The 55,411-nt window shown below is 55.6% G+C and carries 59 protein-coding genes and 1 pseudogene (1 of these 60 running past the window's edge); 39 read left to right on the top strand and 21 right to left on the bottom strand.

From position 1 onward, the window contains the following. Nucleotides 1-132 precede the first annotated feature (132 nt). From AC0SZ7_RS07650 to AC0SZ7_RS07670, 5 genes are all read left to right on the top strand, one after another. Complete coding sequence (locus AC0SZ7_RS07650; protein WP_475503826.1) at nucleotides 133-939, top strand: alkaline phosphatase family protein; 807 nt, start codon at nucleotides 133-135, stop codon at nucleotides 937-939. Between the two features lie 41 nt (nucleotides 940-980). Next, a complete protein-coding gene (locus tag AC0SZ7_RS07655) occupies nucleotides 981-1,778 on the top strand; it encodes an ABC transporter permease (protein ID WP_475504101.1) in 798 nt (265 codons plus the stop codon). Beyond that, nucleotides 1,765-2,562 carry an ABC transporter permease gene (locus tag AC0SZ7_RS07660; protein ID WP_475503827.1) on the top strand — a complete coding sequence of 266 codons (798 nt, stop codon included), beginning with the start codon at nucleotides 1,765-1,767 and terminating at the stop codon, nucleotides 2,560-2,562. The genes AC0SZ7_RS07655 and AC0SZ7_RS07660 overlap by 14 nt, the downstream gene beginning before the upstream one ends. A gap of 1 nt (nucleotide 2,563) precedes the next feature. Further along, nucleotides 2,564-3,553: an ABC transporter ATP-binding protein gene (locus AC0SZ7_RS07665; RefSeq protein WP_475503828.1), complete on the top strand. Its 990-nt coding sequence runs from the start codon at nucleotides 2,564-2,566 to the stop codon at nucleotides 3,551-3,553. Between the two features lie 545 nt (nucleotides 3,554-4,098). Then, complete coding sequence (locus tag AC0SZ7_RS07670; RefSeq protein WP_416422942.1) at nucleotides 4,099-4,752, top strand: HAD family hydrolase; 654 nt, start codon at nucleotides 4,099-4,101, stop codon at nucleotides 4,750-4,752. On the opposite strand, the gene AC0SZ7_RS07675 is transcribed toward AC0SZ7_RS07670, so the two are convergent. The 3 genes from AC0SZ7_RS07675 to AC0SZ7_RS07685 all read right to left on the bottom strand — a co-directional run bounded on the left by AC0SZ7_RS07675 (nucleotide 4,737) and on the right by AC0SZ7_RS07685 (nucleotide 8,046). Next, nucleotides 4,737-5,327, bottom strand: coding sequence for a tRNA-uridine aminocarboxypropyltransferase (locus AC0SZ7_RS07675; protein ID WP_475503829.1), 591 nt, complete (start codon nucleotides 5,325-5,327; stop codon nucleotides 4,737-4,739). The genes AC0SZ7_RS07670 and AC0SZ7_RS07675 overlap by 16 nt on opposite strands. A 100-nt stretch (nucleotides 5,328-5,427) precedes the next feature. Then, entirely contained in the window at nucleotides 5,428-6,993 is a 1,566-nt protein-coding gene (locus AC0SZ7_RS07680) for a methyl-accepting chemotaxis protein (RefSeq protein ID WP_475503830.1), read from the bottom strand. Nucleotides 6,994-7,152: 159 nt separating this feature from the next. Continuing rightward, complete coding sequence (locus tag AC0SZ7_RS07685; RefSeq protein WP_416422940.1) at nucleotides 7,153-8,046, bottom strand: LysR family transcriptional regulator; 894 nt, start codon at nucleotides 8,044-8,046, stop codon at nucleotides 7,153-7,155. Nucleotides 8,047-8,309: 263 nt separating this feature from the next. On the opposite strand from AC0SZ7_RS07685, the gene speB reads away from it, so the two are divergent. The 6 genes from speB to AC0SZ7_RS07715 all read left to right on the top strand — a co-directional run bounded on the left by speB (nucleotide 8,310) and on the right by AC0SZ7_RS07715 (nucleotide 13,308). Then, on the top strand, nucleotides 8,310-9,260 hold the full coding sequence (speB, locus tag AC0SZ7_RS07690; RefSeq protein ID WP_027977277.1) for an agmatinase: 951 nt from the start codon (nucleotides 8,310-8,312) through the stop codon (nucleotides 9,258-9,260). Between the two features lie 10 nt (nucleotides 9,261-9,270). Further along, nucleotides 9,271-9,678, top strand: a complete 408-nt coding sequence (locus AC0SZ7_RS07695; protein ID WP_475503831.1) for a YybH family protein — start codon at nucleotides 9,271-9,273, stop codon at nucleotides 9,676-9,678. 49 nt (nucleotides 9,679-9,727) lie between these two features. Beyond that, on the top strand, nucleotides 9,728-11,227 hold the full coding sequence (locus tag AC0SZ7_RS07700) for a purine-cytosine permease family protein (protein WP_475503832.1): 1,500 nt from the start codon (nucleotides 9,728-9,730) through the stop codon (nucleotides 11,225-11,227). Nucleotides 11,228-11,316: 89 nt separating this feature from the next. Further along, complete coding sequence (locus tag AC0SZ7_RS07705) at nucleotides 11,317-12,696, top strand: sodium:solute symporter family protein (protein ID WP_475503833.1); 1,380 nt, start codon at nucleotides 11,317-11,319, stop codon at nucleotides 12,694-12,696. Between the two features lie 125 nt (nucleotides 12,697-12,821). Then, nucleotides 12,822-13,049 (top strand): hypothetical protein, encoded by a 228-nt coding sequence (locus AC0SZ7_RS07710; RefSeq protein ID WP_475503834.1) that lies wholly within the window; start codon nucleotides 12,822-12,824, stop codon nucleotides 13,047-13,049. 10 nt (nucleotides 13,050-13,059) lie between these two features. Then, complete coding sequence (locus tag AC0SZ7_RS07715; RefSeq protein ID WP_475503835.1) at nucleotides 13,060-13,308, top strand: phosphopantetheine-binding protein; 249 nt, start codon at nucleotides 13,060-13,062, stop codon at nucleotides 13,306-13,308. 52 nt (nucleotides 13,309-13,360) lie between these two features. Here AC0SZ7_RS07715 and AC0SZ7_RS07720 read toward each other — a convergent pair whose 3' ends face one another. Both AC0SZ7_RS07720 and AC0SZ7_RS07725 read right to left on the bottom strand, forming a co-directional pair. Next, entirely contained in the window at nucleotides 13,361-13,486 is a 126-nt protein-coding gene (locus AC0SZ7_RS07720) for a PA1414 family protein (protein ID WP_008372425.1), read from the bottom strand. A 163-nt stretch (nucleotides 13,487-13,649) separates the two neighbouring features. Then, a complete protein-coding gene (locus AC0SZ7_RS07725) occupies nucleotides 13,650-14,054 on the bottom strand; it encodes a transcriptional regulator (protein ID WP_475503836.1) in 405 nt (134 codons plus the stop codon). 127 nt (nucleotides 14,055-14,181) lie between these two features. Between AC0SZ7_RS07725 and AC0SZ7_RS07730 the strand changes: the two genes are divergently transcribed. Further along, the gene (locus AC0SZ7_RS07730) at nucleotides 14,182-14,457 is read left to right on the top strand and encodes a hypothetical protein (RefSeq protein ID WP_475503837.1); all 276 of its coding nucleotides are present in this window, start codon (nucleotides 14,182-14,184) and stop codon (nucleotides 14,455-14,457) included. Nucleotides 14,458-14,498: 41 nt separating this feature from the next. Here the strand turns inward: AC0SZ7_RS07730 and AC0SZ7_RS07735 are convergent, their stop codons facing one another. Next, nucleotides 14,499-15,836, bottom strand: a complete 1,338-nt coding sequence (locus tag AC0SZ7_RS07735; protein ID WP_475503838.1) for a DEAD/DEAH box helicase — start codon at nucleotides 15,834-15,836, stop codon at nucleotides 14,499-14,501. A 164-nt stretch (nucleotides 15,837-16,000) separates the two neighbouring features. Here AC0SZ7_RS07735 and AC0SZ7_RS07740 point away from each other — a divergent pair. The 9 genes and pseudogenes from AC0SZ7_RS07740 to AC0SZ7_RS07780 all read left to right on the top strand — a co-directional run. After that, a pseudogene (locus AC0SZ7_RS07740) lies at nucleotides 16,001-16,705 on the top strand (mechanosensitive ion channel domain-containing protein); the annotation flags it as partial. Between the two features lie 451 nt (nucleotides 16,706-17,156). Further along, nucleotides 17,157-17,603 (top strand): hypothetical protein, encoded by a 447-nt coding sequence (locus AC0SZ7_RS07745; RefSeq protein ID WP_475503839.1) that lies wholly within the window; start codon nucleotides 17,157-17,159, stop codon nucleotides 17,601-17,603. A gap of 1,503 nt (nucleotides 17,604-19,106) precedes the next feature. Continuing rightward, on the top strand, nucleotides 19,107-20,453 hold the full coding sequence (locus AC0SZ7_RS07750; RefSeq protein ID WP_475503840.1) for a site-specific integrase: 1,347 nt from the start codon (nucleotides 19,107-19,109) through the stop codon (nucleotides 20,451-20,453). 1 nt (nucleotide 20,454) lies between these two features. Continuing rightward, entirely contained in the window at nucleotides 20,455-22,347 is a 1,893-nt protein-coding gene (locus AC0SZ7_RS07755; protein WP_475503841.1) for a hypothetical protein, read from the top strand. After that, nucleotides 22,344-24,416, top strand: coding sequence for a hypothetical protein (locus AC0SZ7_RS07760; RefSeq protein WP_475503842.1), 2,073 nt, complete (start codon nucleotides 22,344-22,346; stop codon nucleotides 24,414-24,416). Before AC0SZ7_RS07755 ends, AC0SZ7_RS07760 begins: the two co-directional genes overlap by 4 nt. A gap of 9 nt (nucleotides 24,417-24,425) precedes the next feature. Continuing rightward, nucleotides 24,426-24,854 (top strand): hypothetical protein, encoded by a 429-nt coding sequence (locus AC0SZ7_RS07765; RefSeq protein WP_475503843.1) that lies wholly within the window; start codon nucleotides 24,426-24,428, stop codon nucleotides 24,852-24,854. Between the two features lie 28 nt (nucleotides 24,855-24,882). After that, entirely contained in the window at nucleotides 24,883-25,080 is a 198-nt protein-coding gene (locus tag AC0SZ7_RS07770; protein ID WP_475503844.1) for a hypothetical protein, read from the top strand. 188 nt (nucleotides 25,081-25,268) lie between these two features. After that, entirely contained in the window at nucleotides 25,269-25,562 is a 294-nt protein-coding gene (locus tag AC0SZ7_RS07775) for a hypothetical protein (protein WP_475503845.1), read from the top strand. A gap of 15 nt (nucleotides 25,563-25,577) precedes the next feature. After that, a complete protein-coding gene (locus AC0SZ7_RS07780) occupies nucleotides 25,578-26,180 on the top strand; it encodes a hypothetical protein (protein WP_475503846.1) in 603 nt (200 codons plus the stop codon). 456 nt (nucleotides 26,181-26,636) lie between these two features. Here the strand turns inward: AC0SZ7_RS07780 and AC0SZ7_RS07785 are convergent, their stop codons facing one another. Further along, nucleotides 26,637-27,020 (bottom strand): DUF6630 family protein, encoded by a 384-nt coding sequence (locus AC0SZ7_RS07785; RefSeq protein WP_475503847.1) that lies wholly within the window; start codon nucleotides 27,018-27,020, stop codon nucleotides 26,637-26,639. Between the two features lie 796 nt (nucleotides 27,021-27,816). On the opposite strand from AC0SZ7_RS07785, the gene AC0SZ7_RS07790 reads away from it, so the two are divergent. Both AC0SZ7_RS07790 and AC0SZ7_RS07795 read left to right on the top strand, forming a co-directional pair. Next, on the top strand, nucleotides 27,817-28,935 hold the full coding sequence (locus tag AC0SZ7_RS07790; RefSeq protein ID WP_475503848.1) for an AAA family ATPase: 1,119 nt from the start codon (nucleotides 27,817-27,819) through the stop codon (nucleotides 28,933-28,935). After that, nucleotides 28,922-29,629, top strand: coding sequence for an HNH endonuclease family protein (locus tag AC0SZ7_RS07795; RefSeq protein ID WP_475503849.1), 708 nt, complete (start codon nucleotides 28,922-28,924; stop codon nucleotides 29,627-29,629). Before AC0SZ7_RS07790 ends, AC0SZ7_RS07795 begins: the two co-directional genes overlap by 14 nt. A 307-nt stretch (nucleotides 29,630-29,936) precedes the next feature. On the opposite strand, the gene AC0SZ7_RS07800 is transcribed toward AC0SZ7_RS07795, so the two are convergent. The 3 genes from AC0SZ7_RS07800 to AC0SZ7_RS07810 form a co-directional block, all read right to left on the bottom strand. After that, nucleotides 29,937-30,305 carry a histone-like nucleoid-structuring protein, MvaT/MvaU family gene (locus AC0SZ7_RS07800; protein ID WP_475503850.1) on the bottom strand — a complete coding sequence of 123 codons (369 nt, stop codon included), beginning with the start codon at nucleotides 30,303-30,305 and terminating at the stop codon, nucleotides 29,937-29,939. A 76-nt stretch (nucleotides 30,306-30,381) separates the two neighbouring features. Then, entirely contained in the window at nucleotides 30,382-30,783 is a 402-nt protein-coding gene (locus AC0SZ7_RS07805; protein WP_475503851.1) for a hypothetical protein, read from the bottom strand. After that, nucleotides 30,773-31,267 carry a hypothetical protein gene (locus AC0SZ7_RS07810; protein ID WP_475503852.1) on the bottom strand — a complete coding sequence of 165 codons (495 nt, stop codon included), beginning with the start codon at nucleotides 31,265-31,267 and terminating at the stop codon, nucleotides 30,773-30,775. The genes AC0SZ7_RS07805 and AC0SZ7_RS07810 overlap by 11 nt, the downstream gene beginning before the upstream one ends. 432 nt (nucleotides 31,268-31,699) lie before the next feature. On the opposite strand from AC0SZ7_RS07810, the gene AC0SZ7_RS07815 reads away from it, so the two are divergent. The 5 genes from AC0SZ7_RS07815 (at nucleotide 31,700) to AC0SZ7_RS07835 (ending at nucleotide 34,829) form a co-directional block, all read left to right on the top strand. Continuing rightward, nucleotides 31,700-31,879 carry a hypothetical protein gene (locus AC0SZ7_RS07815; RefSeq protein ID WP_475503853.1) on the top strand — a complete coding sequence of 60 codons (180 nt, stop codon included), beginning with the start codon at nucleotides 31,700-31,702 and terminating at the stop codon, nucleotides 31,877-31,879. A 237-nt stretch (nucleotides 31,880-32,116) separates the two neighbouring features. Continuing rightward, complete coding sequence (locus AC0SZ7_RS07820; RefSeq protein WP_258347475.1) at nucleotides 32,117-32,251, top strand: hypothetical protein; 135 nt, start codon at nucleotides 32,117-32,119, stop codon at nucleotides 32,249-32,251. A gap of 191 nt (nucleotides 32,252-32,442) precedes the next feature. Next, nucleotides 32,443-32,883 carry a hypothetical protein gene (locus tag AC0SZ7_RS07825; RefSeq protein WP_475503854.1) on the top strand — a complete coding sequence of 147 codons (441 nt, stop codon included), beginning with the start codon at nucleotides 32,443-32,445 and terminating at the stop codon, nucleotides 32,881-32,883. Nucleotides 32,884-33,021: 138 nt separating this feature from the next. Then, nucleotides 33,022-33,615 (top strand): hypothetical protein, encoded by a 594-nt coding sequence (locus AC0SZ7_RS07830; RefSeq protein ID WP_475503855.1) that lies wholly within the window; start codon nucleotides 33,022-33,024, stop codon nucleotides 33,613-33,615. A gap of 404 nt (nucleotides 33,616-34,019) precedes the next feature. Continuing rightward, nucleotides 34,020-34,829, top strand: a complete 810-nt coding sequence (locus AC0SZ7_RS07835) for a DUF5677 domain-containing protein (RefSeq protein ID WP_475503856.1) — start codon at nucleotides 34,020-34,022, stop codon at nucleotides 34,827-34,829. A gap of 3 nt (nucleotides 34,830-34,832) precedes the next feature. Here AC0SZ7_RS07835 and AC0SZ7_RS07840 read toward each other — a convergent pair whose 3' ends face one another. Then, nucleotides 34,833-35,597 carry a hypothetical protein gene (locus tag AC0SZ7_RS07840; RefSeq protein WP_475503857.1) on the bottom strand — a complete coding sequence of 255 codons (765 nt, stop codon included), beginning with the start codon at nucleotides 35,595-35,597 and terminating at the stop codon, nucleotides 34,833-34,835. Between the two features lie 100 nt (nucleotides 35,598-35,697). On the opposite strand from AC0SZ7_RS07840, the gene AC0SZ7_RS07845 reads away from it, so the two are divergent. Then, nucleotides 35,698-35,841, top strand: a complete 144-nt coding sequence (locus AC0SZ7_RS07845; protein ID WP_475503858.1) for a DUF7693 family protein — start codon at nucleotides 35,698-35,700, stop codon at nucleotides 35,839-35,841. A 176-nt stretch (nucleotides 35,842-36,017) separates the two neighbouring features. Here AC0SZ7_RS07845 and AC0SZ7_RS07850 read toward each other — a convergent pair whose 3' ends face one another. Continuing rightward, nucleotides 36,018-36,578: a hypothetical protein gene (locus AC0SZ7_RS07850; protein ID WP_475503859.1), complete on the bottom strand. Its 561-nt coding sequence runs from the start codon at nucleotides 36,576-36,578 to the stop codon at nucleotides 36,018-36,020. 181 nt (nucleotides 36,579-36,759) lie between these two features. Here AC0SZ7_RS07850 and AC0SZ7_RS07855 point away from each other — a divergent pair, with 181 nt between their 5' ends. Continuing rightward, entirely contained in the window at nucleotides 36,760-37,206 is a 447-nt protein-coding gene (locus AC0SZ7_RS07855; protein ID WP_475503860.1) for a helix-turn-helix domain-containing protein, read from the top strand. A gap of 72 nt (nucleotides 37,207-37,278) precedes the next feature. On the opposite strand, the gene AC0SZ7_RS07860 is transcribed toward AC0SZ7_RS07855, so the two are convergent. Then, the gene (locus AC0SZ7_RS07860) at nucleotides 37,279-38,445 is read right to left on the bottom strand and encodes a restriction endonuclease (protein ID WP_475504102.1); all 1,167 of its coding nucleotides are present in this window, start codon (nucleotides 38,443-38,445) and stop codon (nucleotides 37,279-37,281) included. Between the two features lie 662 nt (nucleotides 38,446-39,107). Further along, a complete protein-coding gene (locus AC0SZ7_RS07865) occupies nucleotides 39,108-39,611 on the bottom strand; it encodes a ProQ/FinO family protein (RefSeq protein WP_475503861.1) in 504 nt (167 codons plus the stop codon). A 357-nt stretch (nucleotides 39,612-39,968) separates the two neighbouring features. Between AC0SZ7_RS07865 and AC0SZ7_RS07870 the strand changes: the two genes are divergently transcribed. Then, nucleotides 39,969-40,340, top strand: coding sequence for an NUDIX hydrolase (locus AC0SZ7_RS07870; RefSeq protein ID WP_475503862.1), 372 nt, complete (start codon nucleotides 39,969-39,971; stop codon nucleotides 40,338-40,340). A 45-nt stretch (nucleotides 40,341-40,385) separates the two neighbouring features. On the opposite strand, the gene AC0SZ7_RS07875 is transcribed toward AC0SZ7_RS07870, so the two are convergent. Together AC0SZ7_RS07875 and AC0SZ7_RS07880 are read right to left on the bottom strand one after the other, a co-directional pair. Continuing rightward, complete coding sequence (locus tag AC0SZ7_RS07875) at nucleotides 40,386-40,634, bottom strand: CsbD family protein (RefSeq protein ID WP_475503863.1); 249 nt, start codon at nucleotides 40,632-40,634, stop codon at nucleotides 40,386-40,388. A gap of 169 nt (nucleotides 40,635-40,803) precedes the next feature. After that, the gene (locus AC0SZ7_RS07880; RefSeq protein ID WP_475503864.1) at nucleotides 40,804-41,163 is read right to left on the bottom strand and encodes a response regulator; all 360 of its coding nucleotides are present in this window, start codon (nucleotides 41,161-41,163) and stop codon (nucleotides 40,804-40,806) included. A gap of 160 nt (nucleotides 41,164-41,323) precedes the next feature. Here AC0SZ7_RS07880 and AC0SZ7_RS07885 point away from each other — a divergent pair, with 160 nt between their 5' ends. Beyond that, complete coding sequence (locus AC0SZ7_RS07885; protein ID WP_475503865.1) at nucleotides 41,324-42,466, top strand: sensor histidine kinase; 1,143 nt, start codon at nucleotides 41,324-41,326, stop codon at nucleotides 42,464-42,466. A 124-nt stretch (nucleotides 42,467-42,590) separates the two neighbouring features. Here the strand turns inward: AC0SZ7_RS07885 and AC0SZ7_RS07890 are convergent, their stop codons facing one another. The 3 genes from AC0SZ7_RS07890 to AC0SZ7_RS07900 all read right to left on the bottom strand — a co-directional run bounded on the left by AC0SZ7_RS07890 (nucleotide 42,591) and on the right by AC0SZ7_RS07900 (nucleotide 44,696). Further along, entirely contained in the window at nucleotides 42,591-42,785 is a 195-nt protein-coding gene (locus tag AC0SZ7_RS07890; RefSeq protein ID WP_475503866.1) for a hypothetical protein, read from the bottom strand. A gap of 402 nt (nucleotides 42,786-43,187) precedes the next feature. Further along, nucleotides 43,188-44,069 (bottom strand): manganese catalase family protein, encoded by an 882-nt coding sequence (locus AC0SZ7_RS07895; RefSeq protein WP_475503867.1) that lies wholly within the window; start codon nucleotides 44,067-44,069, stop codon nucleotides 43,188-43,190. Nucleotides 44,070-44,432: 363 nt separating this feature from the next. Beyond that, a complete protein-coding gene (locus AC0SZ7_RS07900; RefSeq protein WP_475503868.1) occupies nucleotides 44,433-44,696 on the bottom strand; it encodes a DUF1652 domain-containing protein in 264 nt (87 codons plus the stop codon). A gap of 483 nt (nucleotides 44,697-45,179) precedes the next feature. On the opposite strand from AC0SZ7_RS07900, the gene AC0SZ7_RS07905 reads away from it, so the two are divergent. From AC0SZ7_RS07905 to AC0SZ7_RS07920, 4 genes are all read left to right on the top strand, one after another. Then, on the top strand, nucleotides 45,180-46,547 hold the full coding sequence (locus AC0SZ7_RS07905; RefSeq protein ID WP_475503869.1) for an iron-containing redox enzyme family protein: 1,368 nt from the start codon (nucleotides 45,180-45,182) through the stop codon (nucleotides 46,545-46,547). Continuing rightward, the gene (locus AC0SZ7_RS07910) at nucleotides 46,544-47,533 is read left to right on the top strand and encodes a methyltransferase (RefSeq protein ID WP_475503870.1); all 990 of its coding nucleotides are present in this window, start codon (nucleotides 46,544-46,546) and stop codon (nucleotides 47,531-47,533) included. Before AC0SZ7_RS07905 ends, AC0SZ7_RS07910 begins: the two co-directional genes overlap by 4 nt. 476 nt (nucleotides 47,534-48,009) lie before the next feature. After that, nucleotides 48,010-51,465 (top strand): DNA ligase D, encoded by a 3,456-nt coding sequence (ligD, locus tag AC0SZ7_RS07915; RefSeq protein WP_475503871.1) that lies wholly within the window; start codon nucleotides 48,010-48,012, stop codon nucleotides 51,463-51,465. 23 nt (nucleotides 51,466-51,488) lie between these two features. After that, nucleotides 51,489-51,713 (top strand): DUF2188 domain-containing protein, encoded by a 225-nt coding sequence (locus tag AC0SZ7_RS07920; protein ID WP_400783831.1) that lies wholly within the window; start codon nucleotides 51,489-51,491, stop codon nucleotides 51,711-51,713. Nucleotides 51,714-51,815: 102 nt separating this feature from the next. Here the strand turns inward: AC0SZ7_RS07920 and AC0SZ7_RS07925 are convergent, their stop codons facing one another. Both AC0SZ7_RS07925 and AC0SZ7_RS07930 read right to left on the bottom strand, forming a co-directional pair. Further along, nucleotides 51,816-52,556: a DUF72 domain-containing protein gene (locus AC0SZ7_RS07925; RefSeq protein WP_475503872.1), complete on the bottom strand. Its 741-nt coding sequence runs from the start codon at nucleotides 52,554-52,556 to the stop codon at nucleotides 51,816-51,818. Then, nucleotides 52,553-52,981, bottom strand: coding sequence for an HhH-GDP family DNA glycosylase (locus tag AC0SZ7_RS07930; protein ID WP_475503873.1), 429 nt, complete (start codon nucleotides 52,979-52,981; stop codon nucleotides 52,553-52,555). Before AC0SZ7_RS07930 ends, AC0SZ7_RS07925 begins: the two co-directional genes overlap by 4 nt. Before the next feature lie 557 nt (nucleotides 52,982-53,538). Between AC0SZ7_RS07930 and AC0SZ7_RS07935 the strand changes: the two genes are divergently transcribed. From AC0SZ7_RS07935 to AC0SZ7_RS07945, 3 genes are all read left to right on the top strand, one after another. Beyond that, a complete protein-coding gene (locus AC0SZ7_RS07935) occupies nucleotides 53,539-54,762 on the top strand; it encodes a zinc-dependent alcohol dehydrogenase (protein WP_475503874.1) in 1,224 nt (407 codons plus the stop codon). Between the two features lie 20 nt (nucleotides 54,763-54,782). Beyond that, a complete protein-coding gene (locus tag AC0SZ7_RS07940) occupies nucleotides 54,783-55,004 on the top strand; it encodes a PLD nuclease N-terminal domain-containing protein (RefSeq protein WP_475503875.1) in 222 nt (73 codons plus the stop codon). Between the two features lie 372 nt (nucleotides 55,005-55,376). Continuing rightward, nucleotides 55,377-55,411, top strand: partial view of a hypothetical protein gene (locus tag AC0SZ7_RS07945; RefSeq protein WP_475503876.1) — the 5' portion only. It continues 262 nt past the right edge of the window; 35 of the gene's 297 nt are visible here — the first part of the coding sequence; its start codon is at nucleotides 55,377-55,379; its stop codon lies beyond the right edge, outside the window.

The raw sequence follows: 55,411 nt of genomic DNA on the forward strand, positions 1-55,411 counted from the left end.
AGCCGATCAAGAACCCCGATGCCTGGGAAAAGAGCTCCAAGGAGCTGCCGCAGAAGTGGAACGAGCAGGTCATCATCGAGATGAACTGATACCTGTGGGAGCCCTGGCAACAGAGTATTCAGAGGCAAAACCATGCCCCACAAAACCATCCTGGTCCTGCTCGACGGCCTCAGCTACCAGGTCGCCGAGCACGCCATGGGCCACCTGCAGGCGTACGTTGGCGCCGGCAAGGCCGCGCTGTACCAGCTTGAATGCGAGCTGCCAGCGCTGTCGCGGCCGTTGTACGAATGCATTCTTACCGGCGTCGCGCCCATCGACAGCGGCGTGGTGCACAACAATGTCTCGCGCCTGTCCAACCAGCGCAGCGTGTTCCACTGCGCCAGCCAGGCCGGCAAGGTGACGGCGGCAGCCGCCTACCACTGGGTCAGCGAGCTGTACAACCGCTCACCCTTCAACGCCGCCCGCGACCGCCATACCCAGGCGCCGCAGTTGCCGATACAGTTCGGGCACTTCTACTGGGCCGACCACTACCCCGACTCGCACCTGTTCGCCGACGGTGAAGACCTGCGCCTCAAGCACCAGCCGGACGTGTTGCTTATCCACTCCATGAACATCGACGACGCCGGGCACAAGCACGGCCTCGACAGCTCTCAGTACCGCAACAGCGCCCGTGGCGCCGACGTGATCCTGGCCGACTACCTGCAAGGCTGGCTGGACGCCGGCTACCAGGTGCTGGTAACCGCCGACCACGGCATGAACAACGACCGCTCCCACAACGGCCTGCTGCCCGAAGAGCGCCAGGTACCGCTGTTCGTGCTGGGCGACGCCTTCAGCCTCGACCCCGCGGCGCGCCCGCGCCAGACCGAGCTGTGCGGCACCTTGTGCGAACTGCTGGGCGTGCCCCACGACAAACCGCTGTGCCGGGGGTTGCTCAAGTGAGCCAGCCAACCAGAGGGCGCGGCTGGGCGATCCTGCTGCTGATGCCCTTCGCCGCCGTATTCTTCATCTTCCAGATCGCCCCGCTGCTGTGGGTGGCCATCCACAGCCTGCAGACCGACAGCGGCTGGAGCCTGGACAATTTCATCAGCGCCTTCAGCTCGCGGTTCTACCGCCAGGCCATGCAGTTCAGCCTGGAGATCAGCTTCTGGTCGAGCGTGTTCGGCATCATCATCGCTGTGCTGGGCAGCTACTCCCTGCGGCGGGTGGACTCGAAACTGCGCGACTTCGTCAGCGCCTTCGCCAACATGACCAGCAATTTCGCCGGGGTGCCCCTGGCGTTCGCGTTCATCATTTTGCTGGGTTTCAACGGCAGCCTGACCATGATCCTCAAGCAGGCCGGCATCATCGAGGACTTCAACCTGTACTCGAAGACCGGGTTGATCATCCTCTACACCTACTTCCAGATCCCCCTGGGCGTGTTGCTGCTGTACCCGGCCTTCGACGCCCTGCGCGAGGACTGGCGTGAATCATCCGCGCTGCTGGGCGCCAGCGCCTGGCAATACTGGCGGCACATCGGCTTGCCCGTGCTGACCCCGGCACTGCTGGGCACCTTCGTGATCCTGCTGGCCAACGCCCTGGGCGCCTACGCCACGGTGTACGCGCTGACCACCGGCAACTTCAATGTGCTGCCCATCCGCATCGCCGCCATGGTGGCCGGCGACATCAGCCTGAACCCCAACCTGGCCGCCGCCCTGGCGATGATATTGGTGGGCATGATGACCCTGGTCACCGTGGTCCACCAGTGGCTACTGAAGAGGAGCTACCATGTCGCGCGCTGAAGCCAGCCCGGCGGCGCTGTACCACCGCGTGGTGGTGTGGCTGCTGTTCCTGATCCTGCTGCTCCCCCTGGCGGGCACCCTGCTCTACTCCCTGGCCACCAGTTGGTCGGCAACCATCCTGCCCAGCGGCCTGACGTTCCAGTGGTACGTGCAGCTGTGGAGCGACACCCGTTTCCTGCACGCCTTCGGCCAGTCGCTGATCGTCTGCGTGGGCTCGCTGGCCTTGTCGGTGGTGCTGATCCTGCCGCTGCTGTTCGTGGTGCACTACCACTTCCCGCGCCTGGACGCGCTGATGAACATCCTCATTTTGCTGCCCTTCGCCGTGCCGCCGGTGGTGTCGTCGGTGGGCCTGCTACAACTCTACGGCTCCGGGCCCATGGCCATGGTCGGTACGCCGTGGATTCTGATCGGCTGCTACTTCACCGTGGCGCTGCCGTTCATGTACCGGGCCATCACCAACAACCTGCAGGCCATCAACCTGCGCGACCTGATGGACGCCGCCCAGCTGCTGGGCGCCAGCACCTTCAAGGCGGCCCTGCTGGTGGTGCTGCCCAACCTGCGCAAAGGCCTGCTGGTGGCGCTGCTGCTGTCGTTCTCGTTCCTGTTCGGCGAGTTCGTGTTCGCCAACCTGCTGGTGGGCACCCGCTACGAAACCCTGCAGGTGTACCTCAACAACATGCGCAACAGCAGCGGGCACTTCAACAGCGCGCTGGTGATTTCCTATTTCGTCTTCGTGCTGGTACTGACCTGGGCCGCCAACCGCTTGAACAAGGACAAAGACTGATATGAGTTTCGTCAGCGTCGAACAACTGCAGAAGCACTACGGCGATACCCCGGTGTTCAGCGACATCAACTTCACCATCGCCCGTGGCGAATTCGTCACCCTGCTGGGCCCCTCGGGCTGCGGCAAGTCAACGCTGCTGCGCTGCATTGCCGGGCTCACCTCGGTAAACGGCGGGCGCATCCTGCTGGACGGCCAGGACCTGGTACCGCTTAGCCCGCAACAGCGCGGCATCGGCATGGTGTTCCAGAGCTACGCGCTGTTCCCCAACATGACCGTGCAACAGAACGTGGCGTTCGGCCTGCGCATGCAGAAGGTCGCCAAGGAACAGGTGGCCCAGCGCGTGGACGAGGCCCTGCGCCTGGTGGAACTGCACGAGTTGGCCAACCGCTACCCGCACCAACTGTCAGGCGGCCAATGCCAGCGCGTAGCCCTGGCCCGCTCGCTGGTCACCCGTCCGCGCCTGCTGTTGCTGGACGAACCGCTGTCGGCGCTGGACGCGCGCATTCGCAAGCACCTGCGCGAACAGATCCGCGCCATCCAGCAGGAACTGGGCTTGACCACCATCTTCGTCACCCATGACCAGGAAGAAGCCCTGACCATGAGCGACCGCATCTTCCTGATGAACAAGGGCCTGATCGTGCAGAGCGGCGACGCCCAAAGCCTCTACACCGCGCCCACCGACGCGTTCGCCGCCGGCTTCATTGGCAATTACAACCTGCTCGACAGCGAACAGGCCGGAAAACTGCTGCAACGCCCGGTGCACACCCGCCTGGCAATCCGCCCGGAGGCCATCACCCTGAGCTTGACCGGCGAGCTGGAAGGCGAGATTCGTAGCCACAGTTTGCTGGGCAACGTGATTCGCTACCGGGTGCATGCGCGTGGGGTTGAACTGGTGGTGGACGTACTTAACCGCTCGGCGAGTGATTTGCTGCCTAATGGGCAGAGGGTGTCGTTGGCTATCGATGCGCAGGCACTTTGTGAGGTAGCCTGACGCAAGAGCTTTTGATTTTGATCTGCAGTTGATCTGCTTGTGATCTGGCTTGTGATCTGGCTTTTGATCTTGATTGTATGCCCCGTAAAGCGCCCGGGCCGACTGGAGGCGTCGATCAACGGGCTGCCCGAAGGGCCGAGGCCGCAGGCCGAAGAGACGGTAACCCGCAGGCTTCTATAGCGGGTGCCGTCTGCCCGTTGAGCGACGACGGAGGGAGGGGACCCGTAGCGCAGCGTAGGGCCCAAGCAGGGGCAAGCGTTTTTTGCTTACTTTTTTTGGCGTCTGAAAAAAAGTGAGTCGCCGTAAGGGCGAAACGGTCGGTGGCCGCACCCCGAAAATGGATATGTCCAAATCCCTCACAAGCGAGACTCGAAAGCCATGCACATATCCATTACCGAGGGCCCCCTCTCTCCCGCGTCGACCAGTCGGCCCTGGCGCTTTATGGGGCACACAATCAAGATCAAAGGCCGCACGGGATCAAGATCAAAAGCCGGATAGCAGCGCGGCTGAAATTATTGTGTGAACCCATCTGAAGGAACATTTGTATGGCACTGGCAATCTTCGACCTGGACGAAACCCTCATCCACGGCGACTGCGCAACCCTATGGAGCGAACAAATGGCCCGCCTGGGCTGGGTCGACCCGGAATCGTTCATGCGCAAGAACAACGAACTCATGGACGCCTACAGCCAAGGCAAGCTGGCCATGGAAGACTACATGGCCTTCAGCCTGGAACCCATGATCGGCCGCACCCCCGAAGAGGTCGACCACCTGGTAGGCCCTTGGGTAGAGGACTTCATCGAGCCCATCATCTTCAGCGACGCCACCAAGACCATCGCCGCCCACCGCAAGGCCGGCGACCGCATCCTGATCATCTCCGCCTCGGGTACCCACCTGGTAGGCCCCATCGCCGAGCGCCTGGGCGTGGACGAAATTCTGGCCATCGACCTGGACGTGCAGCACGGCGTGTACAGCGGCGCCACCGTTGGCACGCTGACTTACCGCGAAGGCAAGATCACCCGCCTGCTGGAGTGGCTGGACCAGGAAGAAGAAAACCTTGAGGGCGCCACCTTCTACTCCGACTCACGCAACGACCTGCCACTGCTGCTGAAGGTCGACCACCCGCACGTGGTCAACCCCGACCCGGTGCTGCGCGAACACGCGGAAAAGGCCGGTTGGCCGATTCACTCCTGGACGTGATTACGCCGGTAGACGTCCTCGCCCATGGCGGCGATCTGGCCGTCGATCAACGCGTCGAAAGGCGCCAGCAGCGGCTGGAATGACGTGGGTGCTTCCAGCACTTCCAGCGCTTGGGTGATGGCCTCGATGGTGGACAGCGCGCCGGGTGCCGGCGCCTTGCGCAAGCGGTAGCGCGAAGGCGGCGCGCCGTCCAGGGTCACCCGTGGCAGGGCCGCCAACGCGGGGTTGAGGTGCAGCAGCTTGCGCGCCTTGCGCCAGGTGCCGTCAGGCACCACCAGCAGCATCGGCTGCTCCCCCGTGGCACCGGCCGACAGCGGCTGCGCGTCATCGCCGGGGAACAGCAGGCAGGCGCGGTAACCGGGCGGGTTCAGCAAGGCCTGGTCAATGCTTTCGCCCACCACCAGCTCGGCATTCACCAGCCCCAAAGCCGCCAGGCGCGCGGTGTTGAGGGCGTGATTGACCTCGCTGGGGTGCTGCAGAATGAGCACACGGGTGCGGCTGGGCAAGCTGGGGATCAGCGCGCACAGGCAGCGGGGTTCAGGGCGGTTGCAGCGGGGGCAAATGATTCGAGGCATGCCCCATTTTGCCACAGAACCGCCCCCCGTAGCAGCTGCCGAAGGCGGCGTCCGGGGCCTGCGCGGAGCCCCGGACGCCGCCTCCGGCAGCTGCTACAGGTCAGCGGCTAAAGCGCTCCGCCAGGTCATGCAGGTACTCCGCCATGCGCTCCAGCTCCTGGCTGATCTGCGCCCCTTCGCGGGCCTGGGTGGCGCTACGGTCGCACAGCTGGGCGATACGGGTGATCTGCTGGTTGATGTCCTCGGCCACGTGGCTTTGCTGTTCCGAGGCCGTGGCCATCTGCTGGCTCATGCCGGTGATGCGGCTTACCGCCTGGGTTATGCCCACCAGCGCCGTCTGCACGGCCTCGACGCTCTGCACGCTGTCTTTGGAGATCTGCTCGCCACGGGTGGCGGTGTGCACCGCGCGGTCAGCACCAGCCTGCAGCGAGGTGATGATCTGATGGATCTGCTCGGTGGAGCTGCGCGTGCGCATCGCCAGCGAGCGCACCTCGTCGGCCACCACGGCAAAGCCCCTGCCCTGCTCGCCCGCGCGCGCCGCTTCAATGGCGGCGTTGAGCGCCAGCAGGTTGGTCTGCTCGGCAATGGCGGTGATCACGTCGGCGACGCTGCCGATGGACTGGGTTTCCTGGGCCAAGGCATTGACCGCCTGGCCGATCTCGCTGACCGCGCCACTCATCAAACCCATGGCCTGCAGGCTCTGCTGGGCCAGGGCGCTGCCCTGCTGGGCAAGCTGGTCGGCGTCGGCGGCGGCCACGGCGGTGTTCTGCACGTTGTGCGCGACTTCCTGGATGGTAGCGGCCATTTCGGCAATGGCCGTGGCCGACTGGTCGGTTTCGCTACGTTGGCGGTCCAGCAGCTCAGCCTGGGCGCCGGACAAGCCCGACGACTGCGAGGCGCGCTCGCGCACGCTGACACCAGCATCCACCAGGCGGGTGAGCGCGGTCTGCAGCCGCGCCTCTTCGCTGAACATGGCCAGGTCCAGGCGCCCCTGGGCACCCGGGGTATCGCTGTAAGTCAGGGCCACCAAGGGGCTGGTGAAGGATTTCGGGTGTTCGTCCAGCGTGCGCTCGATGTCACGCACCTGCCGGCGCTCGGTCAGCGCCCAGGCGCCCACCAGGCTGGCCAGCACTACCAGCAGCGCCGGGTAGCCGTCGAGGAAAAAGTGGCTGAGCACCGACACGCCGGCCGCTGCAAGAATCGGCCAGCCGCGCAGGAAGGCCTTGCCCAGCCGCGCTGCCGGGGCCACCGGCGACTTGCCGGCCCGCAGGCGCGCGTACAACTGGCTGGCGCGGCGGATCTGCTCACGGCTGGGCACCGCGCGCACCGACTCGAAGCCGCTGATGCGGCCGTGCTCATAGATGGCCGTGACGTAGGCGCTCACCCAGTAATAATCGCCGTTCTTGGCGCGGTTCTTCACCACGCCCATCCACGGCTTGCCCAGCTTGATGGTCTCCCACATCTGCGCGAAGACTGCCGGCGGCATGTCCGGGTGGCGCACCAGGTTGTGGGGTTTGCCCACCAGTTCGTCGTAGGTGAACCCACTGATGCTGACGAAGGCGTCGTTGCAGTAGGTGATGTTGCTGTTCAGGTCAGTGGTGGAGATCAGCCGCTGGTCGCTTGAAAAAGTGCGTTCGTGTTCGGTAATGGGCAAATTCATGCGCATCGTTGGGCCGTCCCTGCTGTCGATGAGAAAATGTGTCATCAAGCTCTGAAAGGTGTAGCAGAGCATTTCAGGGCTGTAGGGGCGTTCGACGCGCCGAGTATCGGCAAACGCACAAATAATGGCGTTTTGGCGGTGCGACCCAGCGCCGCACCGCACGTTTCACACCGGAGTGAGCTGCGCCTTGAGCAAGTCGCGGAAGGTCTGGATCAAGGGTTCGCGGCTGCGACCACGGCGGGTGATCATGGAAAATGGCGCCTGGTAGCCGAAAGTCGCCGGCGATAGCACCCGCAGGTCGCCTTTATCGGCCCACGGCTGGGCATAGTGCTCGGGCAGGTAACCAATGTAGGCGCCCGACAGCACCAGGATCAGCTGCGCCTCCATGCTCTCTACCGTGGCGGCGCTGTGCTTGAAGCCGTGGCGGGCCAGTTCGGCCTGGCTCCAATAGCCACGGCCCACCATGCGCTGCTGGGTGATGACCTGCTCGGGAATGCGCCGCTCGGCGTACAGCGGGTGGCGGTTGCTGCAGTACAGCCAGTGCTGCTCGCGGTACAGCGGCTGGTAGACCAGGCCGCTCATGCGCGTGGAAAACGCGCCGATGGCCAGGTCCAGGCGGTTTTCCTGCACGCCCAGCTGCAATTCGTAGGGGCTGGACACCGACAAGTGCAGGTGCACCGCCGGGTGTTCCTGGCAGTAGGCGCCAATGGCCTCGGCGAACGGCAGCGCACGGTCGCTGACGGTGGAGTCAATGACCCCCAGGTTCAGCGTGCCGCGCAGCTCGCCCTTGAGGGCGGCGGCGTACTGCTCGAAACCTTCCATTTCCGCCAACAGGCGCAGGGTCTCCTGGTGGAACAGCTCGCCCTTGCTGGTCAAGCTGAAACCACCGCGGCCGCGGTGGCACAGCACGATGCCAAGGGCCGCTTCCAACTGGCTCATGTAGGTGCTGATGGCCGAGGTGGACAGGTTCAGTTCCTGCTGGGCGTTGGCGAAGCCCTGGTGGCGGACGACGCTGACGAAGATGCGCAGCAGTTTCAGGTCGGGAAGTGCGTTGGCCATGGGTCACACTGGGTTGAGGATTGCGGCGTCTGTGGGAGCTGGCTTGCCAGCGAGCTTTGCAGTGTCGCAACAGCTCGCTGGCAAGCCCGCGCCCACAAGAACCCATCAATAGAGCAAACAGTGTAACGGCATTACTTCAGAAAAATCTGAACTAAGTATTTCTCTGTAGCGATTCTTCAGGGTCACTACCTTTATGCAGACTCCGCCTCAACGTGCCGGCCTTGACCGAGCGCAAAGAAAAAATACAAACGATGAGGTAACCCGTGGACAAGATTCTTCACCAACCACTGGGCGGTAACGAAATGCCGCGTTTCGGCGGCATCGCCACCATGATGCGCCTGCCGCACCTGCAAACCGCAGCTGGCCTGGACGCAGCCTTCGTCGGTATTCCGCTGGACATCGGCACTTCCCTGCGCTCCGGCACCCGCTTTGGCCCACGCGAGATCCGCGCCGAGTCGGTGATGATCCGCCCCTACAACATGGCCACCGGCGCCGCCCCCTTCGACTCGCTGTCGGTCGCTGACATCGGCGACGTGGCAATCAACACCTTCAACCTGCTGGACGCCGTGCGCATCATCGAAGAAGCCTACGACGAGATCCTGGAACACAACGTAATCCCGCTGACCCTGGGCGGCGACCACACCGTGACCCTGCCGATTCTGCGTGCCATCCACAAGAAACACGGCAAGGTGGGCCTGGTGCACATCGACGCCCACGCCGACGTCAACGACCACATGTTCGGCGAGAAAATCGCCCACGGCACCACCTTCCGCCGCGCCGTGGAAGAAGGCCTGCTGGACTGCGACCGCGTGGTGCAGATCGGCCTGCGCGCCCAGGGCTACACCGCCGAAGACTTCAACTGGAGCCGCAACCAGGGCTTCCGCGTGGTGCAGGCCGAAGAGTGCTGGCACAAGTCGCTGGCACCGCTGATGGAAGAAGTGCGCGCCAAGGTCGGTGACGGCCCGGTGTACCTGAGCTTCGACATCGACGGCATCGACCCGGCGTGGGCGCCTGGCACCGGCACCCCGGAAATCGGCGGTCTGACCACCATCCAGGCCATCGAGATCGTGCGTGGCTGCCAGGGCCTGGACCTGGTCGGTTGCGATCTGGTAGAAGTCTCGCCGCCCTACGACACCACCGGCAATACCTCGCTGCTGGGCGCCAACCTGCTGTACGAAATGCTCTGCGTGCTGCCGGGCGTGGTGCACCGCTGAGGACATGGCCATGAGCAAACAAGAACAAGTACTGCAAGCCGCCCGCGACCTGGTCACCGCTTTTGCCAACAACGACCGCGAGGCGTATTTCGACGCCTTCACGGCCGACGCCACCTTCGTGTTCTACACCCTTGCGCAGCCCCTGTTGTCCCGCGATGCCTATCGTGAGGTGTGGGACGGCTGGCGGCGCGAGGATGGCTTCGAGGTGATTGAATGCACCTCAAGCAACGCCGTCGTCAGCCTGCAGGGTGACGTGGCGATATTCATGCATGACGTGGCGACACAGCTGCGCATGCAAGGGGAGATGTGCTTTAGCCAGGAGCGCGAAACCATTGTGTTTCGCCAACAACAAGAAGGCCGTTGGCTGGCCTGCCACGAACACTTATCCGCTGCACCCTCGACACTGCCCTCCCCTTGAACGCCGCGCCGCCCGCGTAGACGGGCGCCCGCAATGATCGGAGCAGATCATGAACAATAACAACAGCACGACCAGCATCAGCCAGATAGAAACCTTCGGGGTCGAACAGATCCCGGACCACGAAAGGAACGCCAAGCCCCTCGACCTGTTCCGCCTGATCTTCGGCGGCGCCAATACCTTCTCCACCGCGGTGCTGGGCAGCTTTCCGGTGCTGTTCGGGCTGTCGTTCCAGGCGGGCCTGGTGGCCGTGCTGCTGGGCACTTTGGTCGGCGCGCTGATCCTGGCGCCCATGGGCCTGTTCGGCGCCATCAACGGCACCAACAATGCGGTGTCTTCCGGTGCGCACTTCGGCGTGCACGGGCGCATTGTCGGCTCGTTCCTGTCGCTGCTGACCGCCATCGCCTTCTTCTCGCTGTCGGTATGGAGCTCGGGCGACGCCCTGGTGGGCGGCGCCAAGCGCCTGATCGGCCTGCCGGAAACCGACCTGACCCTGGGCCTGACCTACGGCCTGTTCGCGGTGCTGGTGCTGGCAGTGTGCATCTACGGCTTCCGCTTCATGCTGTGGGTGAACAAGATCGCCGTGTGGACCGCCAGCATCCTGTTCCTGTCGGGTATCGCCGCCTTCGCCGGTGCCTTCGACGTGAACTACGCCGGTACCGTCAGCCACGGCCAGGCCGGTTTCTGGGCGGCCTTCATCGGCGCCTCGCTGGTGGCCATGAGCAACCCGATCTCGTTCGGCGCGTTCCTGGGCGACTGGTCGCGCTACATTCCGCGCAGCACCGCCAAGGCACGCATCATGGGCGCGGTGATCTTCGCCCAGCTGGCCACCCTGCTGCCACTGATGTTCGGCCTGGCCACCGCGACCATCGTCGCCACCCAGGCGCCGGACTACATCGCCAACAACAACTACGTCGGCGGCCTGCTGGCGGTGTCGCCGGGCTGGTTCTTCCTGCCGGTGTGCCTGCTGGCGGTGATCGGCGGCATGTCCACCGGCACCACCTCGCTGTATGGCACCGGCCTGGACATGTCCAGCGTGTTCCCACGCCTGCTGTCGCGGGTGCAGGCCACCCTGCTGATCGGCCTGATGTCCATCGCCTTCATTTTCATCGGCCGCTTCGCCTTCAACCTGGTGCAGAGCGTGTCGACCTTCGTGGTGCTGATCATCACCTGCACCACGCCGTGGATGGTGATCATGCTGATCGGCCTGCTGGTGCGCCGCGGCTGGTACTGCCCCGATGATCTGCAGGTGTTCACCCGCGGCGAACAGGGTGGCCGCTACTGGTTCCACCATGGCTGGAACTGGCGCGGGCTGGGGGCCTGGATTCCCAGCGCGCTGGTGGGCCTGTGCTTCGTCAACCTGCCGGGGCAATTCGTCGGCCCGCTGGGCAACCTGGCCGGTGGCATCGACATCAGCCTGCCAGTAACCCTGGGGCTGGCGGCGGTGGTGTACCTGCTGCTGCTCAAGCTGGTACCGGAAGCGGCAGCGGTGTATGGCCCAAACGGTAAAACCGGCAGCACCTCCATCGCTGCCGGCGCCACCACCGCCTAACCCGTAGCAGCGGCCGCCGGCCGCGTCCTGGGTATCAGGACGCAGCCTGCGGCAGCTGCTACGTACACAATAAGATCGGAGATTTACCCATGGCTTTGGATATTTTCGTCGTCGCGATCTACGCGGCGGGCATGCTGCTGCTTGGCTGGTACGGCATGCGCAAGGCAAAAACCCATGAAGACTACCTGGTAGCCGGCCGCAACCTGGGCCCATCGCTGTACATGGGCACCATGGCCGCCACCGTGCTGGGCGGCGCGTCCACCGTCGGCACCGTGCGCCTGGGCTATGTACATGGCATTTCCGGCTTCTGGCTGTGCGCGGCCCTGGGCCTGGGCATCGTCGCCCTGAACCTGTTCCTGGCCAAGCCGCTGCTGAAATTGAAGATCTTCACCGTCACCCAGGTGCTGGAGAAGCGCTACAACCCCATGGCCCGCCAGGCCAGCGCGGTGATCATGCTGGCCTACGCGCTGATGATCGGCGTGACCTCGATCCTGGCCATCGGCACCGTGCTGCAAGTGCTGTTCGGCCTGCCTTTCTGGCTGGCGGTGCTGGCTGGCGGCGGCGTGGTGGTGGTGTACTCGACCATTGGCGGCATGTGGTCGCTGACCCTTACCGACATCGTCCAGTTCGTGATCAAGACCGTGGGCCTGATGTTCATCCTGCTGCCCATCTGCCTGTACCGCGTGGGCGGTTGGGACCAGTTGGTGGCGAAACTGCCGGCGTCCAGCTTCAGTTTCACCAGCATTGGCTGGGACACCATCATCACCTACTTCATGATCTACTTCTTCGGCATCCTGATCGGCCAGGACATCTGGCAACGGGTGTTCACCGCCAAGAACGAAAAGGTCGCCGTATACGCCGGCACTACCGCAGGCCTGTACTGCATTGTCTACGGCCTGGCCTGCGCGCTGATCGGCATGACGGCCCACGTGCTGCTGCCGGACCTGGATAACGTCAACAACGCCTTCGCCGCTATTGTGAAAGCCAGCCTGCCCGATGGCATCCGCGGCCTGGTGATTGCCGCAGCCCTGGCCGCCATGATGTCCACCGCCAGCGCCGGCCTGCTGGCCGCCTCCACGGTACTCACCGAAGACCTGCTGCCCAAGCTGCGCGGCGGCAAGCAGTCGAGCCTGGGCATCAACCGCCTGTTCACCCTGCTGACCGGCATTGCGGTGCTGGGCATCGCCCTGGTGGTGAACGACGTGATCAGCGCCCTGACCCTGGCCTACAACCTGCTGGTAGGCGGCATGCTGATTCCGCTGATCGGCGCTATCTTCTGGAAGCGCGCCACCACTGCGGGGGCCATCTGCAGCATGACCCTGGGCTTCATCACCGCCCTGGTGTTCATGTTCAAGGACGGCCTGGATGCCAACACGCCCATCTACTACAGTCTGGCAGTGGGCCTGGTGAGCTTCGTGCTCGTCAGCCTTTTGTCACGCCGCCCGGCGCTGGCGGCGAAACTGGCCTAACATACTGAAAAAAGCCGTATCCCCGATGAGGGATACGGCGCTTTCACAAGGAAGGGCCGCTGTTGTTCTGACAGTACCGCAAACGAATTGCCGGACGGAGCGTGCACGCATTTCGGAGGTCTGCCATGAATAGAACCGATATTCAGCTTTACATCCACAGCACCATCGAGCAGCAACTCGCCGCGCAGCATTGCGACACGCCACGGCTGGACCTGCCCGAACTCTTCCACCGCCTGGAAAACCTGTTCGGCGTGCCGCTGGACCCTGACCGGCTGCTGCCCCAGGTCAGTACCATCAATGACCTTTCCCGCCTGATTCAGAGGATGAATCCCCACGACCACGCTTCTGCGTAGGGGCCTCGCCATGCCGCGATTCGGTATCCGCAAGACGGTACACAACTTCATCAGCGACTACCTGGGGGACGGCGACTTCGACGACGACGTCAGCCTGGAATCCCTTGGGCTGGAAAAGAAAGACATCATGGAATTGATTACCCGCCTGGAGGACGAGTACGGGCTGACGGCCTTTACCAGCGAGGAGGACAAGTTGCTGGAGCAGGCGGTGACGGCCAACGACCTATGGCGGTTCCTGCAGGAAATAGCGCGCCATTGACTAGATCGATGTGGGAGCGGGCTCTGCCCACCCCCACAGGCGGCGTCAAACCTTAACGGCGCGGCTGGCGGCGACGGTCGTTGTCTTCGGTAGGAATCGGGATCGGCTGCAGCGGTGGCGGAATCAGGCCCAGGGCAACGCCAAGGTCATGGAGCCAGTTATACAGAGTGCGGTTCATAGAGCCCCCCTTAGGGTAAACCTGAGCGACGGGTCAATGTTTGCGTCGTCTCAAGCAGATCATAGTCCTGATTGCCATCATGCGCACCGGGTAAAGTGCGGCAAAACGTCTCAATCAGGACGAATTTCATCCACCAGCCACCTTGCGCCCGACGATCGGTAACCTACACCGACCCACCGGCAATCTGCGCCTTGCTGGCCACCTCATCGAAGACCTCCGGCAGCAGCGGGTCCTCCTGCTCGTCCAGCACCTGCCGCGGGTGTTCGTGCCCGGGAATACTAGTGTCGATCAGGCTCAACAGGCTGGAACCCCGGGGCGTGAGCACGAAATTCTCGCCGTTGCCGCCTTCGTCTTCCGGGCGCGGCTCGATATAGCCACGGTCCAGCAACAGCTTCTCATATTCGCCGGCCAGCGCCTTCAAATGGTCCAGGTCACCTGGCGAGTCGCCGTCGGCAGCCACCTGGGCGGCGTGCTGCTCGGCATAGGGGCGTGGCGTGAAGCTGTGCCCGGCGCCGTTCTGCACCTCATGCAACAGGCGTTCGAGCAAATCCCAGTTATACGTTGTCATCCTGAGCTACCTCCAACACTGAGTGAAAAGGCCTACACAGCTTGTGACCCGCGCGCCGCGCAGCCGTTCACGCTGAACTTTCGGCGCGTGCGCAGGCTCCACCGGGTATCGCGGCAGGAGGTGGATGATGAAGACGGTAATGAGCATCGCGGGCGCGTGCATGCTGGTGCTGAGCGTGAACAGCTTCGCCTGCACCCTGGAAGAGGCCACGGCCAAGCGCGAGCAGCTGGCGCAGGAGGTGGCCAACCTGACTCAACAGAACCCGCAGAAGGCCAGGGAGATCAATGAAGAATTGCAAGGCATGAAACTGGACACCGCCAGCAAGGATTTGCCGGACAAGTGCCAGTTGATCGACAAGCGGCTGCAGGAGCTGAAGGAAGCCGGCAGGAAAGCCGACTCCTGAATAACGTAGCCGCTGCCTGAGGCAGCGGCTACATAGCCGTATTACTCGGCGTCAGCAGCCGGCTTGCGGCGCTTCAGCGGCGCCATGCCGTCGGCGCTCACCAGCTGGTCGGCCTTGGGCTTGTTGACCGTCTTGCGCTTGGTCGGGCCCTTGGCGGCGGTTTTCTTGTCGCCTTTCTTGGCGTCGGTCTTTTTCTTCTTCACGCCCACGGCCTTGCCCGAGGCCTTGACCTTCTTCGGCCCGCTGTAGGTGCCTTTGACTTCCTTGATCACACGGCGCTCGAACTTCTGCTTCAGGTAGCGCTCGATGCTCGACATCAGGTTCCAGTCGCCGTGGCAGATCAGCGACACCGCCAGGCCTTCGTTGCCAGCGCGGCCAGTACGGCCGATGCGGTGCACGTAGTCGTCGCCGCTGCGTGGCATGTCGAAGTTGATCACCAGGTCCAGGCCGTCCACGTCCAGGCCGCGGGCCGCCACGTCGGTGGCCACCAGGATCTTCACGCCGCCCTGCTTCAGGCGGTCGATGGCCAGCTTGCGGTCCTTCTGGTCCTTGTCGCCGTGCAGCACGAACGCCTTGTATTCCTGGGCCACCAGGCGGCCATAGATACGGTCGGCCATGGCACGGGTATTGGTGAAGATGATCGCCTTCTGATAGGTCTCGTTCGCCAACAGCCAGTTGAGGATCTGTTCCTTGTGCACGTTGTGGTCAGCGGTGACGATCTGCTGGCGGGTGCCTTCGGCCAGCTGGCTGACGTTGTTGATCAGCAAGTGCTCGGGGTCCTTCAGCACCTTGCTCATCATGTCGCGCAGGCCGGCGCCGCCGGTGGTGGCAGAGAACAGCAGGGTCTGGGCGCGGTCCTTGCACTCGTCGCTCAGGCGCGTGACGTCTTCGGAGAAGCCCATGTCCAGCATGCGGTCTGCTTCGTCCAGCACCAGCACTTCCACCTTGCTCAGGTCGAGGTTGCCGGCGTTGAGGTGTTCAAGCAGGCGGCCGGGGGTGCCGATCAGAATGTCCGGCACCTTGCGCAGCATGGCGGCCTGCACCTTGAAGTCTTCACCGCCGGTGATCAGGCCGGACTTGATGAAGGTGAACTGCGAGAAACGCTCCACTTCCTTCAGGGTCTGCTGGGCCAGCTCGCGGGTCGGCAGCAGGATGACGGCACGAATTTCCACGCGCACCTTGGCCGGGCCGATCAGGCGGTTGAGGATGGGCAGCACGAAGGCTGCGGTCTTGCCGCTGCCAGTTTGCGCCGTCACCCGCAGGTCGCGCCCTTGCACTGCCAGCGGGATAGCCGCTACCTGCACCGGGGTAGGCTCGACGAAATTCAGCTCGGCCACGGCTTTGAGCAGGCGTTCATGCAAGGGGAATTGGGAAAACACGGGTGTTACCTCGGCGAAGTACATAAATTCAACTGCATAGCGTAACGGTTTGCGCGGCAATAAGCCGAATTTCTTTACGTCCTGTAACGTACTAATTGCCATTTTGTCGTGGTGATGGGCTCTAATGGTCAGTCCTTCAGCCTACCGGACACCCGCTGCAACCCATGGATACTCACGCTTTCTGGCTTCAGGCACAGGCCCTGTGGGCCACCCTGGAACATCAACCGCTGCTGCGCACCGGCCTGGCCCTGGCCGTGCTGCTGGGCATCGCCCTGGGCCTCGGCCGCCTGGCGCGCCAGGTGCTGCTGTACGGCATGCGCCTGCTGGGCCGACAGCCGGCACTGCACTGGCTGGACGACCTGCACCGCAACAAGGTCTTCCATCGCCTGGCGCAGACAGTGCCCTCGCTGGTCATCCAGTTCGGCCTGGCCCTGGTGCCGGGCCTGAGCGACAAGACCGCGCTGTTCATCGGCAACCTGGCCCTGGCCGTGACCTTCCTGTGCCTCACCCTGGGCCTGGGCGCCCTGCTCAACGGCCTGCTGGACATCTACGCACGCACCGAACATGCGCGCACGCGCTCCATCAAGGGCTATGTGCAGTTGGCCAAGATGATCCTGTACATCTTCGCCGCCATCATCATCGTCGCCACGCTCATCGACCGTTCGCCGCTGTTGCTGCTGTCGGGCCTGGGCGCCATGTCCGCGGTCATCCTGCTGGTGTACAAGGACACCCTGCTGTCATTCGTGGCCAGCGTGCAGCTGACCAGCAACGACATGCTGCGCGTGGGCGACTGGATCGAAATGCCCCAGGTGGGCGCCGATGGCGACGTGGTGGACATCACCCTGCACACGGTGAAGGTGCAGAACTACGCGTGAGTTGAAGCCTGCTTCGACGTATCGTGAGCTCGCAGCAATCTTGACAGCAACAAGCCTCCTCAGAGGGAATGCAGGCGAGGCACCTAAGCACCCCTCACCTCAAGCCGTGCAAAGCAGATCCTTATTCACTCTTAAAAACGCTTTGGCTTATTCCAGAGTCGCAAGTGGATGTCGACATTGAGTGGCAGGTGTCCGGTTGGCGGCTATCAACGGACATAGGTGCGCAATGCCTTGGTCAGTTTCATGCTGCAGATAAGGCGTGGCAAAAGGCGACTGAAAGATAACGCCGCAGTGGTGTTGATTGAGGCGCTGCCCTTGACGCCTTGATGAAGGCGCGCCGACCAGCTGTGCCACACTATTGACACCATGTAGAATCGCCCGCCTCTTTTACCAACTACTGGGATTGGCGGTGCCTACAACTTGGCTTGAGGTTGTCGATAAAGCGATGAAGATCGGCCTGGGTGCGGTGGCTATAGGCATAGCGACCCATGTCAACAATGGCCGAAGCCACACTAGAACCATAGAGAAAGAGCGCCACGCGAAGAACGTGGAAATGCTAGAAAGCGTGGCCCTCAGTATCGAAGAGGTCACTCACGTACTGCTGAAGCACTGGGCGCACATCACTGACTGGGCCAGGATCAAAGACCGTGGGGATGCCCCTTCGGAAGAGAAGCTCAAGCTGATCACCGAATACCGCCTTGAGCTTTTCAAGCTGTTCAAGGGACTTACCAATAGTGAGGGTCGGTTGCTTCTCATGGGGCATGCCAATCAGCAGCTGCGAGAGTACGGCCAACTTATATCTGATTACTATCGTTTCGCAAGCGTGAGTAACGACAAGGTCACGGTCGCGGAACTCGATGGGTGGCGTAAAAAATCATGGATAGCCGTCTGAAACTATATTCCGCGCTGAATGCTGCGTACCGCACCGAGGGGTGAAATACAGCGTAAAAAGGGCATCTTTGCCTCACCTGTGCTAGCCCCTCATTTCCACTCGCCGCACCTGCCGCCCGAAAGCTTGTGCGGTATTGCGGGGTGAATCTGTTACAACTCCACGCGCAGCCCGTCCAGCGTCACGCCGTCTCCCCAGGCGGACAACTCGCACCGCATCCCTCGAATAACTTGGCGCGAGCGCTGCCGGCGATCTACAGGCGCACGCATAGTGACGTGCTGCCGCTGTGCGAGTGGGCGTTCAACTTCCGGTTCGGTAATGTTCATCTCCGCCCCCTCCGCAGAACGCCGGGAACCACGAGCCGGCGCGGACAATTTCCTTGTCTGATTTGCAGCCCTACCCTAGCGCCTGTCGGCGACCGCTTCCACTCCTACGAGATTGCTGGACTGGGGCCACGGGGATCAATGTGGTTCCGCTAGCACCTACACCCATGCCAGGGCTCGTGGAGTGATCAAGATCCCTAGAGCCACATGTAGCTTGAACGCTCTGCCAAAACCCTATCGATGTAGTCAGCGGAGCTCAAATAAAGCTTGGTGCCGGATGTGCCACACCGTCATCGCAGGGTGGTCATACACGTTGAATGCGGCGAGGTAAGGACGCGATTGATGGTCTTAACCTCCCTCAGTAAGCTCAAGAGGTGAGGCTCAACTTACGTTATGACCAGGTGCCGATCCAGCGCCTAAGGGCCAAAAATCGGCAAAACTGGCGTCAGAGAAGACCAGTAGCCACGCTAGGCCATGTCCATGTGTCCCGATAAGCCTCAGTCCAAGCTCCGGCCGAGACGACAGCTTCTACTCACAGACCAGTTCCGTCCGCCGCCAACATCGTTAATCAACTAGCCCAAACGCGCTTCACGTTGATGCCGGGGCCGCCGGGCGGGCTGAAAAACTGTTCAAAAACGTTCAGCAGCCAGATTTCTTTCGACCGCCAGTCACTTTTTATCACTAATATAAAAAACCATGTCAATTAAAGGAAAAACAGAGCATTGAAAGCCCTTTGGGCAATTTTCAGTAATTACTATCCAGTAAGCCAAAAGATACCAAAACCCACCTACAACGCCATTTGGGAGGCACACCGGGTAAACCTGACAGAATTCCAAAGGCCTTATATTGATCTAATTGACACGTAGCAAAGAAGACCAAGCCCTGCGGAGCTCTAATTAAAAAATAATCGAAAAAATAAACCTCCATTCCCGAAAATTAAAAATCGGAAACCCACGAAGCACACGCCTTACAGCCGAGCACCCACCTCAAAACCAATTAAAACGCCTATAAAATAAAATAAAAAATCAATGACAATACTGGGCTAATTAAAAATCAAACTTTAAGCATTCGACAAAACCACCTCTTGCAAAATTTCCTACACTCTCTACTCTGCTCACCCATTGAAATTGGTTCGGAGTACCTCCTCTGATTCCTCTCCTGACCTCTAACATGTAAGAGCATCATGTACACAACTGTAGAATTGAAAGGGCTCACCCCCTTCACAAAAAGCAACAAAGTCCCCATAGAAGCAATGGTCTCTGTTCCAACTGACCCTTCCGTCTTTTACCCAGTGGAGTACCAAGACGAAGATTACATTCAAGGGATGAAGATCATTCTTCAGCCTGATGGCACGCCTTGGGTAGAAGGCAACCTCTATCTCTTTTGGCGAGCCAAGCAGTACCCCAAACTCTCTGCGGAAACTTTAGGTGCTGAGGCGGTCAACCTAAAAGAGTTTATGAATGTAATGCTCGACCACGATCTGGATCACCTAGATTTTAAGGGAAGGGAGTTTGAAAGGCCGACATACCGGTTCAAAGCACACTTCAAGTTAGCTATTGCACGTAGCGAGAGGGGGGCTACAGGCGTTAATAACAAGATACGCGCCATGATTCGGTATTACCGATGGCGAATGAGATATCGAAACTTCATACCGGCAAAGCCACCTTGGAAAGAGAAAATCATTCATGTATCACGTATTGACAGACATGGCTTTACCAGAACCCGAGAGGTAATTACCACAGATCTAACCTTCCCAGAAAACAAAGATGAATCAAGTGATTTCATTTATGACGGCGGAAAGCTTCGCCCACTCCATAAATTGGAGCAAGACGCGGTGATTAAAGCGCTTCTCCTCATAAGCAACATTGAAATGCTGCTCGCATTCATCTTGGCACTATTCTCCGGCATGAGAATTCAAACGGTACTAACCATACGAGTCGGAAATGTGATTAAGGCCTCTTCAGACGATACTGGCACATATTCGATAAGCGCAGGAGAGGGTTTTCTCATAGATACTAAATATGGGAAGAAGCAGAGCATTCAAGTTCCTGGCTGGGTACATCATCGGCTATTCACCTACCTTCAGTCCGAGCGTTACAAATACCGCAAAGACCAAGCGTTGGAAAGGGATGAGTCTGAGCAATATGTTTTTCTTAGCAGAACCGGAAAACCACTATATGTAAGCCACCTTGACAAAGATATATATAAGAACCATGAAAAAGGTTCGGCAGTACGAAAATTTATCAAGGACACTTTGGCTCCGCAGCTAAAAGCACAGGGTCACCACTTCACATTCAGTTTTCACGACTTAAGGGCTTCATTCGGCATGAATTTGGTAGATGAGCGCAGAGAACTCCTTGCCCAAGGCAAAATCGGCTATCTCGAACTGATCGACTATGTTGCTAAGCGCCTGCACCATTCCAACCGCAAGACCACGATGAGTTACTTAGACTACCGGCGTGTCAATGAAATGGTGCACGAAGCTGACAGTGATTATCAGAGGCACATCATGAGCTTGGTGGGGGACTGAAATGGACTACAGGCCCTGCTGCGAGATTCGCCTTGACGTCCAAGTAAACCACGCCAAACTGCTAAACGAAGTTCATAATGTGCTGGCAAGAAATCCAATCGAATCAATTCTGGTGCGGTTTAGCCATCGACAGGCTTTTGATTTTGGAGCTATTTGCTTTGGTGTTCGTTCTGGCGCGAAAGCGAGGAGGAACGTCGACGTATCTACACACCTTCCGAAGCGGCTGGCCAGAGTGAAAAACCTGGCGAGCCACATCATAACCATGAGCCTTACTCGAGCAGCTCTTAGCTCAGGCTACTCCGCAATAGCGGACTGGGTAATTATGGCCAAGTGGTGCGAGAATAACGGATTCGAAAGCTTTCTTGATGACTCAGACTCATATCATGGAGCATTGGTGGCGTTCAGTGAGTACCTTAACACTGACCACAGGGAATACAACACACGCAGGCGTATGCAAACCGTATGTAAAACATGCGGTGAGCATATATTTCCAGAGGAAGAATATATCTTCGCACAGCTTCCTCTGATAGTGCGTCCTCAGGAAAAAGCCACGACTGAGATACAACCACCAAGTCGCGAATCGATTAAATATCACCTGCAGACATGTGAGCCTCTCTTTACTGGACTAACTGAATTCTTGATCAAAGAAGAGGCAATGCCATATAAACTAAAGGTCAGAGATGGGTATGCATGGATACTACCGGATGACAAGTATCCGCTCATAACCGACAAGATTCTTGCTAAAGGTGGCGAGCAGACTGCCGGGTCTCGATCCTTTGACTACAGCCTGGCCCGCTTGAGAACGTTAGAAGAATTTCGAAGCCGCTCCCTTTCAAATAATGACACCTACTATTATGATGCAAAAAAACTATATGAGTCTAGGCTTAGACTCGCCAATTCGTCTAGAGACGCCAAGTACCGCGTATCCCTTGCTAGGATTGCTCATGACAGCTTTATTTCAATGTTTGTTGCAGCGACAGCCATCAACGAATCCCCTCTGCGTGAAATTCCTTGGGATGCAAATTTCGAAATAGCAAACACTGAAGAAATTGGTGTGCGATCCATCAAATTTCGAGCCAACAACAAGGAAGTCATTGTTCGCGTAAAGGCAAGTTTTATCAAGCACTTCCGAAAATTTATTACACTGAGGAACTACTTGTGCCATGGAGTTGACCACCCCTATCTCTTTATTGGATTTGATGGCAACAAGCTATCCAACTACAGAATTCTCGACACAAACATCCTTCGTCGCCTTCATGACCGGATACAAAGGTTGGTCGACCCGGATGTGCCGTGCCTCAGCTATCAAAGCTTTAGAAACTATAAAGATAACTATGTCGCGAAGAAACATGGCCACGAAGCGTCACGAATACTCTTAGGTCACAGTGAAAGGACGCAGAGAGGTAGCTACCTAAAAGCCAATGAGCAAAGTTCGGTCGATCAGATCGGAAAATTCCATGCTGTGGTCAATGAGTTCTTTGGAAGTCCGCACCCCTGTTCTACACCAGTCGGGGGTTGTGTAAGTGAGGGGGCACCACTGAAAAGTGAAACCGCGCAAATCACCTCTGAACCGGACTGCAAAAGCGAAGTCGGCTGTTTGAATTGCGTACATCACCAGGTTCATGCGAACCGTGAGGACGCCTGGAAATTACTCAGCCTAGAGTTTGTAATAAAGGAAATGATCCACTCGAGCGCTAGCCTGGAGCACTTCAATCTGATTCACGGCCCGACGCTAGGGAAAATTCAAAAACTTCTAAATGAAATGCTGTCAGTCAACCCTTCGCTTGAAAAAACCCTTGAGGAATTGCAGGCGGAAGTTTATGAAAAAAACACACTAACCGACTACTGGCAACGACATCTTGAACGACTTTTCCGATTAAAGGTAATAGTGTGAACAGCATCTCAACTAGCATCAAACCTCTCTCCTACGATACTGATAGCCTTGTCGAAAATACGGGAGGCCTTGGAGACAATCCTGAAAGCCTACCAGGCAACAATGAGAGTCTTCCATGCAACAATGAAAATCTGCTACACGAAGAGCATAGTCAGCCATATGTCAACGTGGCTTATCTCGGCATGGATTTGGACGACCTGAACAGCACATGTATTATCAGCTACAGCCGCACTGGACTAGCGATTTTTCTTTCAGACATGTATTGGGACTTCCCGCAATTAGGGCTCGTGCCAACGGATTCGACTTCGTTCAACTTTGAACTGTATAGGTCAAAATCCAAATTCAACGATATCAACATCAAAACCTCGCAAGTCCTTCTTGCGACAAACATCTTCTCGCTTGGTCATCGTGGATCGGTGTTGAGGATCTCAACTATTGGTTCGGCCTTCAGGGCGCTTCGGATCCTGACAAAATGCGCTGACAAAAAAAACATCTCAATCCAGGAACTAATTTCTTCACCTGCTCATATGGACTTCGTAGATGACATAGCGCGAACCCACACGTCTTGCATTGGAAAAATGGTTTCTGACTACTTTAAGTTAACCTCCAATGCGCTTAACCTGAATCCGCACAAACGTTTTTTTGAGGTTCTGCGCAAGCGATGTGCCAGCAGATACAACGAAGAAAAACAAACACCCGTCATTCCAAGCCGTATTCTTCATGCTCGCTACCACCACTACAACGATATTGTACTCGACCTCATCAATTACGGTGACATGATCGAAGCGTTTTCGGAAAAGCTGGCTGCGGATCCTCTTTATGGCCGAGACTCTTCTAAGTCGTCAAGATATGAGATGGAGTTCGGCTACCAACACGCTGTAGAAAAAAAGCGACCGAACTTTGCCAGAGCGGTAAGCGACCACAACCTTCAATACTTCTGTAACAAGTACAACATCCGGCAACCTGCAAGCCTGGCACGGCATATGGCGCTGGTTCAACACAGTGCAAAATGCCTGGTGCATATCTATACGCTTGTAAGGGATCACGAAGCGAAACTTCTAGAAGATGAGTGCATTCAAGAAGCTGAGGGTTGGAACTCTAAGGGTTTGTACCTGATGGGTATCTCAACCAAGTTAACAGGACAAGCGAAGGACACAGCCTGGATTGCCAACGAGTTGATTACCGAGCCTATTAAATGCCTTAAAATAATTAAAGACATTATTGCTCCCTATGTCCCTGAGGGAACCAATGGTGGTGACTGCCTGCTTCTCACGCCAAGCTTCTTACCTTTCTCCCACAACGAACCCGGCGATACAATCATTATCAAAGATTTCACGCGATACGAAAAGTATCTACCGCCTATTCTTATTGAAGAGGACGACATACTTCAACTGGAATCTATTGATCCGCTTGCAGACTGGCGCTCAGATCCAAAATATAAGGTAGGAAGGCCATGGAAGATTGCGTCGCACCAATTTCGAAGGACAATGGCGGTGTTTGGCGCTCAAAGTCAGGTACTGGACATTCCAGAACTTAAACGGCTTCTAACCCACCTCACTGAGTCCATGAGCATTTACTACCAGCGTGGCTGCTCAGCAGGCGATTACAACATGAAAACCAAAAGTCCAGAGCTGGCAAAAGACTTTGAAAAAGCGACGAATGACGCCAGGTGGATCTCATACCTTAATGAAGTTTTGTATTCGACTGAGAAGCTGTATGGCGGCCATGGTGAGCGTGTAACAACAATGAGCAAAATAAATGATCCAGACAGGATTATCTACCGACAGACAGCCGAAGAAACAATGAAGAAATCCAAGAATGGTTTGATTTTCTATCAACGCACGCCCCTAGGTGGTTGCACAAGCAGCAAACCTTGTAACGACCGCGCTCATGGAAACTTTGCGAATTGCTTCGGATGCGCCAGCTCCGTGCTCAAAGTAAGCAATGTTGAGTCCGTAATTGAGCATGCCAAGATCGACCTTCTAGATCTCGATCCAAAATCTTTCGAGTACAGGATGGAGCAGCGCAACATTCAAGATTACGAAACCATTCTCAGCCACTTTAACTAACTAATATCTATGAACAGCAATATCAAAGGCACAGGCCTGCAAGACCTCTACGACGCCCTACTCCGCTTAGTTGACAATAAGCCGGAGCGAATAGACAAAGGATTCAAGATCTCTCTTCGCACCGTTGCCCTCGAAGCCGGGAAAGATCCGAGCCTTATCAGGAAGGATCGTGATATCTACGAGCATCTGATCGCGGACATTGAAAATTACGCCGCCCTTCAGAAGGAGAGGATCGCCAAGAAGAACGGCCAGGTTGCCGATCTCAAAGCTCGCATCGCTAAGCTTCGTAATGATGCGGAACGCTTTGAGGATCTGTGGAAAGCCGCCCTAGCCCGTGAACTTTTCCTTCTCGAACAGCTTGATGAATACGAGCTTCGATGGAAAAAATATACCAACGTCGTTGATCTCGTACCCAACAACTCACCTACCAACCACTAATACGCTACCGTATAAATGGAGATCTCAAATGAAAGACCATAAGATTTCTACTATCGCACCTGAAATACTCAAGAAAATGTTTCTACACTCTCACAGCATGCAGAAAATGACTGAGTATTATTCAAAAACCCCAATGGGGAGATGTGGAAATTCCAATTTAGCCCAAGAAGTATTCCCGGACAGCCTCAAGTGCCTGCCCGCTAAAAAAAATATTGTAGATAAGTAGCTCCGATCACCATTACCCTGGGCGGGGGTCTTTGGCCCCTGCCTGACAGATTACATGCTTTGCGACTACTATCAATAGGCTGGAGACTGTGCCCGGCTTTTCTCACCTTCAAATTTTTTCGCTTTAGGCTCAAGGTTTTCCAAAACCAACCGTTTGTCATAGGTATGTATCCCTTCGAGCGAATCGCTTTGATCCAACCAACCGATGACTACGCACAGCATTTGAGTGCCGCCATTTTGTTTCCCGAGACGATCCTGGGCAACCGCCAGCGCTGTGCCTGGCAACGTCTGATAAGCGTCATCAAGTCTTCAGAAACCCTTTCTGCATTTGATAAAGCAGCAGCATATGTAGAGGGTTACGCACATGCGCTGGTCGACAGCGACCAGATCGAGATTTCCATCGAACGAGATGTGTTGATCATTGAGACTGTCGACGCCTGGCGATGCGCCCGCAGTAACTCCAGCACCTCCACCTATTTGTAGCCACCAGTGAGAACCATGAACTCCATCTTCCAACGCTATGCCGACGACGAAACATCAGACCCGCGCATCCAAATGCCGCAGCGGTTTCTTTCCACGACCGTCAGCCATTACCCAATCGATGTGTTGGCGCGCCACCTGGAAAAATACTTGGTGGATCCGTCCTCCACTCATGATCGTTACCCATGGGCGGCTCGATTTGTTATGGGTATGCCAGTGCCGGCTTGGGCGCGTGGGCTGGAGTGGAACGTAGGCCAGCAGGCTCGTTTCATTACTGCTGTTTGGTCAGGGGCTGATCTTGGGAGCTACCTTACGAACGACTGGTGCGAGCCGGCTGACACAGGCAGGGGATTGACGGAGAACAGCGAGATTCTGGTCGATGGCCAGCAACGGCTTCATAGCCTTGAGGAGTATTTCCTTGATCGTCTTGCGGTACCAGATGCACAAGGTCAGGCAAGGGTCTGGTCTGAACTCGCCAATGTTGAGCGGAAGCGATTTTTGTCGACGATCTTTACGCAGGCCAAGGTGTCGTCTGCGGACGAAGTAGCCTTGCGAAAAACATATGATCTTTGCGCGCAGGGCGTTATGCCCAGGTCATTCGAGCAGCGCACCTTTCGGTAGTCAGCGACGCTAAGGTTGTCATGGCATGCCCCTGCGGGGAACGGCTGTCGTTAACCAAGCCCTGTCTACGACAGGTCTTGGCCCTTCGGGCTTCCATCCTCATGCCCTACGACCCTCCTGGTCTGCGCGCTCCGCTTGCAGAGCGATCCGACTGACCTTCTTGCTTGGACATTGGCTACCGCTCCCACATACTGCTGAGCATCCGATCAAAGATGAGGCCGGGCAAATGGGTTGGCTATTTTGGAAAGACAAGCGGCCAGCGTGGGTTCAGGCAGAGGAACGGGAGTTCATTAAGGCTGCGAACCGCTTAAAGACGCTTCACGTCACGCCTCGCGGTGGCATGCGTATTGATCCAGAGGAGATCAGGGATCAGATCCTTGAGGCCCGGGAGTTATACAAAGACCTGGTTCGAAAATAACGGTAGCAAGCAGGCAACCTGCTTAAAGCTTTAGCCCTTTAGAAAGCCTTAAGCCTCGCCTCAATGCCGGCATCTTTGGCCATCGCAATCATGATGTCGACGCGGTCGGCGTCCATGATGAAGCCTACGTACTCGTCACCGCCGGTATTCAGGTGCAGGTAGCGTTTTCCGCACCTGGACAGCCACTCATCAAACTCGGCTAGCACTTGCACAACGGTTAGCCCCTCGCGTTGTCGGTATGGATACAGTTCCCAAATGCCACAGGCCTTGATCAGACAAGGGGCCAGATATTCGAAGCCATCGAACCCTTTCCAATCTATGGCGAGCAGGACGATGTGCTCTAGCGATTGTCCTTTGCCAGGATCCAGCAAACCTTCTGTCAGCGCGCTCGACGGCTCTTCACCCTGGCCATAGAAACGCATGACTCGTCGAACGAGACGCGCTTATTCCTTTTCAGGTATACGGGCCAGTAGGCTCTGGGTGAAAGCCTTGAGCTTAGCGCGGAAAGGGTGAAGCTCTCGCATGATTGCAGCCTCACTCAACGGTGGCTCATTGGCGGGCGGTTGAGTGAAGCGGCCACCGAACAATCGATCCAGAAATCCCATACATCCTTCTTCCGTGTACGGAATGCGTGCGCCCTGCCCCATCGATATTCAGTGTTCGCCTGGGTCAGAGCGTTAGGGGGTGCACAAGTTGGGCGTGGCCTTCGGCACGGCAGTCGTGAACCAAGCCGCACCTAAGGGCGTCTTGACCCGTCGGGCCTCCATCCTCACACGCTCATTTGCTTACAAAACGCAGGCACTGCCCAAGCATACCCATCTGTTGAACGTTCTAGAACGTAGGGCAAGCGATGACCACGTAGAATATGCGGTACTGGCTGAAAAGTTCGCGACACTGTCCACGGTCTCGCAGGTGCGTTCGATGACTTCCATGTGCGGCTCCCTTGCGTGGTGGTTGGGAGAAAGATTCTGATCCAAGGCGCCCGCACCTCGCCAGGATTAGTGTATTGATAAACCGGCGAAGTGTGGGGCCTGGCGCTACGGGCAGACACCCTCGTATCTCCGCGCCCAGCTTAGCTTGCGGTTAGCCTGTCGTTGCTTGCTCGACGTGTCACGCTCTGGCTCACTTTCGATGATCATTTGCTGTTGGATAGCCATTGATCAGTAGCATAATATTGCGTTGAAAAATCAGATCGACCTACATGGAGCGCGCCATAGCATGGATACAGAGTTGGAGAGATTCCTCCATCTGATTTCAACAATCAATATTGGGAAGATAAATCTCGTCACAGGAAACAATGGCACTGGTAAATCTCGTTTTTTTGCAGCTGCAGCTGCCCAAGCAATTAGCAAAGCAGGAGTTCTTGACTTAAGATTTCGACAGCTATTATGTCTATCTGGCACCCACAATGATAAATATCCGCGACAAATCTGGAATGCAGGCCCTGATGACTGGGGTATCTGCTACCTAGGTTATAAAGTCGCCAACAATATGATTTCTGATATTGCACCATTTCGCGTTATCGTCAGCGCCATATTGGGCGAAGGTTCAATGCGCCGGAGCAACCCAGAGGCTATCAGTTTTTGCCTAGAGAAGCTCAACATCGCTCCAGAAATAAAGCTTCATTTCAGATATGGGAAAAATAGGAAAGACGGACTATCCGATTTTGTTAGTAACGAAGTAATCGTCAATCTCGAGTCCGTCCAAGAGGATATGACGCTGCTTGCTATCAAAGGAGCACTCAAAGAAAAAGGACTCTCACTTCAAACAATATCAGTGAAGAGGAATAGCCGATATTACACGCTGTCAGATCTGAGCTCTGGTGAACGGGCATACATGCTCACCTTACTTGGGGCATTATACTGCGCAAAAAACGAGGCGCTCATATTTTTTGACGAACCTGAAAATTCCTTACATCCTGGCTGGCAAAAAACCATCCTCAGGGATTTTCGGAAAGTTCTAGAATTGAACGGCATCCGCACCACAATTTTGGTTGCGACCCATTCGCCTCTGATAGCCGGAAGTGTGCCTAATAACGATGCCTTTACCTGCAATTTTCCTACCGGCCAGAGATGGCATGAGTCTGACCTATATGGCAAGACAGCTGATAGCACATTAAAAGATCAGTTTAGCATTTACTCTTCCCGCTCTACAACTGTCGTCAAAATTACGCAGATATGCCTTAGCTTTATAGCGAGGGGTGACCTAGACCACCCCGAACTATACCGAGCGATTGATACTCTGCTTGAATTCGGATTGATTCCCGAAACTGGCGACCCGATGCGCGAAATCCTCCATACCTTGTCCTATTTGAGAGAGCATCATGAATTGCCCTGACCCCCTGCTGCTCGATCACGCGAAAATCCTGCGATATAAGCCTTACAAGGCGCTAATTGCAAACTTCCTGAGCAGCCAGATGAAATGGAGTGATGATGAGCTAAAACCAGTTAGAGATGCAATTAGATCTTCAATCAGAAAATCACAAGCTCAGTCCTGTTATTACTGCCGAAGAAATATTCCATTAGAGCGAAGGAACGTCGGGGAGGCTATCGAACACTTTCTAGACAAGTCGAAACCGCACTACAGAAGATGGGCATTCCACCCATTAAACCTAGTAATTGCATGCCAGCCTTGCAACATGGTGAAATCGACAAAAGAATTAGGTAACAACGCCGTAAAAGTGGCATCTTTTCTTCAGCCGCTCATCGGCGAGTTTAAATGGCCTCACCCTTACTTTGATAGCTACACGGAGAATGTACAAAAATCACCTGGGCCGATTTTCTCTGCTGTACCAGGCTCTCCGCGCCAGCGGCAAGCAGCTGCTATGATTACCGACTTGAAACTCGACTCTCTTGCTAATCTGGACGACAGGGTACAATTCGCCGCATCTGAGCTTCAAAACCTACAAGCGAGGCTCTTAAGAGTGGCACGCAGGCGAGGCAGGATAATATCCCAAGACCGGTATGATGCGTTTCTGAATGAAATCGAAACTAGGCTTGACAGAGCAATGTTTGAAATATTCGGGATCTAATACGTAGTGAGCACCGCTACTTAGGGCCAATCACTAGGTAGCGGCACCGAAACAGAAACGTCGATTTGCATGCTTAAACCATCCATCGAATGTTCACGTGGCGGTGTCGCCTTCGCGCCGCAGGCACGGACTAAGCTCTATACACGAAAGCCAACCTTGGATGTGCATGCGAACATTGCCGGTCTCTACGACTATCTCGACTGCCAACCTGAAACTCGTTGCCAGCTCAAGCGCTGCTGAACGAAGCATTTCCTATCCCCCATAAAGAAGGGCCCCGCAGGGCCCTCTATTTGCACTCAACAGATTTTTACTGGGCCAGCCAGCTCTCGACTGTGTCGGAACCGTGTTCCGCTTTCCATTCCTTCAGCACTTTGTGATTGCCACCCTTGGTCTCAACCACTTCACCCGAATGAGGGTTCTTGTAAACTTTAACTGCGCGAGCCTTCCGGGTGCCCTTGGTCTCAGCGGCTGCAGGAGCGCGGCGGCTATTGGACTGAGGATCCAGGATGGCGACGATATTGCGCAAGCTGTAACCATACTGACCTAGCAGGTCACGAAGTTTCGTTTCGAATTCAATCTCACGCTTTAGACCATCATCATTTTTCAGTGTTTCAAGCTCGGCCAACTGGGCAGCAAGCTGCTGTTCAAGCGCGCGGAATTCAGCAAGACGGGACATAGAGCACCTCAGATATTCAGTGGTGGCAGTATAGTCAGCGCCGTCAACTGTAGACAATCGCAGGGTGCGTCTGAGGCTAAATGCTGGATGCTGACCTTGCTGACCTGTGAGCACCCAGGTGCTGCATTTCAACCTGCCATTGAGCCAGAAATTTTTCCCAATCATGAGCGTACGGGCCTACGGTCAAGCGCGTCGATCCAATGCTCGCTTGCAGAAAACGCTCACACCAGGGCTGCGGAATACTAGCCTCGTTCACAATGTTGATGCCTGAGATGTGCCCCTCAATCTGAACTGTTTTGCGGACAGCATCGATATCGAGGCCTGGATGAATATGGTTGAGGTCGACGCGCTCCTGGGCTTCGATGTCGTCTAGAACATCCACAATCGCGGCAGCCTTCTGATCACCCGGTATCAAATGCGACAGTGTCCAGAGCGCTTTGCGTCTGACAGACTCGCGCGAACGAAGATCATAGGCCATGTCCAATACCTCGATTTGAAGCAGTTGCCAGCCGACGATAAAGGTCGGCCAGGAGGCGAGCATCTAACAGCGCGTGGTGCGGAAGTTCTGGCAGCACCACGTCGCCGATATCATCCGTTTCTAAATGCCTGAACAGCAGGATCAGGTTGGTTGCGCGATTGGCAACGTTAACTGGCCAACGATGATTGACGTAGGCCAATTGGCAGAAGAGATCCCAATCCCAATCCGGGGCGTCCGAGCAGATCTCGAGCGGGCCTTCAAGGCTGCCCAGGAAAGCGAGCAGTGAGGTTTGAGCTTCGACCAAGGGTTGCCCATGTTCAGGTAGGTTGAGCTGAGGCAGGACGTTCTGAATCACGAAGTCGCCGCAGTCTCCCACTAGGTAGGTGTCTGTGAGTTCGACGTAGTATTCGTGGCCGGCTTCGGACACGAGCGCCAGGGAAATCAGCTTGGTATCTCGGTTCAGCTGTGTGAACTCGCAGTCCAAAAATACCTTTATCCCCCCTCCCCTGTGAGTACCTTGTTCATGCGTGTCGGTGTACCTTTGGTAGAACGATCAAAGCCGACTGGTATCCCTCTATGACTTTAACCCATTGCCCTGACCAGTCTATGCCAGCAGTCACGGCAAGGGAGGTTTGTCCGGTGCTGCGCGGTGCCATCGTCGGGCGGCGCGTGATAGCTACCCTAGTGGACGAGAGGCATTGATCGCACGGATTCGCGATCAACTTGATGCAGGCGAAAGCGATGCCACAGACCCACAGCCTGCTTGATGCTCGAATCATCGCATCGATGCCTTGATGCCTTGATGCCTTGATGCCTTGATGCCTTGATGCCCAATATCTGCTTTTTTGGGAAACCCACCCAAAACGACCTTTTTTCTAGGGCTTATGCTTACCTCTCACATGACGAGGTACTGAAGATGTTTGATTTTCTGAAGAAAAGACGCGAGGCCGAACAGCAGCGCAAAATCGAACGAGTCTTGGAGGCCCAAGAAGCGTTTTTGGCTCTGTACGAGACATCCACGCCGGTCACGCTGCAGGAGGAACTCAACGCCGTAGCTAAAAGTTTTGAGCAAGGCCGGCGCGATGATCGAGGGTGATTTGAAGTGACATTGTAAGACCAGTTTCGGCATTCACGGGTCGCTTGAGGGGGTAATGAGGAGTAAATTAGGGGGAATTCGTATACCTCTCATTGCCCCCTGAAAACCTCAAAATAATCTCTCAACACTATGATATACAACGGTTTTTTCTTTTAGCTCAAGTATAGGCTTCTCTAGAAGCGTCCCTGCGCCTTGAAGTACAAGGGAGCCAACGTAGAGTAAGCAGGGTTAGCAACCATGTTGGAATTAGCTAAAGAGATTGTAAGTAGCGGGCCTTCGGGAGTTATCGCCTTGCTGGCATTCGCAGCATTCGGCGTAGCTTGGAAAGCTCTGTCAGTGCTGGAATCAGTGAAAAAGAAGGACAAGGAATGAGGCCCTGGTCGAAAGTGCCGGCATGGTGGTCTGATGAGATTGCGCTCCTTCGAGGAGGGGCTCATGCAGGTCGGTCTCAGGCGATGCTTCGTGTCGTCTTCGCGCTGGCGACAATGACCCCTACGGCGAAGACATACACAGTCGTCTCCTCTGTCAGTGAGCTGATGGAGCGCACAGGATTAAGTCGGCCAATGGTTCGCCAGGCCTTGGTTGACGTGGAAGCGCGGGGGTGGATTCGACACAAGGCTGGTGGAGGCAAGCTCAAGTCCGAGTACACGCTGGCATGCCCACATTTCGAGGCAGAAAAGGACGGTTACTACTACAAAATCCCGAACAAAGAGATTGTTAAGAACCTTCCGAAGATCTCTCGCCGAGGGGAGAAGGCGCTTGCGGCGCTTAAGATCTACGCCGTGCTACTGATCGTCCGACCGAATCAAGCAAGGATCTCGAGCATCAATGTCGAGAACTTGAGAAATAGGGCTGCTGTGCAGTGGACTTCTCTAAGAGACGGCTTATCGATCCTCGCTACGCACGGCATGATCGTTGTCGATAAAGCCCCTGGTGATGATGGTGAGTACGTGAAAAACCAATACGTGATCAAGGGGGACATTGTTAGAGAAATCCCGGCATGATCCATGGCAGCGCTAGGTGAGGTAGTATTGTCGCCGGATGACGTGTGGAGACGCGAGATGAGGGCCCCAGAACGATATGCCAAGCTGATCTACAATTTGACCACATAGCAATCGGGCTATGTGGTCAAAGGAGGCGAAATGAGTTCTTTCGACGCTACTTGCAGCTGTCATCTAGACTTCCTGATAAACCAGTTTTGCATAGCTTGCGATGGTAGCAAGGTACGCAACAAAGATCGCGAAGCTACTATTCTCCGTAACCGAGACAGAAAGCTTCCAACACAAATTGAGTATTTGGAATTTGATGGCGGTCACTGCAAGCAGAAATATAAGTCTTTAACCGAGGATTGGCAGTGCCCGTGTTGCAACCGGACTAGATTCCAGTTGCTTCGCTGGACTATGAGATTTCCTAAAAGCCCATCACGGTTTGAAGGTTGGGTTGCTGGTCTTCATACACATCATGATCATGCCAGTGATGCCTATGGAGGGATGTATACCTTTCAAGGAGCTGCAGCCGCAAGATTCGCCCCGGTAATAATTTGCGAACAGTGTAATTCCGCAGATTCCTCAGCAAAGAAAAAGCTACGACTGCCTGAAAACTTTACCTTTACCCCGATTGAGATTAAAAGCTTTATTTATCCCACTGCACACGGCTGGCACATTATAAATTACACGATAGCACAGGATGCGTATAACAAATTCGTAGCGTCGAGGGCTTTACCAAAATTCTTTTGAGTCAATTTGGATGGAGTTTAATTTATTTTCAAAAAAGGCTCAATTGAATGGCCAGCTTGGTGATGACGACACTAAATAAAGGACAACTATGAGAAAACATAATATCCAAAGTCTTCACCTTTATCATCGACCTTCTTAACATCATTCTTCTGGCCGTCAACATCACTGTAGCCATCGTTCCACCTACCGTACCTACAACTCAACCAATCCCGATCATCCTGATCACCTACCACCACTGTTAATACGACCCCACCCCCGGCTCAACTGGGTGGCTAGGTTCCGACATCGCACTTGATCCGCAGGAAGAAGGGAGCATCTGCCTAGTAATGCTTGAATACAGGCCACGCCTTCCTCAGCTTTTGCTAACCTAGCTGATTATGAAATCACCAGGCAGGGAGATCGATTTGAGCACCGAAGCGACAGGGGTTACCGGATTTAGCATCCATGGATTTTTGACTAGCGACATACAGGAAACGATTGATCATGTTACTGGAGAAAATCCAGAGTGGTTTTCTCTGCTCAGGGATATCAACCAGCTCCTGCAGAAAATAGTTATTTCAGGATTTGAAAGGCATCATGGCAATACCATGGATGTGAAGGTGCTCACAATGTTCTCTGCCCTGAGGTCACTGAGCAATTTTCAGTCAGCTATTATGAACCTTGAAAGAGGCATGGTAGTAGAAGCAAGGATCATGGCTAGGTGTCTTTATGAAAACTCATTTTGTATCGGCGCCTTGGTAGACAATCCTGATACATTTATCCCATTACTAAAACACGACAACGTAGCTGCAAAGCGGGGTCAGGCTGTAGCATTGAAAGAAGGCAGCTACTCTTTAACTGCCGACGTTGAAGCAGCGATGGATGAGCGGATATCTGGAGACAAGGGGAAGCACTTGAAGTGGAAATATATTGCCGAATTGTCTTCGCTCTCTAGTAATTACCTTATGTACAAGCATCTTTCTGACGACGCTATGCACTATTCAGCCTCTTCGCTAAAACGCTATATAGTCTCCCACAAAGAAAGTAATACCTGGAGTGGTTATAGGTTTGCGCCCGCTACAAAAGATGAGGTGATTCGTGCAGCTAATTTTTGTGTATCACCTACCCTGGCAATCATGATTGGCTTTCTCGAGGCAACAGACGATACATCATATGATAGAGAGGTAAACCTGGTGCTGGACAGATTTACCTCTATCACCTCAAAGGGCTTGTGAGATTTAATCCTGCTTATCTGATTCGAATGCTGTGATAAATATTCTTTTCCCGTCAGGTGTTCTCATGACGATGCCGCCATTTCGTAGTACCTTGGCATCGTCAATTTTTTCTAGCAACTCTTCTCTTTTATCTTTGTTAGTTTTATATATTGTGCCAACCGACTTTCGATATATGGCATCATACATATCATTCATTAGCTCTACATGTTCACCAAGAATGACTTTTAGATCTACTTCGGTATGTTGCAGGGTTGTATTGTTGTAGTAATCACAGCGCATACCTGAAAGGGTAAATCTAACTGGAACAAAGCTTTCAGTGTTTCCAGCCTCGCGATTAGCATAATTGACACTATGCGCGCCAAGTTTATTCCTGACTTCACGTACCTGAAGGTTTGCCACTTTGCTCTCGATGTCACGAAGGTTCATGACGTTTGCAATCCGGTGTAGGTTGAGAAGGGCTTGTTGCTGGATGTACGTGGCGTTCAATACGCCATACAAGCGGATGTATTTTTCCCCGAAGTCGTCATACTTCGTGGGGCCATCAAGGCCATACTTGCAAAAATGCTCAATGCCTAAAAGGCTGTCGTTGATAATGTCCATCGATGAGCAAATGAAGCCCCAGTCTTCAGGCTTTGTAAGCTTGAGCGCAGATTGAATAAAGACCTCGAAGTCGCCGTGATCAGGCGTGTGCCGCATCGCTTTTTCGTTGATCAGTTCGCGGTATGCTTCGTTGTAGTGATGTAGCGCTTTGAAGAGCTGTTCGATCATCAAATTGGAACTCCCTATGGAGGGTTCAGACTACACCAGGACGCCGAGAACACCAAAGTGGCGATCAGGTTGAGCATTATGACACTGCAACTACTGTGATGTGCTCGACTACTGCAAAGCGTGTGTGAGCACGGATGGACGGCGCTGCTCTTTCGACTCGGGAGGTCGATACGGGACTTACCCAATCGCCCTGCTGTCGACTTGGGAGCACCGAACAATAGAAGGGATGCTGCACCAGCTTTAATTGCTTTAGAAGTCAGGTGCGCGCCCTGCCGGGGGCCGGCTGTCGTGAACCAAGCCGCTAAACCGCCGCGTCTTGGCCCTCCGGGCTTTCATCCGCGCGCCTGCGCGCTCCGCTTGCGATCAACATCGACGATGTGGACGACCGTGAGGACATCGATGACAGCCCGCCCCAATCCATCACTTATGAAGTTTGCTGAAACGACTGGACAGCGTTGCAGGATCCATAGCCGTCCAGGACTGAGGATCAGATGTGGCATTGAGCATTTGCCATGCAGCGTGCAGGAAAAATGCTGCTGCCAAGCCGCCTTCTACAACTGCCCAGGTCGTGATTTGTGTAAGTCCGCTGCCCGGCTCTGCCAAGTGCAGAAACAAGAGTAAGTAAAGCGAAATCGGCCATCCCACAACGAATACAACTGCGAAAGCTATGAATGCATAGACAAGAAGTAGAAATGGGACTTGTAAGCGATACTTGGTAGCAAAATTTTTCACACCGCTACCGTTTTCAAAGCCGTATAAGACACCAAAATTTTTCTCTTTACTCTTGGAGTTTTTGAGGATGGTGTACAGCGTGACGTTGTCACCCTCATTCAATTCCTCGAAGAAATCTGTCTCCATCTGGATATTGGGTATTTTCTGACCATCAAGACTCACGGTCGCTTTAATCCCTTTGTTCATGCGATCAGTCACTTTGACGTAATCAAGCTTTCCAGAGACCTTAGCGCAGTCGAATTTAATCACTACATATCCTATGAATTTAACCATTCGTAAAATGTGAAGCAGCCACACCAGGTTGGTCAGCCAGGCTGGAAGTATCGTTCCAGACGTCCCGCGCCCCGGCGCCCGCCCCACAGAGGGGACTATAGACCGTCGAGTGGGGCATGGCAATCTGACTTCATGCTCCATTTCTTGGAGCTGTCTTATGCTGCCCCGCTCCGCACTCGCGGCTGTGATCCGCGCTCTCAGAACGCTGAAGGGTGTAAGCCAAGCGGAATTGCCCGCTGATCGAAAGCACCTCTACAAGCTCGAGGCCGGCTTTTCAAATATCAGTCTAGAGATGCTCGTCCAGTTGGCTGAAACGCTAAAAGTGGAACCGTCCACGCTCATGGTTCTGCTGCAGTCTGCATACCAAGAGGCGTCTACGGACTCCATTCTGGAAAGGATCAAGTCTGATTTGAACGAGTTTGGTCGTCTGGGCGGGCCTGCAGAATTGGTTAGACAGCTTGAACTGGGAGGACAGCAAGCTAAGAACGCCGCCAGGGACGACCGGACTGCAGCCATTCAGGAATGTAAAGCCAGAGGTCTCACGCAGCGGGAAACTGCTACCGAGCTCTCCCTCTCAAAATCCACGGTCGCTAGGGCTTGGTGACGAGATGCCATGGCGTACTGTTGCCCTGGAGAACATTTGCCCCCCCGGCCCCCTCTTGCGCCTGAGATATGACTAGGCGCTTTCTTCCTCAGCCTGGAAGACCTCAATGAGCTTCTGGTTATAGTCATCAAGGTAGCTCTGAAGCCCATCGCGGTCGATTAGTCGCACGCCCGCAGTGCTGGCCAATTCCTTTGCTGATTTCGTGTAGTAGGAGTTCGTGACGACCATCGCCTCGTCACATCCGTAGAAGGCTTTAGCAGAGATGGCTTGCTGCACAGCTGCGTTGCCTACAGAGCCCGAATAGTTTTTAGCCTGGATGACCATGTTTTTACCGAACCGGGTAACGAAGAGATCGGCGCCCTGATCGGCAGTCTTCTTGGTCTCTTTGACGTCGTAGCCGATGGTTTGGAAGATCTCAACCAGGAAAGCTTCAAACTGAAATCCGTCCATAGCATCTACCAGATACATGGTGATGAACTGATTCGGATTGAAATGCTCCAGCTGAGACCCTAGCCGCTCAACGAGAATGTCGAAATAGATCTCCTCGCAGAGGCTCAGGCCAGTCCGAAAAACCTGTAGCGGCAGAAGTGGCACACCAGATGTCGAAGCGGCTTGGGGATTGAATTGGACATTGGGGAATGCAACGTCATTTTCCCACAGGTAGTAATAGAACAAAGCCAAGTCAGACCTAAACGTTGTCCCAGCCTCTTCAATCCAAGAGCGCAATGTGTCGGCCAGGTCAGCTCGAATGTGGCGGGTAAGCTCTCTCGAGAAACCCAGGTAAACTGAGTTGAAGGCGGTTGTTTGCAGCAGCTTGTCCATGAGCGAAGGAAGCCCTTCGAGCTCGTCAAAGCCTTTGCGAATTAAAACCTCCCTGAACAGCTCCCTTTCGCTGTAGACGCCATCCAAGCGTGGGCCGGGCACGCCCGCGTCATCACCACTACCTGCACTCTCGCGGGTCGTGTGGATGAAGTTTGTGAAATACGGATGCTTCAGCTCCGCGTATTTTCTCAAGACATTGTTCAGGAGCTCGTTGAGCTGGGCTTGCTCTTTCTTCTTACCGAAAAAGTCCTGAATCAAGCCTTTGGATCTGTACTGAAAATCAGGGTAAAACGAAGGATCCAGCGGTGTGAGGTGTCGCAGAGTGAGCTCTGATGAAGGGGAAACCTGGGAGCCCATGCACCATGGACATGCCGTCTCGAAGATAGTCCTGCTGCATCCGTTGCACTGGTAAATCATCGATTCATCCCTTCCTAAGTCATCGCGCGCACTCACGCCTATCCTGCAAGCGACAATAGCTCAGTGCCACCACTCAGTCCACGAGCACGTTTACATTGCACACAGAGACATCAAAAGTGGCGAAATTTCATCAAAGTGGTTAAGTGCCAGGCCGGCTAACCTAGGCACCTTTACTGCCTACGAACAGGTTGTGACTGAAAAACTTGAGCCCCTCGCGAAAGATATGGCTCGCGCATCATCGCGGCGTCACTCAATGAGGGCTCACTGGAGGTGATTGGGTGAAGCGGCCACCGAACAGTCTTACCAGAAATCCCATAACCCGCTCTTCCTTGGACTGGTGGCTCGCACACTGCCCCATCGCAGATTACCTTTTTACCTCAAACACCAAGGTGAGCGATCACGCGAAAAAAAATGGGAAAAATAGATCCACTTTTTATCTCAAAAATTCCGCGTCAGGCCTTCAGAAACGAGGCTTGTAGAGTTTCAACAAATACGCAAAAAAATGCGCAGATTTAACCCGACAATCGTGCACTGCTGGCAGCCTCGATGACGACATCCAAGCTCTGTGTGCTGAACACTGGGAAGGCGGCGCCGTGGCTTACGGGTGTCTATCCTCGCGCCTGTCGGCCATCGCGGCCGGCGCGCTCGGCTTGCCCGGGTGCTTAGTCCGTGCCCTCTTCCATGGCAGCATCGGCGACAGCCTGGGCAGGTGCTTTTGTCGGTCTACGATTTCGTCGATCTTGGCCACGTTTGCGTGATTGCCGCTTCGCGTGCATCGCCTGAGAAGTTGTGACAGCGCCCACTGCTTGGCCGTTTAAATCCAAGCGCGGCGCATTCTCGACCATGCTTGTCCAATATCGAGCTCCTTGACACCAGGTCGAGATAGCCAGTTTGAGCTGCTCTTGAGTTATTCCGAGCAGCTCCAGGTGCTGCTCAGCGTCTTTGAGAATGCCCTCCTTCAGCGGTACCTTGGGGGCAGGATTGACTGGGAAAGCCAATGGGAAATGCTTCTGTAGTCGCCAGATCGCTTCAACTGCTGGATCTTGAACTCGAGGCTTCGCCTCTGGGGCGGGCTTCCGCTTGGAATGTATCGCAGTCTCGGCCTTCGCTTGCTGTGTTTCAGCCTGCAGACGGTCACGTAGTTCAGCTAATTTCTCAAAACCCATTGGTCAAATCACTGCCTGGAAGTAAATGCGTCGTCCAAGGATATGGCATGTGGCGAGTGAGTGCACCGAAACGTAAGCATCCGGCGAACTCACCTAGGCGCGAAGGGCGAGCATGATCCGTTCTGAGACGCCAGTATTTGAGTGTCGCCTTGCTGTCTCATCGCTTTAGGGAGGGATGTCATTACTAGAAATCCTCTCCCATAGCAGGAGCTACTCTTCAGGTAGCAGGTGAGCGGTGAGGTGTTGGCATCAAAAATGCTGTCCCGAAGTGTGACGTTTCGATGACAGCACAGTCTTATAACTAGGCAGCCCCCATGGAGCCTACCTAGTCGTAAGTGCAAGGTAATGGAGGTGAACATGAAAGCCAGAGCCACAGTGATATGCCGCAAGGATAATCATGTCCTCTATGTGCGCAAGCCAAAATCAAAATGGGCACTACCTGGTGGCAAGATAGAGTCAGGCGAAACACCTGCTGAAGCCGCCGTGCGTGAGCTTGAAGAGGAAACAGGAATCGTTGCTGACAATCTCATCTATCTCGCACGCTTTGAGAAGGACAATACCACCCACTTCGTTTTCATTACTGCACTCCAAACTGGTGAGAAGCCGTCTCCTAAAAATGAAATTGCCGCGTGCAAGTGGAGCCACTGGAAGCGATTTCGCGATATTGAGTCGAGCCCTATAACAAAGGCAATCGTGAGAGCGTTCGCCGACTTCCAACCCAATCACTGAGGCTGTTCGGACTGCTTTACGCAATGATCGCCCATTCTTCCTGAATCAGTGGCGTAGGAGCCGTTTAAGCAGCAGCAGTGCGACGGCACCAATAGCGATTGCAGCAACAGGTTTCTCTTTTACGAAGGTAGACACGCTATCGAGTGCATCGCCATAGGATTGAGTCAACTGACCGGAGGCCTGGCGTCCCGCCCCTTCGGCTTCAATCTTCGTATCACCCAGTAATTTTCCTACGGCGCTCTGAGCTTTGCCGGCAACCTTCTCTACAACGCCTTCAACCTGTTCGCTCTTCATGATTCACAAACCTTTATGTGTGAGTGGGAAACCAACGTCAGTTGAGCTGACGTCGATCTACACAGCATTAGGGGGATGGCCGTTATGATAAGTTCAATGTTGGTGACGCTCAGGGTGTATCTGACAGGCTGCCTAGCGCTTTGCATCTAACCACTACGGCAGCGAGCGGCTACAGGTGCATCAGTGCGGTGACCGCATCGTGCAGGGCATCCACCGAAAAGGGCTTGCGCAAAAAAATCGAGCTGCAGGACAGAAGTTCATCAGGAATGACCGCCTGACCCGATATGATGATTACCGGCAAGGTCGGAAGGGTCTTCCAGACGTGTTGAGCTAGCTCCAGACCGTCATGGGCGCCCGGCATATGAACGTCAGTGACCACCAGCGACACCGGCTCGTCGCTCCCCAAATATGCCAACGCAGCATCCGCGCTTGAAAATTCCGTGCTATTGATGCCAAGCAGCGCTAACGCGCTGGTGATTACATCCCGCAGTATTTCGTCATCCTCGACCACAATTGCACAACCAGGCATCGAGTTGCTCCGCTCTGTTCTTATGACTTAGGAACCATAAAGCGCCTACGGTTTCAAAAGGCTGACGAAAGGTGTAACCCCGGCCCCCGGAGCGCTCCTGTCGGCGGTAGGGCTACAATCAGCGCCTACCTTGTATCCCCGTAGACCAGGCCAGAAAGATATGAGACTCAGCGATTTCATCATTACCGACATGGAGGAGATCCTGCAGGCCTGGGAAGATTTCGCCCGGTCTGTGGATACACTCCTGCCCGTGATGGATGCCAAGGGGCTGCGCAATCACGGAGAGTACATTCTGAAGACAGTTGCGGCGGATATGCGCACTACTCAGACCGTACAAGAGCAGATCGACAAAGCCCACGGTCAGGGGCCGACTTCTGCTGATGATTCCCCTGCGCAAACGCATGCGATGACCCGATTGCTCGCTGGGTTCTCGATGGATCAAATGGTCTCAGAGTACAGGGCTTTGAGGTCAAGCGTCTTGATGCTCTGGCTTGCAAAAGAGTCCGTCGGAAATGACCACCATCTGCAAGACATGATCAGATTTAATGAGTCCATCGACCAAGCTCTTGTGGAGTCTATCGCCACGTACGGGGCAGCAGTAGAGCACACCCGAAAAACGGTTCTCGCGGTTCTCGGGCACGATCTGCGCTCCCCACTAGGAGCAGTCCTCATGGCGAGTGACTTGTTGCGCAGGGCTGACTACCTCAAGGAACGGGAGTTGAAGCTTTCCTCACAGATTCACACCAGCGTCACGCGGGCAAACCATATGGTGAGCGATCTGCTCGATCTGGCGCGATGCAATCTCGGTGATGGCATACCCGTGCAACTGCAAACTTCAAATCTCAGTACCGTGTGTGACTCCATTGCTGACGAAATTACAGCCGAGTTTCCTATGGCCACGATTGAGGTTATGCACGAGTCGCAGGTCACTGGCGAATTTGATTCCCCCAGGATTGCTCAGGTTTTTTCCAATCTGATCGGCAATGCAGTACGGCACGGTGATCTGGCTCACCCCATTACGGTAAAACTAGGGGTGCGAGGAGATCGCGCCGAATTCAGCGTACACAACAGTGGCGAAGCCATTCCGCAAAGCGCGATACCTTACCTATTCAGTCCTCAGGGCAGATATTCTAGCTACGCTGCCGGCGAAAGGGGGACGTCAGCGGGCCTTGGCCTGGGACTGTTTATCGCGGCCCAAATTGTCGAGGCCCACAACGGCGTCATTAACGTCATTTCTTCAGATGAAGGCGGTACTCAATTCGAGGTATCGCTCCCTATTCATGGTAAACCACAACCAAGCTAGCCCCGCTGGCCGATTTAATGGTCGTGAGAATGAAGGCTTGGTCAGATCCGCCGAGGATAAACAAATTCGACAAGCGTGACCTTAGCCGACTCCCCTGAATTATCAGAAGTCCGGGGCTATGGCTTCAGGGCTTGAGCAGTCTCTGTGCATCTGCAGGCCCAGGTTCAACACGGGCACCGACCCCATTGGTGTCTTTTTCTCGATTGACCCGTTCATCATCTGTCAAACCTACAGAAGAATCGTCTGGTGTGTGCGCTGGGTCATTCCCCTGATCTATGTCCTTGGGGAGTTGGGCGCTCTCGGTAACGCGTTTCTTCATGTCATTCTCCTGTGAGATACGCATCCTGACCTCCGTGATTGGCTGAAGAGCATCAGGTTTCACCTATGGCTGCTAGACCCAAGAGGTCTTCTTCATGCTAGACATTCTCCAACCAGGAGTGACGGGCTGAAATCAAAAGCGGCTCCTACCTTCGACTAGCCAATACCTTGGCGGGGATGACTGGGTAAATCATTAGGCAGCAGAGTTCCGACACCGAAGACATGCAGAGCCACAGATACTTGGAGCCCCCTCCGGGCAAGCTTCGAGTCAATCTCGAACCCAATCAGTGCCTTCCTCATCCAGGTAGGAAGTTGCGCATCACTGCGTAGATCAATCGCTTTAAGTTCCATCATCGCCCCTCAATAAAATCCCGTACCCCAGCAGGTAGGTACGGGATGTAGCTCAGGCGTCTTTACCCTGAACAAGGCCGGAGCCCAGATCAGCACCTGTCACTGGGTTGGTAGTTGGGTCAGAGGCGGTGCGTAGCTTCATGGCCTCAACCAGGTCGAGATCTGCCGGCGATAAGGTTACCGACGCTAGGCCATCACCACCGTCGACGGCGGGCTCTGGATTCTCAACGTACTCCCACTCGGCACCTTCATTCCATGGGCCCCGCACATTTGGCTCGCCGGACATGTTGAAGTATTTGTTGGTGAACTCAGGCATGCCCGGGAGCTTGCCTTGCGGGAAATTCGGCTGGATTGCGTGCAACGCTTTTTCGAAAGAGAGCTGATGCGCGATCTCACGGGTCATAAGAAAGCCCAACGCCTCTTTCACGCCTGGATCGTCCGTGACGTTCATGAGGCGCTCGTAGACGATCTTGGCGCGTGCCTCCGCCGCGATGTTTGATCGGAAGTCGGCAGTCGGCTCCCCTATGGTATCGATGTATGCCGCAGTCCATGGCACCCCTGCGGAATTGACCAAGGGTGCCCCTGCTCCATAGAGAAGGCTGGTGATGTGCGAGTCATTGCCAGCGCCGTTGATGGCTCGGTACAGCTCACCTTCTTCCTCGACACCTTCAGCCAACTGGCCCTTCGCGCCTTTATTGAGCATGACGATGATGGAACCAACGATTTCGAGGTGGCTGAGCTCCTCGGTTGCAATGTCCATCAAAAGATCTTTACGTCCTGGATCATCCTCTGCCAGGGCTTGGGTGAAGTAACGCCCAGCGGCAGCGAGTACACCTTGGGCGCCGCCGAATTGTTCAAGGAGCAAGTTGGCAAGGCCAGGATTTGGCGCAGCCACCCGCACGGTGTACTGGAGACGCTTGTTGTGTAAAAACATTTTATTTCCTCAGGCTCGTTTTTTATAAGCATCACTAAGATCGTAAACGGGAATCGGATACGACGGTGCCCTAATAATGAGAGGGTGGCGCTGAAGAAATAAGTCGATTCAATTTAGAGATGATAGACAGAAGGTAGCTTCTAAATGGTTCAAGTTCATTTACAAAATATTCGCTCAAGCTCAAATGTCCGCTGCACCGTAATTAAGGAATCACAACTACCTGCGCAGTGACGTCATGTACTCCAATATAGCCACTCATCAACATTTAAAAGTCGGCGAGACCGGCAAGCGCTTAAACAGGTGAGCCCCACATGACACGCTGGTGGGTTGAGGCATCCATGCCCTATGAGGGCGCGAGAGCCTCTACCATGCCGCTTTAATAGGACGGCTCGCTCGGCGTGGGGGTATGGCCCCAAAATCCCTTCGCAGCTCTCCCACGAGCTCAGAGATAGCCCGGCTTGACCTCAATGTCGCCACATCGATTCCGCCCACTACTAGGTTAGCGCCGGTGGAGGGGTCGATGATTTCAATGGTCAGCTCGTTGGCCGAAGATGATGTGCAACGGCATTCAAGCGGCAAAAAACCTGATTCGATGACGTGGCGTAACTCAAGCAAAGAAATGGACATGACAAACTCCTTCTTATGTAAGCGGTCGACCCAGAGCGCTCGTCTTAATTCAACCTAATTCAACTTTCAGCCAGACGCGATAATGCACGCGGCTCCGTGCCCCCTGGAGGCCTCATCTTGAAATGTGGAGCTCTGGAGATGAAATCGCACTAAACTCAAGCGCGCCGGGAAATGCATTCAGACCCTTGCGGTAGGACATACCTCTGACCCCCCTTGAGCTTTCGGTGTAATCAGGCGGTTTATCCCACGAGGCCGACTTCTAAAATTTTTAAGCGTTAATAGGGTTTTGCGACCGCAAGGAAGAGCTGCTTCGCTATGATTTCTCAGCCTATAAATAACTGGTGGCTTGAACACCTCAACCATCGACTCACCGGCTGTCAGATTCTGCTCAGTGTCTCCCGTCAGACCGCTCAAACTTCTTTGAATTAATCCTGCAGGATCTGCCTCTCACCTACATACCAAGAAACTTGTGTAGGCCCCTTTATGACTTCTCTGCGAAATGTCACTGACGGACTGACTGCCATGCTGCCTACGGGATCATCCGATCCTGCTTCGATTTACCACTCGCTTTTGCAGGAGCCTCAGGGTGCGGATCCAGACCGGCTACGTTCGTTCCTGCAGGAGCAGCTGAAGCTTGCGCGAGAATTTCCTGATTCGCTGCCCGGTAACCTTAGTGACCTGCTTCCATGGATTGAGACAAACGCCAGCCATGTCGCGGCTTCGTATCGTGAATATTTGGACGGGCGACGCGCAGGCGGTAGCAGGAAATTCTTCAGCAACAAGGCCCACGCTCTTTACTTCCTGCAGCATGTGGCCCCCACCAAGCTAGTCGACGGTGCATGGCTATATAGCGCAGTGTGGCACGCTAATGACTGGCGCTATCGAGACCTCATTCGCACGTATCTGGAGGAACTGGGGGACGGCGAACCCGCACTGAACCACGTGGTGCTCTATCGCAAACTGTTGGCCGATCATGATTGTGCCCCCACTGAAATGCTCACTCAGGAGCATTATGTTCAAGGCGCCATTCAGCTAGCACTGGGGCATCTGGGCGATGAGTATCTGCCTGAGCTGCTGGGCTACAACATGGGCTACGAGCAGCTGCCACTGCACCTGTTGATCACCGCATTTGAGCTGAATGAGCTTGGTGTAGATCCCTACTATTTCACGCTGCACGTCACCATCGACAACGCCAGCTCCGGCCATGCACACAAAGCCGTGAAAACGGTACTGGATCTGCTCCCTACTGACGAGTCCCGTCCGGATTTCATCGCGCGACTTCGCAACGGTTACCTGCTCAACGAGTTAGGCAAAGGCACCAAAGCCGTTATTGCCGGCTTCGATCTTGAACAGGAAGTGGTGGCCATGCTTGAGCGCAAGCGCTCGTTTGGACAGCACATGCATTCCGATTACTGTCGGCTAGACGGCATGACAGTCAATGAGTGGCTGGCCCAGCCAGGGCAATGCCGAGCCTTTCTCGCCGCGCTCGAAAACAAGGGCTGGATCAGGCGGAATCAAGACCCTGCTGGCAGTCGTTTCTGGCAGCTGATCGATGGGCCCGGCGCTGTAATGTTCGGGGTATTCAGCGGCTACGAGATGCAGTTGCTGCGAGACTGGATCGCTGGGGCTTGGCACGATGGTAGCGGCGCTAAACCAGCCAACCCCTTCCGGTCACAGTTTCGTAATCGCCCTAGAGCGGACGCTGTTGCCAGTGCCCCGGGCTCACAGAGCAACCCTTCATCGGCGCGGTTAATCGATCTGCTGTCACCTGCCCACCACTGTACCCCCGAAGGTTTAAACGCCACCCGAGCCTATGCTCGCCAACTTGCCGAAGGATCGTTAGCGCTATGACTCAGTCAAGAGCACCCGCAACCTCAAATGATGTCGCTGCGCTGGAAGATCAGACCCAGGACGTAGCGCTGCTACATTTAGGCCGACGCCTACAGGCCGATGCTTATCAGTTTACGACCGTGACGCCCTTGACCCACCAACGAAATAACCAACGCGAGCAGAATCGCCAGGCCCAGGACTTGCGGGATATTTTCGGCTGGAATCGCCCATTTGAAACACAGCTGATGCCCGATGCCGAACTCAAGGTATTGCTGAACAGTGGTGTGGTCAGAGCCCATGCAGGGCTGTGGATCAGTGACGTCAGATGGTCGAGTCTGCATGACCTGCTCCTTGTTCATTCGGGCTTCCCGACCGTAGCCCACGACTCGGTATTCTTCGGCCCTGACACCTATCGCTTTGCTCAAGCCATTGAAGAACATCTGCGCACCTCTATGCATCCTGTGCGCACTGCGGTGGACATAGGTTGTGGCAGCGGAGCTGGCGCAATCCTCATCGCCAGAGCCAGACCTCAGGCTCAGGTGGTGGCTCTGGATATCAATCCTACAGCGCTGAGATTCACTACCGTGAATGCGGCACTGGCGGAAACGGACAATGTGTCGGCGTGGCACAGCGATCTCCTCGACAGTGCTTCGGGAGAGTTCGATCTCATTGTCGCTAACCCGCCGTATATGCAGGACACCCAGAAACGGGCTTATCGGCATGGCGGAGATCGATTGGGATCGGCTCTTTCTATCCGAATCGTCGAGCAGGCAATAAATCGCCTGACGCCTGGCGGCAGCCTTGTGCTGTACACCGGCGCACCATTGGTTGCTGGAGTCGATCTTTTTCTGGAGTACGCCAGGCCGATTGTAGATGCGCCTGGCTTTAGCTGGTCGTATCGCGAAATTGACCCTGACGTCTTCGGTGAAGAGCTCGAGACTGACAATTACGCACAGGCAGAACGCATTGCGGCGGTGGTTCTGACAGTGACCAAAGCGCAATCCTGAAGCCACATCGATGCGCTGGGCAGGGTGTTGGGGTGACAGCCCCTACAGCGCATCAGGCTTTACCTAATGCCGGTCAACTCGACTGGGGATACTCAGTTGACACCCCGTTGTTGGCATCTACATCGGACGTATCCTCCTCCAGTGCAGCTTCGTCATCAGACTCCAAAGGGATCTCCCCCTCGTTGGGCTCTAGATCGTCACCTCCGGGTGCAGGGTTTGGAATGACATCAGGCCTGCCGGGCTCTAGCGGTTCAATAGAGTCGACAGCGTTTTCGGTACCGCCCGGGATGCCTGTTGAATTACTCATAAACACCTCACATGGCCACGAAAGGTTCGCGGCCTACTGACTTCGAATCATCTCCCGCACCAGCGTTCGATTAGATTCTCGAACGGTCGCTCTCGGGTGATAAATCGCGAACTCCTTCCCCTGCAAGCCCTCACATGAATAGGTTCGGACTGTTCGAAGGTACGCGAAGGTGGAAGAGCTGAAGATCGCCACATACAACGTCAACGGCATCGGCGCTCGTTTGCCCAACCTGTTGCAGTGGCTTGAGCGCGAGCAGCCTGACATTGTCTGCCTTCAGGAACTCAAGGCACCGGACAAAGCATTCCCGGCACGAGACCTTGAGGCCGCAGGCTACGGCTCGCTGCACCTCGGCCAGACCTCTTGGAACGGCGTTGCCATTCTGGCGCGGGACTCAGAGCCATTGCTGATCCACAAGGGCTTGCCAGGTGAGGAAGCCGATACCCAGGCGCGGTACATCGAGGCAGCGGCCCATGGCGTCATTGTCGCCTGTCTGTACCTGCCCAACGGCAACCCTCAGCCCGGCCCGAAATTCGACTACAAGCTCCGTTGGTTCGAACACCTGATCGAGCATGCGAAATCATTGCAGGCCAGTGAACACCCAGTCGTGTTGGCCGGGGATTTCAATGTGGTGCCAACTGACGAGGACATCTACAACCCCCGCTCATGGCTCAAGGACGCCCTGCTTCAGCCCGAGAGTCGCGAATGCTACCACCGGCTGCTGGCTCAAGGCTGGATCGACTCGGTCAGGCACCTGTATCCGGACGAGCGCGTCTACACGTTCTGGGATTACTTTCGTCAGCACTGGCAGAAAAACTCTGGCCTGCGCATCGACCACCTCCTCCTGAACCCTGTACTGGCGCCACGTCTGCAAGATGCGGGTGTTGACGCCTGGGTGCGCGGCGAAGAGCACGCGAGCGATCACGCACCCACCTGGATTCGCATCGGGGATGCGCAACAGAAGCCGGAAAAGAAAACCCGGAAGAAAAGCCAACCCGCTGCCTCGCCGCCAGCTCACAGCGAAACTCATTCGAGCCTTGAAGAGTACAACCGCAAACGTGATTTCAACGCCACGTCTGAGCCTTCTGGCGCAAGCAACAACAACAAACGCGACTCAAAAAAGGTTCCAGATCAGGCTTTGCAATTCTGTATTCAGAAGCATGACGCGAGCCGGCTTCATTATGACTTTCGGCTGGAACTGGGTGGCACCCTGAAAAGCTGGGCCGTCCCCAAAGGCCCCTCTCTCGATCCCAAAGCCAAACGCCTGGCCGTTCAGGTTGAAGACCACCCCATCGATTACGCGACGTTCGAGGGCAGTATCCCCGAGGGCCACTATGGTGCCGGCGATGTCATCGTCTGGGATCGGGGGATCTGGAAACCCCTGTCCGATCCCGCAGAAGCCTACGCCAAGGGACGACTGAAGTTCGAATTGCAGGGCGAGAAACTGGGGGGATTGTGGAATCTGGTTAAAACCCAGATCCCCGGCAAGCAGGAGCAATGGTTCCTGATCAAACATCAAGATGAGTACGCCAAGCCCGAATCAGAATATGACATCGGCAAGGATCAGCCTGACAGCGTGCTGAGCGAACGCACAATCGTGCCCAAAAAACGCGGCGGCAAATCTGCCGAACCTAAACCCGTGGAAAAAGAGCCGGCACCTAAGAAAAAGCCGGCTAAGGCCAAGCTTGAAGGAGCGCAGGCATCAGATCTTCCTGTCAGCATCAAACCGGAGCTGGCGACATTGGTCGAGTCGGCTCCCGACGGTGACTGGCGCTACGAAATCAAGTTCGACGGTTATCGTGTCATGGCCCGCGTGGATAATGGGAAAGTGCAGTTATACACACGCAACGGGCATGACTGGACGCATAAGCTCCCGCGCCAGGCGGAAGCTCTCGCCAGCCTCGGGGTAGCCTCCGCCTGGCTAGATGGTGAAATGGTAGTGGCCAATGAGGACGGCGTCCCTGACTTCCAGGCGCTGCAGAATGCCTTCGAGTTCGAACGCAGTGGGAACATCGTCTACTACCTGTTCGACATGCCGTACCTCAATGGTATGGATCTGCGCCAAGTGCCTGTCGAGCAACGGCGTACGGCCCTGGCCAAAGTGCTGGAAGCCAGCGAGGATGAGGTACTCAAGTTCTCCGAGGACTTTGGTGAGGCGCCCGACGCCCTCCTCAACAGTGCCTGCCAGATGAAGATGGAAGGCCTGATCGGTAAGCGCGTGGGCAGCGCTTATGTATCGCGGCGCAGTGGCGACTGGATCAAGCTTAAGTGCAAGCGCAGGCAGGAATTCGTGGTTGTCGGCTACACCGACCCAAAGGGCGCGCGAAGCAAATTTGGCGCTCTGATGCTCGGGCTGCATGACGCTGATAGCGGCGAGCTACGATACGCTGGCAAGGTCGGTACAGGCTTCAACGAAGCGACGTTAAACACGATCTTCCATCAGCTTGTCCCGTTGCAAGTGAAGAACGCGACAGTGGTCAATCCCCCAACCGGCTTCGAAGCCAAGGGCGCGCACTGGCTCAAACCTCAGTTGCTGGCTGAAGTCGCTTTTGCCGAAATTACCAAAGATGGCTCGGTCAGACACGCGGTGTTTCACGGCTTGCGTACGGACAAACCGGCTAATTCGATCACGGAAGAACGCCCTGCTCCGCCGTCGGACGTCGAGAAGCCCACCGCGTCCAGAGTCAGACGAGCCAAAAGCGCCAAAGCTGCCACAACCGAACAGTCAGAATCGGCACCACTGGCGACATCAGGAAAGATCCGCCTGACCCACCCCGAGCGCGTCATTGACCCCACCAGTGGATCGACCAAGCGGGATTTGGCGGATTACTACATCAGTATCTCTGATTGGCTGCTGCCGCAGCTGGCTCAGCGCCCCGTGGCGCTGGTCAGGGCACCTGAAGGCATCGCAGGGGAGCTTTTTTTCCAGAAAAATGCCGACCGACTCGCGATTCCGGGCATCGAGACCATGGGCAAGGAGTACACCGGTCACCCAGTGATGTTGATCAATAACCTTGAAGCGCTGATCGGGGCCGTGCAAATGAGCGCAATGGAGCTGCACACATGGAATGCGGTCTCCAAAGACCTCGAGCGCCCCGACCGTTTCGTGCTCGACCTTGACCCCGATCCTGCGCTGCCGTGGAAAAGCATGGTCGAGGCCACGCAATTGATCTTGGCGGTGCTAGATGAACTGGGGCTCAAATCATTCCTCAAGACCAGCGGCGGTAAAGGCATTCACCTGGTCGTGCCGCTCACACCTAAGGGCGACTGGGAGGCCGTAAAGGGATTCAGCCATGCCATCGTCAAACACATCGCCAACCTCCTGCCTGATCGCTTCTCAGCCGTCTCAGGCCCCAAAAACCGGGTGGGGCGTATCTTCATCGACTACCTGCGAAATGGCCTGGGTGCCACGACGATCAGCGCGTACTCCGTTCGCACGCGTGAAGGGCTACCGGTGTCTGTGCCGATTTTCCGCGAGGAGCTGCTTGAGATCAAAGGCGCGAATACCTGGAACATTCACAACCTTCATGAACGCCTGGGTCAGCTAGACAATGACCCATGGGCCGATTTGCCGTTGACCCGGCAAATCATCACCGCCGAAATGCGTAGGCGGGTTGGAATCAAATAACGGGATCATCCGAGGAGAACGTCATGGACAACTACCACATCACCAAAACCGATAAAGGCTGGGCACTCACGAAGCAAGGCGCTGACCGCGCATCTAAAACCGCCTCGACCAAAGCCGAGATCACCTCGCTCGCCAGTGAGTTTTTGGAAGGCAAAACCGCCTCACTGAAGATCCACAAAGAAGATGGCACGATCCAAGAGGAACGCACCTACCCAAGATCAGCCGACCCGGCCAAGACAAAAGGATAGGCCTATCCCACGGACTCGGCGCCAAGTCAGGAAACCAAGGCAGGAGTGTTGACGCTCTGCCTCGGCACCTGAGGGCTCAACAATCATGGTAGATGCCCGCGACTACTCATTGAGGCCACCGATCCTCAACAACCGCTGCATGAGCAACGCGTTGCCGAGCGCGGCATCGCGAGCAGTATTGTCGAAAATACACCAGGTCGGCACGTCCTCCGGCATCGCTTGAATTCTCTGCGCGAGGTTTTCAAGCCAAGGCGTGTCATAAGCGCTGTAGTAAATCTTCGGGGCTCCGTGCAGGCGCCAGTAGCGGACTCCCGGCCAGCCACTAGGCTGCGCGCCATTACTCAACCTGACAGGATCAGCCGCCACTTGTCCTATGTGTTGCTCGACCAGTAACTGGTGGGCGTTCACCCAGGACTCATGACGCGGCTCGATCACTACGTGCCCTAGAAAGCGAGCTCTCAGCAAGTCGAAGAAGTGGCCTGCGACCCGGGCATCGAATGAGAGGGAGGGGGGAAGTTGGATCAGCAGACAGCCAAGGAGGCTGCCCAACTCAGTGACCTCTGACAGGAAGTTATCCAGCAGCTGGGAACAGTCCACAAGCCGGCCCTCGTGGGTGATCGACTTGGGCATTTTCACTGAGAAACGGAAATCGCTGCCTACCGATGAGGCCCACTTCGCGTAAGTTGCAGGTCTGTGTGGGCGATTGAAGGAGCTGTTGATCTCAGTAGCGCCCAGCCGAAGCGCATAACGTTTCAGATGCGTACCTTCGCCTTCAAACTCAGGCGCGAATTCCCGTGCGACCCTCCAGCCAGCGCATCCTACGTAAACCTCGAGGGCTTTCAAAAGAGTACCTGTTGCGCGTCGCGCATAAATATCTCAACGGTCTTGGGGCCAATGCCTTCGAATTCTTTCAGTCTTGACTCAAACTCAGATCGGTCTTTGCTCGCCTCGAGAATATTCAGCACTTTCCCACCGTAGTCGTGCTTCAAACGCTCGCTCAACTTGAGCAGCCGGTCGGCTGTAGATTCGTCATAACGCGTGTAACGGGCCTCTCCCAGCATCTTCACCAATTGGCCGTGTGTGCATGCCGCAAGCTTGGTGGGAGTGTCACGATGGTGTTTCTCGACGATGATCCTGTAAGCCTGAGCGGCAACCTCACCTCGAATTCTCTTCCCCATCAAAAAACTTGCTATCAGCCACTTGAACAGCGCCTCCTCGGCTGCGCTGGCAAGGTCGATATTCAGCTCTGCGGCACCTATGACTAGCATCTTGTTCCCCACGGCAATAGAGCTTGGTTCTGCACGAGACGCCATGCGCCCCAGTTGATCGCATAGCTCGATGCAGCGGATGGCAGGGGCTCGCATTCTTTGCCCAGCGCTATAACCACCTGCGGGGGCCGTAACGGCCACCGTCCCAACTGGAGTGATCCAGGATGGCTCCCAGCACAGGCCTCGATGTGCACACACCAATCTCTAGCCATAGCCAATTGAGCCGCAACGTAGTTCAACCAGGGCACCCGATCCTCACCCGCTGTGCCCGTTTCGGCGAGCAATATCGGTCGCAGGTAACGCTGACGTACCTCCTTCAGCATCTCGGCAACGGGACGAAAAAAGAGGATGCCCCCTTAGCACCAATAAATAATTGACCGACCTTGGGCTGAGCTGTTCGAGTTATGTTCATTTGAAACGACGAACAGTCTTAAATGAGCGGTTTCAACAGGCGGCTGATTTTTCTCGCAGGCCGCGTTATCCAAAGGTATGAACTTAATAGACGCCCCATAGCTCCCCTCTTTAGAGGCCACACTAAAACAGCGGAGAAAAACACTATGCGAGCTCTCACCTATCACGGTGCCCATGACGTCAAGGTCGACACCGTTCCAGACCCCACCCTTCAGGACGCTGACGACATCATTCTACGAGTGACCGCAACAGCCATCTGCGGCTCAGATTTGCACCTGTACAGAGGAAAGATTCCCCAGACCGAGCACGGTGATATCTTCGGCCATGAATTTATGGGCATTGTAGAAGAGGTCGGTTCCGGTGTGACCGCCGTCACCAAAGGCGACCGGGTCGTGATCCCTTTCGTAATCGCCTGCGGCAGTTGTTTCTTTTGTCAGCTTGACCAGTTTGCTGCCTGTGAAACCACAAACACGGGGCGCGGAGCCATCCTTAACAAAAAGGCCATCCCACCAGGCGCGGCTCTCTTTGGTTTCAGCCATTTGTATGGCGGTATTCCGGGTGGACAGGCTGAGTATGTGCGCGTCCCGAAAGCCAACACCGGGCCGTTCAAGGTTCCAGGCACATTGGCAGATGAGAAGGTGCTATTTCTCTCTGACATCCTGCCCACCGCCTATCAAGCGGTAACCAACACCGGCATAGGTCAAGGCTCCAGCATCGCCATCTACGGCGCTGGCCCGGTCGGCCTGCTTTGCGCAGCGGTTGCCCGCATGCTGGGGGCCGAGCGCATCTTCATGGTCGACCACCACCCCTACCGGCTCGCTTACGCGCAGCAAACCTATAACGTGATCCCTATCAATTTCGATGAAGACGACGACCCTGCTGACACGATCATCCAGCAAACTCCAGGCATGCGCGGGGTCGACGGTGTGGTAGACGCAGTCGGCTTTGAAGCCAAGGGCAGCACTACTGAAACCATACTGGCCACCCTGAAACTCGAAGGCAGCAGCGGTAAGGCGCTACGACAATGCATTGCGGCAGTAAGGCGCGGTGGCACCGTCAGCGTGCCGGGCGTCTACTCCGGCTTCATTCATGGCTTCCTGTTTGGAGATGCGTTCGATAAAGGGCTGACATTCAAGATGGGCCAGACCCACGTCCAGCGCTTTCTGCCAGATCTGCTTGAGCACATTGAACTGGGGCACATTTCCCCTGAAGCGATCATCACCCACAGGATGTCCCTAGAGCAGGCAGCTGAAGGCTACAAGATTTTCGACAAGAAGCAGGAAGATTGCCGCAAGGTCATCCTTACGCCAGGCAGGAACGACGTTGTGCTTCCGGAAACGGATCCCTCGGCTGTGACACCCGCCATCTAATCAGGTTATTGAGGTGTGAAATGGATCTGACATTTGTCTGGATTGTAGCCGCTGCAGTTGTCCTACTGGTCGACCTATTGGCCATTGCCAGCATTTGGCGTACTACAAAATCACCAGGTACCAAAGTCGGATGGGTCGTGCTTATCCTAGCGTTGCCCGTGCTCGGCGTAGCTATTTGGGGAATCGCGGGGCCACGGGGCATCGCCGAGCCACCGACATCCAAGGAGCACAGCAAAGGGTGATCTGGGCTAACGCTTGTATGTTCATCCGGAGCTGCAAGCGATTCTCGGCAAGGTTTACGATTGCACTCTCGCCGTACGAAGCACCTGCGCCTACTGCCTCCGAAATCGACTGGATCATTCTGGGCGTTCGTTTCCAAGTCTCTAGAAGCACACACAGGTGACTGAAAAAGGCTGGCTGCCTGCCCCCTTCCTTCGCGGCCTACGCATTGTTAGCTAGCTTTACACCTGCTTGCTTTCACAGTCTGCCGCACGTTCCCCTGCACGCTTTATCTCATGAAAGCGCGTGTCATTTTCCGAACACCACCTACGCTTGGGGCACGTCATGCACTACTTCCTCTCGGAAGTGCAGGCACTCCAGGGGAGAAGGCAGTCATGCGTCAACCAGGTTCATGCTTCAATGCTTGGGA

It is taken from the genome of Pseudomonas sp. JC1203 (assembly GCF_056175065.1).

Coding starts and splice junctions, on each gene's coding strand:
- AC0SZ7_RS07780 (WP_475503846.1), top strand. CDS start 25,578: ATGAACTCCATCTTCCAACGCTATGCCGACGACGAAACATCAGACCCG.
- AC0SZ7_RS07860 (WP_475504102.1), bottom strand. CDS start 38,445: ATGATTTACCAGTGCAACGGATGCAGCAGGACTATCTTCGAGACGGCA.
- AC0SZ7_RS07815 (WP_475503853.1), top strand. CDS start 31,700: ATGTTTGATTTTCTGAAGAAAAGACGCGAGGCCGAACAGCAGCGCAAA.
- AC0SZ7_RS07665 (WP_475503828.1), top strand. CDS start 2,564: ATGAGTTTCGTCAGCGTCGAACAACTGCAGAAGCACTACGGCGATACC.
- AC0SZ7_RS07790 (WP_475503848.1), top strand. CDS start 27,817: ATGGATACAGAGTTGGAGAGATTCCTCCATCTGATTTCAACAATCAAT.
- AC0SZ7_RS07695 (WP_475503831.1), top strand. CDS start 9,271: ATGAGCAAACAAGAACAAGTACTGCAAGCCGCCCGCGACCTGGTCACC.
- AC0SZ7_RS07655 (WP_475504101.1), top strand. CDS start 981: ATGCCCTTCGCCGCCGTATTCTTCATCTTCCAGATCGCCCCGCTGCTG.
- AC0SZ7_RS07865 (WP_475503861.1), bottom strand. CDS start 39,611: ATGGGTTTTGAGAAATTAGCTGAACTACGTGACCGTCTGCAGGCTGAA.
- AC0SZ7_RS07750 (WP_475503840.1), top strand. CDS start 19,107: ATGTACACAACTGTAGAATTGAAAGGGCTCACCCCCTTCACAAAAAGC.
- AC0SZ7_RS07785 (WP_475503847.1), bottom strand. CDS start 27,020: ATGCGTTTCTATGGCCAGGGTGAAGAGCCGTCGAGCGCGCTGACAGAA.
- AC0SZ7_RS07910 (WP_475503870.1), top strand. CDS start 46,544: ATGACTCAGTCAAGAGCACCCGCAACCTCAAATGATGTCGCTGCGCTG.
- AC0SZ7_RS07840 (WP_475503857.1), bottom strand. CDS start 35,597: ATGATCGAACAGCTCTTCAAAGCGCTACATCACTACAACGAAGCATAC.
- AC0SZ7_RS07705 (WP_475503833.1), top strand. CDS start 11,317: ATGGCTTTGGATATTTTCGTCGTCGCGATCTACGCGGCGGGCATGCTG.
- AC0SZ7_RS07820 (WP_258347475.1), top strand. CDS start 32,117: ATGTTGGAATTAGCTAAAGAGATTGTAAGTAGCGGGCCTTCGGGAGTT.
- AC0SZ7_RS07660 (WP_475503827.1), top strand. CDS start 1,765: ATGTCGCGCGCTGAAGCCAGCCCGGCGGCGCTGTACCACCGCGTGGTG.
- AC0SZ7_RS07940 (WP_475503875.1), top strand. CDS start 54,783: ATGGATCTGACATTTGTCTGGATTGTAGCCGCTGCAGTTGTCCTACTG.
- AC0SZ7_RS07675 (WP_475503829.1), bottom strand. CDS start 5,327: ATGCCTCGAATCATTTGCCCCCGCTGCAACCGCCCTGAACCCCGCTGC.
- AC0SZ7_RS07855 (WP_475503860.1), top strand. CDS start 36,760: ATGCTGCCCCGCTCCGCACTCGCGGCTGTGATCCGCGCTCTCAGAACG.
- AC0SZ7_RS07935 (WP_475503874.1), top strand. CDS start 53,539: ATGCGAGCTCTCACCTATCACGGTGCCCATGACGTCAAGGTCGACACC.
- AC0SZ7_RS07650 (WP_475503826.1), top strand. CDS start 133: ATGCCCCACAAAACCATCCTGGTCCTGCTCGACGGCCTCAGCTACCAG.
- AC0SZ7_RS07930 (WP_475503873.1), bottom strand. CDS start 52,981: ATGCTAGTCATAGGTGCCGCAGAGCTGAATATCGACCTTGCCAGCGCA.
- AC0SZ7_RS07770 (WP_475503844.1), top strand. CDS start 24,883: ATGAAAGACCATAAGATTTCTACTATCGCACCTGAAATACTCAAGAAA.
- AC0SZ7_RS07765 (WP_475503843.1), top strand. CDS start 24,426: ATGAACAGCAATATCAAAGGCACAGGCCTGCAAGACCTCTACGACGCC.
- AC0SZ7_RS07830 (WP_475503855.1), top strand. CDS start 33,022: ATGAGTTCTTTCGACGCTACTTGCAGCTGTCATCTAGACTTCCTGATA.
- AC0SZ7_RS07825 (WP_475503854.1), top strand. CDS start 32,443: ATGGTTCGCCAGGCCTTGGTTGACGTGGAAGCGCGGGGGTGGATTCGA.
- AC0SZ7_RS07890 (WP_475503866.1), bottom strand. CDS start 42,785: ATGAAGAAACGCGTTACCGAGAGCGCCCAACTCCCCAAGGACATAGAT.
- AC0SZ7_RS07875 (WP_475503863.1), bottom strand. CDS start 40,634: ATGAAGAGCGAACAGGTTGAAGGCGTTGTAGAGAAGGTTGCCGGCAAA.
- AC0SZ7_RS07680 (WP_475503830.1), bottom strand. CDS start 6,993: ATGCGCATGAATTTGCCCATTACCGAACACGAACGCACTTTTTCAAGC.
- AC0SZ7_RS07715 (WP_475503835.1), top strand. CDS start 13,060: ATGCCGCGATTCGGTATCCGCAAGACGGTACACAACTTCATCAGCGAC.
- AC0SZ7_RS07885 (WP_475503865.1), top strand. CDS start 41,324: ATGAGACTCAGCGATTTCATCATTACCGACATGGAGGAGATCCTGCAG.
- AC0SZ7_RS07880 (WP_475503864.1), bottom strand. CDS start 41,163: ATGCCTGGTTGTGCAATTGTGGTCGAGGATGACGAAATACTGCGGGAT.
- AC0SZ7_RS07920 (WP_400783831.1), top strand. CDS start 51,489: ATGGACAACTACCACATCACCAAAACCGATAAAGGCTGGGCACTCACG.
- AC0SZ7_RS07685 (WP_416422940.1), bottom strand. CDS start 8,046: ATGGCCAACGCACTTCCCGACCTGAAACTGCTGCGCATCTTCGTCAGC.
- AC0SZ7_RS07720 (WP_008372425.1), bottom strand. CDS start 13,486: ATGAACCGCACTCTGTATAACTGGCTCCATGACCTTGGCGTTGCCCTG.
- AC0SZ7_RS07870 (WP_475503862.1), top strand. CDS start 39,969: ATGAAAGCCAGAGCCACAGTGATATGCCGCAAGGATAATCATGTCCTC.
- AC0SZ7_RS07800 (WP_475503850.1), bottom strand. CDS start 30,305: ATGTCCCGTCTTGCTGAATTCCGCGCGCTTGAACAGCAGCTTGCTGCC.
- AC0SZ7_RS07805 (WP_475503851.1), bottom strand. CDS start 30,783: ATGGCCTATGATCTTCGTTCGCGCGAGTCTGTCAGACGCAAAGCGCTC.
- AC0SZ7_RS07795 (WP_475503849.1), top strand. CDS start 28,922: ATGAATTGCCCTGACCCCCTGCTGCTCGATCACGCGAAAATCCTGCGA.
- AC0SZ7_RS07700 (WP_475503832.1), top strand. CDS start 9,728: ATGAACAATAACAACAGCACGACCAGCATCAGCCAGATAGAAACCTTC.
- AC0SZ7_RS07745 (WP_475503839.1), top strand. CDS start 17,157: ATGAAGATCGGCCTGGGTGCGGTGGCTATAGGCATAGCGACCCATGTC.
- AC0SZ7_RS07905 (WP_475503869.1), top strand. CDS start 45,180: ATGACTTCTCTGCGAAATGTCACTGACGGACTGACTGCCATGCTGCCT.
- AC0SZ7_RS07900 (WP_475503868.1), bottom strand. CDS start 44,696: ATGTCCATTTCTTTGCTTGAGTTACGCCACGTCATCGAATCAGGTTTT.
- AC0SZ7_RS07725 (WP_475503836.1), bottom strand. CDS start 14,054: ATGACAACGTATAACTGGGATTTGCTCGAACGCCTGTTGCATGAGGTG.
- AC0SZ7_RS07730 (WP_475503837.1), top strand. CDS start 14,182: ATGAAGACGGTAATGAGCATCGCGGGCGCGTGCATGCTGGTGCTGAGC.
- AC0SZ7_RS07755 (WP_475503841.1), top strand. CDS start 20,455: ATGGACTACAGGCCCTGCTGCGAGATTCGCCTTGACGTCCAAGTAAAC.
- AC0SZ7_RS07895 (WP_475503867.1), bottom strand. CDS start 44,069: ATGTTTTTACACAACAAGCGTCTCCAGTACACCGTGCGGGTGGCTGCG.
- AC0SZ7_RS07710 (WP_475503834.1), top strand. CDS start 12,822: ATGAATAGAACCGATATTCAGCTTTACATCCACAGCACCATCGAGCAG.
- AC0SZ7_RS07670 (WP_416422942.1), top strand. CDS start 4,099: ATGGCACTGGCAATCTTCGACCTGGACGAAACCCTCATCCACGGCGAC.